We start from the raw sequence: 57,671 nt of genomic DNA on the forward strand, positions 1-57,671 counted from the left end.
GCCAATATCTTGACTCCCAAAGGAACTCCGTCATCTGCAGCGGCATCAGCTATAGCATCGGCTCCGCTGCCGCTTTTTACAAGCGTCAATCCATTAAACGCAGCATCTTTTCCGCCTTTGTCAAGTCCGGCAAATGACAATTTATCATCCTTATAAACGATTTTGCATTGACCGGAAATACCGGTATCGACCTCCGGACGTCCGCCCACAAAAGAAAGAGTCACTTCATTTCCGTTCATATCCTCAACATAGAACTCGTAGGTTGCCAACAAAGACTCTCTGCCGCTGGGTTCCACCATATTCACCTCCATAAAGCCATTACATCTGGCATTCTCATTATAAGGATTCAACTGCCAGTTACCATCACAATTCAATGTTAACGCAACCTTTAAATCACCTTCCTTATTTGCCCCTTGCCAATCTCCGCTAAAGGCATCCTCTTGAGCAAATGCGGTCATAGAAGCAACCATCATTACAATGCCCAACAAATACTTTTTAATATTCTTCATAATGTGATAAAATTAATAATGCGAACCAGCAGTTATAATAACGAACCGATTCTGTTAGTTAAAATGTTATTATTCTATTGTTTTTATAATCAAGAGACATTAATACCTCAACACTTTGGCAGCCACATTCTTAAATTGCGACATGGCAAGGCCGATAGAGGCCCCGATATAAGTAGGATCACAAATAATGTATTTTTTTCCGCCCACAGTAACATAGTCTCCGTCAATGTTTTCATCAAAACAGACTGCCGTTGCCATGTGGTTCGGATACTCCAGCAATACAACATCAAGTCCCATAAGCGTGCGAACCAGATAAGAATACAATACCGCACGATCTTCACAATCGGAATAAGGATAATAAAACAGCTCGTCTACAAAGAAAGGCTTTTCATAACCGAACTGGTCGCCATCTGTCTTATAGTCAAAGGCCGTCTGTACAAAATTAATCAACATATTGGCAGCTTCCGATTGTTTTTTCCCTTCTATGACAGCTTTCAATGGCGGAAGCACCGTCTGTTGTACTTCCTGACTTACGGGAGCCCCCACATAGACGGAAAAATCACATTGCGGATAGTCTTTATAAAAAGCAACAAGTCCTGAATTGACTTTCGAACTGACTTTAACGGAAGGATAAGCTTTCGCTTGTAACGCCTTCGTCACATAAGTGCCTGAAAACATTTGAGGAGCATCGATATTCATATTTACCGTGTTCTTCGCGTTGGCAAAATCACGGTTATAGGTATAAATGGAATTGGTTTTATTGGGAGAAGTATCAAACCTGTAATAGGTTACCCCATTCAAGGTGATGAAACAAGTAGCGTAAATCATATTGTCCGAAGCATAGAACAAAGTAAGACGGTTATCCATACGCGCCACTTTTACCCTATATCCCGATTGAGAAAGAATAAACATCTGCATAAGAGCTATTTCATCCGAGTGGACACTTCCACATAACTCCGCGGCAACTTTCCTGGTCAGCAACAGGTAGCCGTAGTCATTCAGGGAATTTTCTTTTTTGATGGTCAGACAGTCATCTATCAAAGGCTGATAATTACTGCGTGATAAAGTCTCCCATCCGGCAGAAATATCTTTTTCTGCAATACCTTTCAAGGTGAGCCGGTTTCTCAATGACGCACTAACAACGCAGTTCTCACTGTAAAATGAGAACTCCATACCGGAAGACGAACGTTTTGCCGGAGTAGTCACATCCGGTTGTACGTCTGATTTGATTGCAGGCTTCGCAGCAGAATCCTTTACCGGTTTTACGGCAGAATTCTTTCCTGATCCCACCGTAGAATCTTTGCCTCCCGGTATAGCCGGAACCGGTGTTTTCCCCAAAGAAGGCGAAAAGGTAGCACTTGGTGCCACTACCGGAATGGGAAGTCGAGTAACTTCCCCGATTTTAATCTCCTGCGGTTTTGCTGCCGTTTTTTTACGATCAAAGCTGACCGGCTTCACGGGCTCCGGCCTTTGAGGACGCTTCACCGGTTTCTGCAAATCATACTCCTTCCAAGTCTCTTTCAGAAATTTGGCAAACTCCTTATTCTGCTCACTCACAAAATCGTCGAATTCTTTCTGTTGCTGCTTCACGAAGTCATCAAACTCCTTCATATCTTTATCAATCTGCGCGAAAAGATTGAACGGTAGACATAACGATAAGACAATTATAAATAATGTCCGTTTCATCATTTTCCTCATTTCCTTGTTATATTTTGTTGTTCTGTTATTTGCCAATCCACACACAATTTATTATTCCGTATCTCTTTGATAAAAGGAAAAATGGACAAAACTGCGACAACTTTCTCCCGGTATAACCCACGACTGGCACTATTGCTACCATTGAAACAATCATCCACTTGCTTGACATTTACATCAGAAAACGGATATAATAACAAGGCTTTTACAAAAGAAGTCATATAGGCATTCCAGAAAGCATTTTTCAGTTCTATCATATCCGTTCTGTTCTGACTTCCGAAAGCGACGTCTTCATACCAATATCCCTTTTGCGAAGGAGAAATTTTAACCCCGTTAATACATGAAAACAGTTGGGGGGATGCCAGCGTGCCTTTAAGTTGAAACCATGATTGAAACGATTGCTCCACACGGCTATCGGATTCCAGCAATAAATTAAATCTCACTTCTTCTTCCTCTACTCTTTCTTTCGTAAACAGAAACATCAGTTCGCTCGTGGAATAATAAGCCAAGTCGCAACTATCATCCGACTGCGTAAAAGATACCTCCAGAAATTTCTCTCCGAATATAGACGTGTATTCATTCTCAATCCGGTAGGATGCATGCTGAAGCGGTTGTTCAATCACTCCTAAAGCAAGTATTTTATTTCTTTGGTCTTCATACGTGTTACTGGCTATCTCCATAGTTGAAAAAATGTCCGAGAGAAGTTTCAATTGTACCCCCTGCTGTAATGAATACAGATAGGCCGCTCTTTGCAAAGCCAGCATCCTTGCCGCCTCAGGTTTCATACAAGGATCAGACACTCCGATTACCCGGCCTTGCCGCCGGGAAGCAAACACCCACCCCGGCAAGGTTTCCCGCTGCCCTGACACCCAATCATAAGACTGGTTATAGACCGTATCAACCGGCATTATTTGTGAGAATACCTCATTGTTCAGAAGTAAAGGCAGCAGGAATGCAAAAAGAACTACCCGGCTATGCTTTATGTCCGATAAATCACATTTCATTATTCAGTATTTTGATGACCGGGCAGTCAAGTTATTTACTGGGCATTCTTGCTCATTTCTTCTTCAAACACTTTCTTGAACTTTTCATATTCAAAGTCAATGCGCAATTTCTCATCGTTCTTGATACGGTTTGCCATAGCATCCATGATTTCCTGTCCCGCCAGTTCCAAAGATACATATACCTTATACTTACCATCAGGGGTTTTCATTGTTTTCTCGCAAATGACACGTGTACCGCTCAATTCCTGTTCCACTACCGTACGGGTCAGCGATTGATAACGACTTTTACTTTCATCGTTCTCACCCTGCTGATATGAAGAAGCGTAACTGTCAGTTACCGACTTCACTTTCGCGCTGATAGCAGTAGCGATTTCAGCCCGAGCCTCTGTCATCGCTTTTTTCTTGGCAATAGACATATCTGTAGAAAGCCCCATCGAACTAGCTCTGAAATACTCCTTATTTGTTTGAAACTCCGGTCCCGAACAAGGAACATTAATCTCGACATCCTGCTGGACTGCTGGTTGTTGCACAGGTTGCATTGCAGGTTTCGAACTGCCACAACTTGTCATAACAGCAATAGTGAACAATGAAGCTCCCAATAAATTAATTCTTTTCATTTCCATTCATTTTTAATGTTAATATAAAATTCATTTCAGATCTCTCAACTTAACTATATTATTCTTGAAATCTTTCAGTTGAAAGAGTGCCACAGATTGCAGTCTACCTACTTCAACGACCATTTCAGTAGGCAGATCAGGCACAATAAGAGCAGTGACTCTGTAGTTATTGGATTTAGCCCCCAGTTTGAGATTAGTAACCGGTTTTTCCTCCCCTTTCTCGTTTACAACTGTCAGATTCATATGATAAAGATCCACTTCACAATCATCCGTATTCGTATTGATAACCTTAAGGTGTATCCTCGATTTATCTCCCATCGTCGTAAGTTTGCCAAATTCGACAAAGACACCATCAAACCACTCTACCCGCATTGTTTTCTGCGGCTTTGGCTCCGGGGTCTGCACCGGAACAACAGGAGAAGGAGTAACTTCGGGGACCACGACAGGAACAGATACGGAAGGTTCGGGGTTCTTTTCCGGCAGCGGACGGTCAACTACCGGAACAGGAAGATCCGGTTCCACGTGCTGTCTTTCCGGAATCTCTCCGGTTCTGTCGAATGTCACTTTCTTCAGTTCGCGGACAAACTCCCGGTTCAGCCGTTTTATCAATTCACGCGCCGCCATATTCTTACCTTGGGAAGCTGATTTATTTTCAGGTACCAATGTCCGTTCATTATTGATAGAATAACTCAACATGGTTTGTCCCGTCCGGTTATTCTCTATTTTAATCGCCAACGTAGAAAAGAATTCAATAAAACTGTATAGTTCACCCGGAACGGTATTGCCTTTACGACACTTATTATCCAATGTAACGATGATGTCCGCTTCAGAAGGGGATGTTACTACATTGAAAAAATTATTGTTCAGCAGGCTCTTTACAGTTCGCTCCACCATATCCATATCGCTCTGTACACTTCTGACATAGGCAGAAGGCTGTGTCTGCGCCATGTTGACAGTCAATGTCGCCCCGGGAAGAGAAGAAAGCATCTGTTTGAATAGAGCTGCATAACTTCCCTTCCGGAACAACCTGAACACATCATCAATTAATGAAATCCCGATTTCCTGCTGCATTTGTTTAGAAGTAATATTACGCACATAAAGAGCGGCAACTCCCGATTCATCGGTAGGAGACATTGAAGACAAATCTCCCGACCCGGAAACAAACTCGGCTTTCAACCGGATATTCCTCAACGGATTTCCATTACGGTAAACACCTATGGCAATAGGCTCCCTTATACCTTGAAACGGCGTAGCTGAAACTGTTGCCGGATTCAGCACAATCGTTATTCCATCGAATACTCCTGCCAAAGCCGCATATAATTCAGTCGCCAGATTGATCGTTTTTCCTTCGTAAGAACAGAATAGTTCCTGATTAAGAACCGGACGGATAGCATCCATTCCATTCGAAAATAACTCTATGGCAGTTATCAAATTCCCTTGTTGCAAAGTCACGTGTCCCTTATACCAGAAATCAAAACCATTACGAATTGCTTTCTGGCGACGCGCTTCCATAAAAGCCTCATAGTCATCCTTGTTCAGTTCATAGTAGACCCAATACTCATTGTCCCCCTGCCAGGAGTCCACCAAACGGAAGTTCTCTATTTCCGCCCTGGCTTCCATACGAATAGTCTCGACAAATGTTTGTTTTAAATGCCCGTCATCTTCCAAAGTATTCAGCAAAGAATGGGTGGCTACCTCTACCTGAATCGCGGAAACAAGATCGGACAAAGCATTTTGCTTTGCCTTTTGCAGATAATCTTCTTCCGAAGTTTTTGCCATCCCTATCCCACTGTAACTCAGGCCATCTGCCGGATGCTGTCTGACCCAATCGGGACGGTCTGTTGGTTGTCCGGATAATGGAAAACAAAGCAATGAGACCGCAAGGATAAATAAAAGCCAATGTTTCATACGCTACTTATCTATTGAATAGTCAAATAAATTGTACTGCCATCCACTCTAAGTTCACTATCTATTCCGGAGTCAGTCAGATAATTAACCAGATTGTCCGCAAACGTGATGCAGTCCATCGGCAAACCGTCGCTATCCTTTGCCGGAATCTGAACCGAATCAAAAATCAAACTATCATCCACAGCACCTTGAATATGATAACGTCCTCCCTGGGCATTCTTCCTCACCCAGTTACGTATATACGCTGAAAGAGTAGTGCTCCCGTTTATCCGGCTGTTCATCGTGTTGACAGCGTTATCAGCAAGACTGACCCGAAGAACTATCGTATTTCCCTGTTGGACTCTCCGGGCAAACTCTTTTGAAATATCTTTCAGAAAACCATCCAAAACATCCTGTGCCGCATACGCACATAGTTTGTCCACATCTGTTGTCCTAAAGCGGTTCGTCCAGCTTTTCCGGCTGGCTAAATCAATTCCGGTGGCAGTCTCACGAGCAGTCATAATCAACGAGACTCTACTGCCTGCAGCTGCCGATATGTCTTTCCGCAAATCAACAATCACATATACATCTGCTCCCGAATTCATCAACAACTGTTTATCATTGGAATCAGCATTCTTACTCTCCCATTCAGAAGCACGCAGAGTACCTGCCTGTTTTCCTTCGGCAGCTACCGTCTTCACACCAAGTTTGACGAATCCTTCTTTTACCGTACTTACCGCTACGCGAAGATCAAAATCATTTTTCAGGATACCGGCATACGAACTCCGGTCATTACTTTTATAAGGAACCACCATAATAGTTGGCAGAGCAACCTGTTGCCGGGTTTCTTCCATCGACATCTCCTCCACGGGCTTTGTCATCAATTTATTCCGTATCAAATCCTTTTTAAGCGCACCCAATAAAATTTGGGCCGTAACCGTACCCTTATAAAGTCTGGAAGGTTGCCGCACCGGTTCTCCGACCGTCTCATAGTTTTTCACAAAGAGCATATAGCGTGAACTGAAAAACTGGTTCATATAGTAAGAGTCCTCTTTCCCAACCAGCGGCCGACCGTTTTCTACTCCGTCAATGCCATTCAAGAAGATAGCATTGAAAATCGACTTCAATGCCATAGAATATACATCTTTCTTCTTTTCTGCTATTCCGGAGGCTGTGATAACGGCTAAGTTATCATCTGCTTTCACGCAAAACAGGTCATTGGAGTATAGCTCCTGCGCTGTGAGATGAATAGTATATGTCGCCAGCAGGCCCAAAAGTAGTATTCGTAGTTTCATATTTCTTTTGCTAGGAGAGAAGTTGATAATTGAAATTCATTATAGTGATAAAAAGGTATCTTTCCTCGAAATGATAATCAACTTCTTTTCTTCCTTGGTGGCTCTCATTATCTCTTCCCCACCTTTACTGACACTACACAAAGAACGTGCCCCGCTCAACACTTCTTTCACGTTTAAGCGGCCGACTTCTTTCAATGACAATTCACCGGCAATGTCCATCTCTATGTAAACGGTAAACTTCTGTCCTTTCTGTATACCTCTTTTTGTTCCAAGATCAACGTATACAGTCTGTGCCTTATCTTTCTTTGTGCTTTCCACTTGTACAATCGTACCTTGTATCTTAAAATTCTCGTTAACAAAGTCGTCCATGCTTATTTTGGCATAATCCAATGTTTTAAGGATTGCTTCTTCAGGAGTATCTCCTATGCTTCCGGTCAACCCTTCATGAGAGAAGGCCTGGGTACCTTTGAGCGTACCGTTAGAAGGATCCACAATCTTTAATGTGTAAGAAACACTTCCTTTATAATAAGGCTTTCCTTTACTGTCCGTTTTTTTAATGCCCTGCATACTTGTAATATTCCCCTGAATCAAATATTTAGCTCCCAACGTCGTCATAGCCTCACTTCTGGCGACAACATCTCCCATAGCAGAAGTTTCCTGACGCCGCCTGGCTTCGGCTTTCAATGCCTCATTAGAATCAACGTCAATCAACACGACACGATTCATTTCTTGAATACCTTCAATAATTTTATTACGCAAAGCTTCTGCTAAAATGTTGCTGATACTGCCAGGACGGGAAAAATAATCAATGTAAACGCTTTCTTTTCCATCTTCATTAGTTTGTGCATAACCTAACATCGAAATTAAGCAGATTGAGAACAATAGTAAAATCTTTTTCATGTTTGTTTTTTCTTTTATTATTAATGCAATGTTTGTTTTTTAAGTGTTAAGAATCATTATGTGTTTCTCCGGTTGCAAAGTTAAGCACACATCAAGGTCAATTGTATACACAATATTTACCACAACTATCCGTTAAACGCATAGTACTATCCAAATATCAACGAGAAAGGAAAATAGAAGAGGGAATATTGCAGTATGTACAATAAAATGAAGTATTATTCTCTCATTCAAAACCTTTGTATCATTCTATTTTCTTCAGTTCCCTCGAATAAGTATAAAATAGCATTTGTTATATCCGCTAAAATTGTTACATTTGTCGAATAAAAAATTGCTTCCCAACAACAATATACATGGAAACGGATTTAAAAAAGATAGTAGGACATCGGCTGCAAATGCTTCGCATGGAAAAGAATCTTACTCAAGAACAAATGGGAGAAAAGTTGAACCTGTCAACAAGTGCCTATTGTAAGATTGAGTATGGTGAAACCGACCTCACATTAACAAGGCTGAACAAAATAGCAGAAGTGCTAAATATGTCTGCATTGGAGCTATTTAATAAAATAGATGGAAATGTGTATGTCAATAATACGGGTACAATCGGGACAAATATCGGAGTCGCTAAAGATTGTAGCACTGTCCGTATCGAAGCTGCAGAGGATCTCCGTGAACTAATCAAGGCAAACAGCCGGTTTATCGAGATATTGTGCAAACGCATAGAACTTTTAGAGAATAAAGTGCTGATATAGTAACATACACATAGAATAATTCCATTAAGATAACCATAATAAAGATGCACAGATCACCGATTATCCATCGATTTTCTGTGCATCTATTAATTAAAAGATTACAGCCTGACTTCTTTATCAGATAGCCTAGATCCTGACTCCTATAAGAGGCTTACGCAAAAATATCACTCCGTAGAATATAACCGATTACGTCCCCTTTACGCACATTAGCACCTTGTTGTGCACATATCTCCACCACACGTCCGGTAAATCCGGTCAGAATCTTTTCATATTCCCCCCACGGAGTAGAAAGATAACAGAAGACTTCGTCATGCTGATATTTGCGTCCGATGAAGGGCGCAATAGATGGCCCCTCTACAGAAACCTCCCAAAGTACCTGCCCATTATCGGGAGCAATGACAGGATCTGCCTTGGCACGCTTCAACTTCTTGATATCTTCTTCCGAATAGCCGCTCTTGGCCATAGCCGCATCCTTGGCGCGTTGTAAATCATCCTCAAAACGTTTCTTGGCAACACCCGACTTATAATCACGATACTGGCGATCGTGCATGGCCAGTTCGAAAAGCTCTTCGTCATCTTCCCCATATTCCCAGCCATTCTCATCCATTTCCTTACGGTATTCATCCAAAGCATCCGGATAATTCAGCTGCGGATCAGTATCGACAAACTCATATCCTTTAGAATTCGCCAGTTCTACAATCTCCGGAGCAAGTTTACCCGGAAGACGCCCACTCTTACCCAAAATCATATCCCAGGTATGATTATCTATCATTGTCCAGCGTTCCTCCCCTTTTACCAACTGCATAAGATTCATCAATGCAACATTCTTCACGTACTGACTGAAAGGAGTCACCAAAGGAGGATAACCCAACTTAGGCCACACATATTCCACTTCGTCGAAAAGCATTACCAGCAAATCGTCAAGACTAAGTTCAGGTTCGTTCTTACTCTTTAATATCATATTGATACCGGAATGCACCCCCTTCAAGTCTGCCATCATAGACCCCATCATACCACCCGGCAAACCACATTTCAATAGAAGTGAAGACATATATTTGTTGGTAGGATCCATGAAGTAACCCAGAAAATCATCTATGAATTCCTGCGTCATCGCACGAGCCTTCATATATGCTTTCATATTAATATCCGGAACCTGAAAACCTAAATCTTTCAACATTGCCTGTACCGAGATCACGTCCGGATGCACTTTACCCCAAGACATGGGTTCCATAGCCACATCAATAATATCCGCACCATTCTCGCAAACCTCGAGGATGGATGCCATAGACAATCCCGGCCCACTATGACCATGATATTGTATCAATACATCCGGATGTTTCTCCTTGATAGTCCTAACCAATTCTCCCAACATACCCGGGCGACCAATACCTGCCATATCTTTCAAACAAATTTCAGGTGCACCAGCCTCAACCAGCTGATCGGCAATTCGAGCATAATATTCAACGGTATGCACCGGAGAATAGGTGATACAAAGAGTTGCCTGCGGAATCATACCTGCTTCCAAAGCATATTTAATGGAAGGAATGATATTTCTCGTTTCATTCAGCCCACAGAAAATACGTGTGATGTCCACTCCTTGCGCATGCTTGACTTTATACATCAGTTTACGCACATCTGCCGGAACCGGGTACATGCGCAACGCATTCAATCCGCGATCAAGCATATGCGTTTGAATACCCGCTTCTTTAAAAGGTGCGGTAAAAGCACGGACGGCCTTATTAGGATTTTCGCCGTATAACAGATTCACTTGCTCAAAAGCACCGCCGTTTGTTTCAACTCTGGCAAAACAACCCATCTCAATAATCAAAGGAGCAATACGGACAAGCTGATCAACCCGAGGTTGATATTTACCGGAAGATTGCCACATATCCCGATAAACAAGACTGAATTTAATTTCCTTTTTCATCATAGCCAATAATAAGTGATTTTTTCTTCGGTTAACTTCACATATACAAATATAAAGGTTTAAACTGACATATAGTCAAACAATCACCTTAAAAAACAGATTCAAAGAGATGTTTAATATCATAATGCAAGATAACCTCCTCTACATATATCCATTTACTATAAATAACAAATCAAATTGTTTTATGTTCGTACATATATTATTCCTTTAAGATCGTAAATATTTCATCAACTTTATTCATTGACATTTAATGGCTTTTGAAGCTATACCAGAAAGTTTAGTTTGTACAAATGCAAATCGCTTCTCAAAATCATCATTAGGTATAAACAAACCAAGATAACCATCAAGCATAATCCACTTGTCAAGGGCTTTATTATACTCAAAGTTACTATTACAATAATTAATATAAGATGCAATATTGACTGAATCATTAAAATAAAGATTTCATCATTTTTTTATTGTTATTACTCTGGTAAGTGAGAAACTAAAATCGTAAATTGTAAAGCGCAAATACACAGCAACATACAAGTACACATTTTCCTTTAAAAGGAACACCTCGTTGGTTTTAAAGGAACGATGCCTTGGTTTTAAACCAACGGGGCGTTCCTTTTAAACCAACAAAACACTTATTTTAAGTCTTATTTCACGAGCCCTTCGAAATACAATGAAACATATTCAAGAAAGCTTGCATTTCTTTCCATTACTTACCATGAAAGTGCCAAGCTTTATCCATTAGAAGCGCGTCGTGTCCGATAACAGTGAAAATCAGTGAAAGAAATTAAAAGAGAAACAAATACAACAGAATTATTTGGAAAAAATAAGTTGATAGCTTACATTTGTCATGTGATTTTTTTCATAGTATTAGATTTAAGGTTAACAAAGGTTGGAGCAAGGCGTTGCTCCTTTTTTTATGTCCATATGTGAGATTAGTTCATGTGAGTTAATTCAATAATTGGTACATTCCTCCTGCCAATACACGAATCACCCCTTTCATTTCCAGTTCGAACAGTAGGGCAGTCATCTTATTTACGGGAATATCTGCTTCTACCACAAGAGAATTGATTTGCAGATTTCCCAGTTTCTCCAAAATAGCGACTATTTTTTGCTCCTCTTCAGACAATTCGATAAAAAGACTACGTTGCACACTTACCTTTTCTGAAAGAGTCGTCTGCATATTCCAGCCCATAGCCTGCACAAAATCTTCAGCAGATAATAACAGGGATGCTTTATTATCCCTAATCAACCGATTGCATCCTTTTGAATATTCATCACTCGTGCGACCGGGGAAAGCGAAACAATCCCGATGATAACCTTCAGCAAGTTCGGCTGTAATCAATGAACCTCCCTTTTCTGCTGACTCAATGACAATGGTAGCATCACACATACCGGCAACAATTCGGTTTCGGCTGATAAAGTTATGACGATCGGGATTCGTTCCGGACAGAAATTCGGTCAGTAATCCCCCTTTTTCAAGCATGTCAACAGCTGTTTTCCGATGGACATGAGGATAAATACGATCCAGCCCATGAGCTAAAACACCTACTGTAGGTAATCCATTGGCCAAAGCTTCACGATGCGCATGAATATCGATTCCATAAGCAAGGCCGCTAACTACAAGCACATCAGGACAAAGAGCTTTCAGATCCCGCAGAAAAGAGGCGCAGATTTGTGTCCCATAATCAGTAGCATTACGGGTTCCTACCATATTCAGAATATGAAGGGAATTTAGATCGGTATTTCCTTTAAAGAAAAGAACAACAGGGGCATCTTCACATTCCCGCAAACGGGAAGGATAATCTTCATCATGAAAAGTCAGACAGGAAATTCGATTCTTCCGGATAAATTCATATTCCTGTTCGGCACGAAGCACAGCTTGCGGACAATCCAATGCCTCTACCACCCGTTGAGTTACTTCTGGAATACGTTCCGGTATTTCTTTGCGCAGACGGAAGACATCGACAGCATTGCCTATTCCATCTATCAAATGTTTTGCCCCTATGTGCCCGATACCGGGCACCATTGTCAGAGCAATACTATAAATTTGTTCTTCTTCAGATTTATTCATTTCAGATAAGGGGCAAACACGCTATCGAACAATTCGCTGTCACTTAAACGTCCGTTTACCACACATACCGTCTCAACAGTGGATTTCACTACTACTTTATTATCATTCTTACGGAAAATATCCTGGTAAAATACATATTTGATACCTTCCTTCTTCATATAGAGTTTAGAGACAAACTCATCTCCGCTTTTCAATGGAGTCTTGAATGCCATACTAATGCGTGCCACTACCGGATCGACTCCCTGCTCATGAAGTGCAGCAAAACTGACACCCACCGAAGTCAGGAACTCATGACGAGTATGCTCCAAATAGTGCTGATAATTGGCATTATTGACAATACCTTGAAGGTCGCATTCGTAATCACGAACCTTCATTTCCAATTCATAGATATAGTTCATTCAAATTGAGAATTAAAAGTTGAGAAATAACAGTTAGCCCCTTTTCTGCTCAATATCGAGCCCTTTGAACTTCTTCAATTCTTCGGTCGATACCAGTTTATACAGCTTGTCACTGGGACGTATCTTATCCGATTTCATGGAGAAATGCTGTCCCTTCTTCACTGTTTGCACAGATTCCAAGTCAACGCGGGCTTCTTCCAAAGTCATAAATAAAGCACCGGTAGTCGGCCCTGTAATGAGAAGTTTATCGCCTACACTTACTTCAGCAGCTTCTACCAGAAATTCGGAAACTCCGATATTAGAGAAATATTTGATACCTTTACCTACATAAATCTTACGTTCTGTAGCTGCAGAACCATAATTCCTGGTCCATTCGCCCAAACGCTGTCCCAAGTAATATCCATCCCAGAAGCCACGGTTGAATACGGTTTTCAGGCGTTCATCCCAAGCCGCAATCTTTTCATCGGTGAATGTTCCATCCAAATAAGCCTTGATCGCTTCTTTGTAACATTCAACCACCGTACGTACATATTCGGGGCCACGGGCACGGCCTTCAATCTTGAATACACGTACACCGGCATCCAACATTTTATTCATAAAATGGATGGTCTTCAAGTCTTTCGGCGACATGATATATTCGTTATCAATATCCAATTCCACATCCGTTTCCTTATCACGAACCGTGTAAGAACGACGACATACCTGCATACAAGCACCACGATTGGCCGAGTGATTCATTTCATGCAAGGAGAGATAGCATTTACCCGATACTGCCATACAAAGCGCACCATGGCAGAACATCTCGATACGAAGTTGTTCGCCGCTCGGACCACAGATACGTTCTTCCTGTATCTGACGATAAATCTCGGCCACCTGTTCCAGGTTCAACTCACGAGCCAATACTACCACATCTGCAAATTGCGCATAGAATTTCAAAGCCTCCGCATTGGAGATATTCAACTGGGTGGAAAGATGCACCTCCTGCCCTATCTGACGGGCATAATTCATCACTGCCACATCAGCTGCAATCACTGCAGAAATTCCCGCTTCCTTGGCTGCATCGACAATGGTATGCATCAAAGGAATATCTTTATCATAGATAATCGTGTTGACCGTCAGGTAACTCTTCATCCCGTGTTCATCACACGTACGGGCTATTTCCCGCAAATCATCAATCGTGAATGTATTAGCCGAACGGGCACGCATATTTAGGTTTTCTATACCGAAATAGATAGAATCGGCACCTGCCTGAATGGCCGCAGCAAGAGATTCGCGCGAACCCACAGGAGCCATTATTTCAAAATCTTTCAAACTAAGACTCATAGAATATATACTTATTTGTATCAGTTAAGCAAATGAATGCGTACAAAGGTAGGCTTTTTTCCGTATTTTTGCAGCGAAAACAAGAAGTTACTTCAATCATAAACAGTAAATAGCAGATTCATATATGAAGATAGGCCAAATAGATCTGGGTAAATATCCCATCTTACTTGCTCCGATGGAGGACGTAACCGATCCGGCTTTCCGCCTGATGTGCAAGAAATTCGGAGCAGACATGGTATACACCGAGTTTGTGTCGAGTGACGCACTGATACGTGCTGTCAGCAAGACTGCACAAAAACTAAGTATCAGTGACGCAGAACGTCCTGTCGCCATCCAGATATACGGGAAAGATACAGAGACAATGGTGGAAGCCGCCAAGATTGTAGAGCAGGCACAACCTGACATTCTGGATATTAACTTCGGATGCCCGGTGAAAAGAGTAGCCGGAAAAGGTGCTGGAGCAGGTATGCTACAAAATATCCCCAAAATGCTGGAGATCACCCGTGCTGTAGTAGATGCGGTGAAAATACCTGTAACAGTGAAGACTCGTTTGGGATGGGATGCAAACAATAAAGTGATTGTGGAATTAGCGGAACAGTTGCAAGATTGTGGCATTGCTGCATTGACAATACATGGCCGCACCCGCGCACAAATGTATACCGGAGAGGCGGATTGGACACTGATAGGCGAAGTGAAGAATAATCCGAGAATGCATATTCCCATTATCGGCAATGGAGACGTGACCAGTCCTCAACGCTGTAAGGAGTGTTTCGACCGTTATGGAGTAGATGCTGTAATGATCGGTCGCGCCAGTTTCGGTCGTCCATGGATATTCAAGGAAATAAAACACTATTTAGAGACAGGTGAAGAATTGCCGCCACTTAGTTTTGAATGGTGTATGGAAGTGCTCCGACAGGAAGTGGTAGACAGCGTTAATCTGCTCGATGAGCGTAGAGGAATTTTGCATGTACGCCGTCATCTGGCCGCAAGCCCACTATTTAAGGGAATCCCTAACTTCCGCAACACACGTATTGCTATGTTACGGGCGGAAACAAAAGAAGAGCTTTTCCGAATATTTGAAGAAATCATCTTCCAACGCAAAGAAAATTCGGAAATTTAAATCAACACCTATATATCTATTCTTCAGGAGCTTGTATTTGTTCCTGAAGAATAACATGATCTAATTAAAATATGTCGAGATCTTTCAGTTTCTATTTAAACATCGGCTGTGCAAACCACTTTTTAAACATCCAGGTTACGACCACATACAACAGGAATGCGGAGAAGAAACCGACAATGGCATCAATCACATAATGCGCCTGGATATATACAGTAGCCCCACAAAGCAACATATAGAAAGGTATAAGACAAGCAAACAACTTCTTGCTGCCACGCCAAGCCATAATCATCAGAATAGTAGAAATACCGACATGCGAACTGGGGAATGCCGCCGTAGGACGTTCACCCACTTGCTGCGAGCCTTCCACCAAATTATAAAAGAATCCGTGCTGATAGCCCGGTCCGGGAAGTAACTCCTGATTATGATTGAAATAATCACCGATGGCAGGAAAAACACCTTTAGATACGTTATCAATACCAATGGCAGGAAAATAGAATTGAGGGCCTGCAACAGGAACAAATATATAAATCAGATAGTAAATAAAGAAAGAAGTGACAAGTACAAAAGACATCTTTTCGAACCACTCAAACTTATAAATAAAATAGAATAGAGCCACAATCAGCATCATCGGATAATAAAAGAAATATCCCATATTGAATGCCTCGCTGACTATAAGATGTGGAAATGTATGACAGAACCAGATTGCAGGCTGACCATTGAAAATAAACTGTTCGGCAGTTGCAAATACATGATCTAAGTTCGGAAAGAAACGATTGAACTCGAAAGTATCCGGATACCAGTAAGACAACAAACTCATCTGAATGACGATACGCACAAACGCCGAAAATTTACAGGGAGCAAGACGATAAAGATACATCAATAAAAAAGTCATAGCCGCGATCATCGCCCTATCCAGCAACATGTGCCATGGATGATCCATCCGCTGAAACAGGAACAGAATCAATATGGAAGTCAACAGATTATAAATCAATGTAATCTTTTCCACAGCAAACAACCCTTTGCGGGCTTCTATGCGCTTAAATAAGTCTAAAGCCATCCTTCATTTTTATACCAGGCAATGGTTTCCCGAACTCCCTTTTCCAAATCATATTCGGGCACATACCCCAACTCATTCATTACCGGGGTTATATCGCATTGCCAGTTGCGTTGTTTCATTATCTTATATTTATCCGAATTCAAGGTACTGCTCCTCCCGGAACGTGTAGCAATGAATTCAGCGAACAAAGATATAACTTTTAGCACAATTAATGGACATTTCAAGTGAAGAACAAACGGATTACCCAATTCTTTTTGTATCAGATCCGAGAAGGCACGACTTTTATAAACTTTCCCGTCTGTCAGGAAATACGCCTTACGGACTACTTTTTTCTCTATTCCCAGGAAAATAGCCTGCACAATGTCTTTCACATACACAAAAGTCAAGTCCTGACGACGGAAACCTACCGAGAAATCAACGTGTTTCTGAATGGACTTTGCCATCAGATAGTAATCAGCTTCACGAGGTCCATAGACTCCCGTAGGACGATAAATGACATAAGGGAAACCAGGCATACTCTGAATATACAACTCCGCTTTCAGTTTGCTCAATCCATAAGCAGTATTGGGCACCGGAGAGTCGTCCGCTTTTATCGGAGTATAGTCCTTCTCACGTGCAGGTCCGAACACACTCAATGTACTTATATAGATAAACTGTTTCGGAACCATATTCAGTTCCTTCAATGTATCGATAAAATATTTGGTCTGAAGATAATTCACATAGTCAAAAGAGTGCTTGTCGGGACACTTTGTAACACCAGCACAATGAATGATATAATCAAATTTGTTGTAAGTGCCCTTATGCCCGGAGAGTTGGGCACGAAGTTCATTAGGATGCGCAAAATCCAGTTCCAGAAAGTGAATTTTCCGGTTTTTCAAATACCGCTTGCTACTCGTGGAACGAATCCCGGCCCACACACCAAACTTTCGTTTCAACGCTTCCTCCACGATGAAACTGCCGATAAAACCACTTGCGCCTGTAATTAAAATACTCTCCATTATTACTTTTCAAGTCCTACATGAATATTAATTGAAAAAATATGATGCCACAAAGATACGATAAATATAAAATAAAAGCCATTTTGCTTTTCTCAATTATTATTTGTTTATTTGCAAAGCGATTTATTTACTATTCAACACTTTTAAAGCACGTGGAAGATAAGGCCGATTTTGATTTTCTTTTTAAAGAGTACTATCCTCAACTTTATTATTATGCATTTCACCTGATTAATAATATGGAGGCTAGCAAGGATATCGTAAGCGACGCCTTCGAATTTATTTGGGCTAATTATGCAAAAATAGATAAAGCCACGGCTAAATCTTATCTATATGTTTACGTTCGCAACAAAAGCATTGACTTCCTGCGACATCAGAATACACATGAACAGTATGTACAAATCTATTCCGAACTGACCAAAAGTTATGTTGAAACGGAATATCAGGAGCAGGACGAAAGAATGATACATATCAGTAAGGCGATGGAAAAACTGACTCCGCATACCAGACATATTTTAGAAGAATGCTATATTCAACGCAAGAAATATCAGGAAGTGGCAGAAGAATTAAATATCAGTGTCAGTGCAGTCAGGAAGCATATTGTGAAAGCATTACAGGTGATACGTGAAGAATGTGCAAAAAAATCATAAATCAGGTATCTTTCTTTTATGATTAAACGTAATATAAATAAGTATGATACAGTCAAACAGTGATGAATAAAGATATTGACAATATAAATAATACAGATGAATCTGTAGAGAAGGCACTCGATATCATGGAGAGTTCCTCAGATATAAACGACGAACAGCTGCAGGGGATGCTTAAAGATAAAGAAGTCCTGCAAGCTTGTCGCGACATTATGGATAGTAGTCTTTTTCTGCAACAAAAAGGAGGAATAGAACTTCCCAGTGTAGAAATGGAATTGGAACGATTTAAGAAAAAACAACATTCAGCACGAATGCGTTCCAACCTCTGGAAAATAACTATCGGAATAGCCGCCATGATTGCCATTCTATTCGGGACTTACTATTTAATCAATAGCCTGACAACCCCTGCACTCGAACCAATCACTATATTCACTGCTGATACTACTCCCCAACATATTGTTTTGCAAAAAGATGACGGAGAAAAAATTGTGTTAGACGAACCGCAGTCAAACAATCAAGTCCTACCTAAAACCGCCATCGCAAAGTCTGAAAAGAAAGAGCTGGATTATAGGCAAGTCATCTCAACAACTACACAGACACACGTACTTACCGTACCGCGGGGTGAAAGCTTCAAAGTGGTATTATGTGACGGCACAGAAGTCTGGCTGAATGCCAATAGTAATTTTGTTTACCCTACAACCTTTATTGGCAACGAGCGTATCGTTACTTTAGAAGGCGAGGCTTATTTCAAAGTGGCCAAAGACACCGAGCGTCCCTTTATTGTAAAAACCAAGACAGTCCAAACCCGCGTCCTCGGCACGGAATTCAATATACGTAGCTATACTCCCGAAGATACTCATGTAGTACTTATTAATGGAAAAGTAGAAGTAAGTAACACAAAAGGAGGATCATATACCCGACTATATCCGGGAGAAGACGCACACCTGCAATCTGATGGAAATTTCGTTCTAACAGAAGTAGACTTAGACTCTTACGTCTATTGGAAAGACGGTTTTTTCTATTTTGACAATATTACATTGAAAGATATTATGCAGAACCTAGGACGCTGGTACAATGTAAACATAGAATTCAGGAACAAAGAAGCAATGACATATAAAATGCACTTCATATCCGATCGTACTAAAGATTTAGAGCATACAATCTCATTGCTTAACAGAATGAAAAAAGTCACTGTCACCTTGCAAGGCAATACGCTTACCATAGACTAGGTTTTTATTGCATAAGTATAACAAATCTATGCAATAAACAACAAAATATCACTTTTATCAAAAAATAAATCGCAAAAGGGGTATCCATTTTCTTTTCTCATACGCACTAGTTATATAAACATATCCAAATAGTGTTATTAAAAACAAACGTATGAGAAATTATTGGAACCTATTTATTGTGTGTTTTCTATGCGTATTGTGCTTCCAGCCTTACCAAGTTAATGCTCAAACGCAATCACAAAAGAAAATCACGATTGAGATTAGCAACGAACGACTGCCGTCCGTACTTAAACGCCTGGAAAAAATCTCCGGCTACAAAATCCTATTTACATATGACGATGTCAAAAAATTCACCGTTTCCGGCTCTGTCAAAGATAAGAGTATAGAGCAGACTCTTGACATTATCTTAGCCAATAAACCACTGGAATACCATATTGAAGATCAATTTATCACAATTACTACCAAAGGTCCTTCCAAACAAGCGAAAGTATTCAATGTAAAAGGAGTGGTAATTTCCGGTGATGACGGACAGCCGCTCATCGGTGCAACCGTTGTCATCAAGGGGAGCAAGTCCGGTGTATTAACAGACATAGACGGAAAGTTTTCGATAGAAAATGTATCCAATAAATCCCTGTTGCAATTTTCTTATATAGGAATGAAGCCACAAGATCTGACTCCTACCCCAACTATGAATGTTACATTAATGCCTGATGTACAAACTTTATCAGAAGTGGTAGTAACAGGTATGCAGAAAATGGACAAACGCCTGTTTACAGGAGCAACTAAACAATTGTCCGCAGATGAAGTGAAACTAGATGGTTTGCCTGATATCAGCCGGGGACTTGAAGGACGTGCCGCAGGTGTATCTGTACAAAATGTTTCTGGCACGTTTGGTACTGCCCCGAAAATCCGGGTCCGCGGTGCCACGTCTATTTTCGGTAGTTCAAAACCATTATGGGTGGTAGATGGAGTCATCATGGAGGATGCTATTGACGTAGGCCCGGATGACTTATCTTCAGGAGATGCAGAGACGCTAATCAGTTCAGCCATTGCCGGGTTGAATTCAGATGATATCGAGAGCTTTCAAATATTGAAAGACGGATCAGCAACCTCTATCTATGGCGCGCGAGCTATGGCAGGGGTTATTGTAGTAACAACCAAGAAAGGAAAAGCCGGCGTTAGCAAAATGAGCTATACCGGTGAATTTACAACCCGTATGATTCCCAGTTATAAAGAATTCAACATTATGAACTCGCAGGAACAAATGGGAATCTACAAAGAGATGGAGCAGAAAGGATGGCTTAATAACAGCGATACTTATCGTGCCAAAGATAGTGGTGTATATGGACGTATGTATCAATTAATCAATCAATATAACCCGGTTACAGGACAGTTCGGACTTGCCAACACGCCGGAAGCACGTAATGCTTACCTGCGCGAAGCGGAAATGAGAAATACCGACTGGTTCAATACTTTATTTTCCAACAACATTACACAAAACCATTCGGTCAGTATCACTTCCGGAACAGAAAAGTCTTCATTCTATGCTTCATTAAGTGCGATGTCAGATCCGGGATGGTATAAACAAAGCGAAGTAAAACGTTATACAGCTAATTTAAATACAACATATAATATATATAAGAATTTATCTATAAACCTGATTTCCAGTGCTTCCTACCGTAAACAGAAAGCCCCCGGAACACTGAGTTCAGAGGTCAATGCAGCAAGTGGAGAAGTTACCCGTCAGTTTGACATCAATCCATATTCGTATGCACTAAATACATCACGCGCACTGGATCCAACAGTTGACTATACAGCCAACTATGCACCGTTCAATATCCTCCATGAATTGGATAACAATTATATGGACTTGAATGTAGCTGATGTTAAATTTCAAGGAGAAATAAAATGGAAAGCCCTTCCGGAATTAGAGCTAAGCGCATTAGGAGCAGTCAGATATCAGGCTTCTTCACAAGAACACAATATCAAAGATCACTCGAATCAAGCAACCGCTTATCGCACAGGAATGGACGACGCTACCATTCGTGACGAAAACAACTTATTGTATACCAATCCGGATAATCCGTATGCTTTGCCTATCAGTATACTACCGGAAGGAGGTATTTACCAGCGTAAGGACTATCGTATGTTGGGGGTAGACTTCCGTGCCACAGCGTCCTGGAATCATTTATTTGCAGAAAAGCATATAACCAATCTTTTCGCCGGTATGGAAGTAAATGATTTGAAACGTATGCAAAATTATTTTCAAGGATGGGGAATGCAATATACAATGGGTGAAATACCATCGTATGTATATGAATTCTTCAAGAAGGGCATTGAATCTGGTGAAAGCTATTATGGATTAAACCATACAACAACAAGAAGTGTAGCAGGCTTTGCCAACGCAACTTATTCTTATGATGGACGTTATACAGTAAACGGAACATTCCGCTATGAAGGTACCAACCGCATGGGAAAAAGCCGTTCTTCCCGCTGGCTTCCTACATGGAATATGTCAGGAGCATGGAATGTACATGAAGAAAGCTTCTTCAAGACATTCAGCTCTGTACTGTCACATTTAACATTCAAAGCATCCTACTCTTTAACAGCCGACAGAGGACCGGAATATGTGACCAACTCCCATGCCATAATCACTAGTTATTCACCATTTCGTCCTTTCACCAGCGGACAGGAAACAGGACTTTATGTATCTGATCCTGAAAACAGTGAATTAACCTACGAGAAAAAGCATGAGTTGAACATCGGTGCCGACATGGGATTCTTAGACAACCGGATCAATTTCTCGATCGACTGGTATAAACGCAACAACTATGACCTGATTGGTATTACCCCGACACAAGGAGTAGGCGGTTCTATCTACAAATATGCCAATATAGCTTCCATGAAATCACATGGTATCGAATTCACCATCTCAAGTAAGAATATCCAGTCGAAAGACTTTTCATGGCATACAGACTTCACCTTTTCCAAAGCAAAAAATGAAGTTACGGAACTGAATGCCCGTTCTAGCGTAATGGATTTAGTTTCAGGTTATGGTTTTGCCCGTCAGGGTTACCCGGTACGTGGTTTGTTTTCCATTCCATTTGTCGGCCTAAATTCAAATGGTATCCCGATGTATAATATCAATGGAAAAATAACCAGTACCGATATTGATTTTCAAACACGTGACAACATAGACTACCTAAAATATGAAGGTCCTACTGATCCTACCATAACAGGTAGTTTTGGTAATATTTTCACTTATAAAGCATTCAAACTGAATGTATTCATCACCTATTCATTTGGTAATGTAGTACGTTTGAATCCATGTTTCAGCTATCAATATAGTGACTTATCTTCTATGCCACGCGAATTCAAGAATCGCTGGACAGTGCCGGGTGATGAGAAACGCACGAATATCCCCGCTATTATCTCGAAACGCCAATATGAAGATAATAAAGATTTAATGTATGCATATAATGCCTACAATTATTCTACAGAACGAATTGCCAAGGGAGATTTTATCCGTATGAAGGAGATTTCCTTGTCTTATGATTTCCCCCAATCATGGATTGCACCAGCAAAGATATCTAATTTATCTTTGAAACTTCAGGCTACCAATTTATTCCTGATTTATGCAGATAAAAAACTCAATGGACAGGACCCGGAATTCTTCAATACCGGTGGAGTAGCCTCCCCTGTACCCCGTCAGTTTACATTGACTCTTAGATTAGGATTTTAACCATTCAGATAATTATAAAAATGATGAAATACAGAAACGTCTTATATACAATATTCATTTCAGCTCTATGTCTGGAAACAACTTCCTGTAGTGATTTTTTAGATGAAATGCCGGATAACCGAACTGAATTGACTACTGAAGAAAGTATTACTAAAGTTCTGGTATCTGCATATCCTATGACTACCAACTGCCACATAGGAGAATTTTACAGTGACAATATCGATGAAAATAGCAGAGCATACAGCTATCTTTTCCGATTAAACGAACATTTGTACCGTTGGCAACAAACGACTGAAGAAAATCAGGACTCTCCCCATGCTCTATGGAATGACTGTTATAACTCGATTGCATCAGCCAACCAAGCCTTGGCGGCCATTGAGCAGATGGGAAATCCTCAATCATTATCAGCCCAAAAAGGCGAAGCTTTGGTATGCCGTGCATACAATCATTTTGTATTAGCTACCACATTCTGCAAAGCGTATGGCACAAATGGGGACAAAGACTTGGGTATACCTTACATAAAAGAACCGGAAACATCTGTAAATCCACAATACTCACGCGGAACAGTTGCTGAAGTATACCAAAATATAGCAGCTGATTTAGAAGAAGGACTGCCTTTAATTGATGACAATATTTACTCACGGGTAAAATATCATTTTAATAAAAAGGCCGCTTATGCATTTGCAGCCCGATTTTATCTATATTATACACAGCCGGATTTCTCCAACTGTCAGAAAGTTATCGATTATGCCAATATAGTACTCGGCAATAATGCGTCCCAATATTTACGTGACTGGGCTGCATTAGGAGCTTTATCTCCCAACAAGAATATACAGCCGAACGCTTATGTAGATGCAGATAACCGTGCCAATCTAATGGTAATATCAGCAGCTTCATATTGGCCATTGGTTTCCGATCCGGGTTATGCCAACTGCGAAAGGTATTGCATGAACAATATCACTGCTTCGGAAAGTTGTAAATCCGAAGGTCCATGGGGAGATCAGTCAAGTTATCATCAGATCCCATTTTCACCCGGTGGCTCTATAAAGAACGGATTCCGCCGCTTAGTAATCTATCAGCAATTCACGTCGGGCAACAGTTGGGTCGGCTATATGCTGTATCCTGCTTTTACCACCGATGAAGCATTGCTTTGCCGGGCTGAAGCCTACACGTTACTAAAACGTTATGACGAAGCTGCCGCCGATATAGATGCCTGGCAGAAAGCCTTTACAAAAAACACCCAAACTTTGACCAAGGAGACAATCAATGATTTTTATGCCCGACTAAAATATTACACACCGGAGGCTCCGACAGTAAAAAAGGAATTGCATCCGGATTTTGTAGTAGAAAAAGGAATGCAGGAGAATCTGATACATTGTATTCTACATGCAAGACGCCTGCTAACCTTAGAAGAGGGTCTTAGATGGCAAGATATAAAACGTTATGGCATTGTAATCTACCGCCGCTATTATGAAGGTTATACTTTGGTGAATATCACCGACAAGATGGACACGAATGACCCTAGACGTGCAATTCAGCTACCGGCCAGTGTCATTACGGCAGGTATGCAACCAAATCCAAGAAATGACTAAATAACTTTAGGAGGAAAAAAATATGAAGAAATACATCATATATAGTTTAATCATAACATTGACTTGTGGACTGGGTGCTTGCAACAATGACGAAGACGTAGACAAAGCAAACAGCATTTTCTCCACAGAAGAAGTAGATCGCAACCCATTCGACAAGTGGATATTAGGCAATTATACCCATCCATACAACATTGCATTAAAATATCGCATGGAAGATAACGAGAGCGATATGACACACGTATTAGCGCCTGCCGAATACAAAAAGTCTGTGGTACTGGCTAAAATTATCAAACATGTGTGGCTGGAAGCATACGATGAAGCAACAGGCAATCCGAACTTCTTACGCCAATATATTCCTAAGACAATCCACTTTATCGGTTCTCCTGCCTATGAGGACAATGGAACTATGGTATTAGGAACAGCTGAAGGCGGCATGAAAATTACATTATACAATGTAAATGACATCAATCCCGACAAAATAGATATTAACCTGTTAAACGACTACTATTTCCAGACAATGCACCATGAGTTCGCACATATTCTGCATCAAACCAAAAACTACGATCCGGCATTTGACCGTATTACAGAAAATGCCTATATCGGTAGCGACTGGTATATGGTGGGGGCCGACCGCAACGCATGGCAACAAGGATTTGTCACTCCTTACGCAATGAGTGAATCACGTGAAGATTTTGTGGAAAACATCGCAGTGTATGTCACGAATACCAAAGACTACTGGAATAACATGCTGCAGAATGCCGGTGAAAACGGCCGTGCACTCATAAAGCAGAAATTCGAAATAGTTTATAGTTATATGGAACAAACCTGGGGAATCAATCTGGACGAATTACGCGAGATTGTTCTACGACGCCAGGATGACATAGCAAACGGCTATGTAGACTTAAGTATTATTGAATAAAATATGAAAATTATGAAGAAATATCTATCCATATACACACTTCTGGCATTGGCCTGCATTGTTTTGCAATCTTGTCTTTTCTCCGAAGAAGAAATATTCGACGAATCATCTGCCAATAGAGCCACAGCCGATGTAATCAAATGCCAGGAGATTCTTAAAGATGTGCCGAACGGCTGGAAACTGGAATATTACATAGGAAGCAACTACTCTGCAGGTGCAATCACTTTACTAATGAAATTTGACGGGAAGCAAGTAGAAATGGCTTCGGAAACAGGTGCAGAAAGCTACAAACCGGGAACTATAATAACCTCCCTGTATCAAGTAAAATCGGAACAAAGCACAATGCTCACTTTCGATTCATACAATCCACTGATCCATATGTTTTCAGGTCCTTTAGGCCTGAACATGAACCTGGGAGGAGATTACGAGTTTATTATAATGAGCGCAACTCCTGACAAGGTGATTCTGCAAGGAAAAAAATACAAAAACATAATGGAGATGACGCCTATGCCCAAAGATATACCATGGCGTATTCAAATTGAAGATATCATTAACATTGAGAAAGATGCTTTTCTGAATACATACCATATGGAGAAAGGCGGACAAGTACTGAATTACTTTATACGTGACAATGGCACAATGGCTACATTCTCCGCTTACAGCACCGATTATAGTATCACAAGGAGTTTACCCTATATCTATACCGAAAAAGGATTAAAGTTACAATCCCCGTACAATGTCAACGGACTTGAAATCCAGAACTTCAAATGGGATAGAAAGTCCAGACTATTTGTTTGTACCGACGCAGGAGCCACCGACATCGTACTTAAAGAATATTATCCCGAAAACTATCTGCAATATGAAGACTATATCGGTACCTACACCGCAACGATTGACGATTATGACGAAGGTCCAACTTCGCAATCTGTAACCATCTCTCCTAAAGTCAGAGGAGAAAGTTATACACTGAAAAGTATTGGCGGATTCAACTTCACCCTCCAGTATGACAAAGCCAGCGGAAAACTAGTCTTAGATTCACAAAGTATAAGTTCGACTTCTTCATCATCTTATTACTTTGCGTGTGCAGCAGGTGTGGAAGGTTATGCTCACACAGAATTAAGTCTGCCATCACGCCTACGCAACGGATTGGTAAATGTGACGGCAAACAGCACCCCTTTCACTTTTTACTTTGCGGATAAAGCAAGTCAGGAAAATACCTCATTGATAATCTGGGCTTATTCATCTGATGAATATTCAACCTCCGGACTAATGGGTTACTGGAGCTGGTATAACTCAATCTTAATGGTAAAAGAAAACGAAGGTAATTAATACGATTATGAGAAAGCTTTTTAATATATTCTTATTTGTACTTTGCACCATAGCAATAGCGGGATGCAACGATACGGAAAGCAGCGAATCCAAGTTAGAAATCAAAGCTGTAAATACTAATTTCCAAGCTACCGGCGGAAAAGGATACATACAACTTCAGTCAACAGGAAATATAACAGCAGATGTTGACGTCGATTGGTGTGTGCTGAAAGAAGTAAATCCTAATGAAGTAGTATTCGAAGTAAAAGAAAATACCGGGTACTCTGGTAGAAATGCTTTATTGACAATCAGTAACGGAGTAGAGACAGAAGCGTTCAACATCAATCAATCCGGAGCAGTTTTCATCTTCGGCAAAGACGAATGGATGCTCCGTACCGACAATAAAGCGGCTACTCTGCCAATAAAACTGCAAAGTTCTTTCGATTATACAATAGACATACCCGCAGAAGCTCAAGAATGGTTGTCATTTGAACAGAATGCGAAGGGAATAGATTTCAAGGTAAAAGAAAATATCTCCGGAAAAATGAGAGGAGCTATTGTCAATGTGACAGCAAAAGACAGATCGGCTTCTTATCAGGTAATACAATATGATGTTGACGAGCTTACCGGAACATGGCAAGGCATGTTTTCAGACGGGCAAATGAATTACGGTTTGAAAGATATCACCATTGAAAAACAGGAAGACGGAACATACCTGCTTTCAAACATGCTAACCGGATTGCCTTACAAACTGAAAGCAAAAGCCGTAGACAACTGCCTGGCATTTAAAGCCGGACAAAACCTAGGAGTCTTCGAGGACAATTTATATCTCTCATTCGAAATTCTTAGCTCTGACCTATATTATGTAAAAGATCCTTCCGTAACAATCTCATTAGGCCCCGTAATGTTAACAGACGGAACATTCGTTTTCGCTTTTTCCGGAATAAAAGAGAGTGATCCTTTCGGTTTTGTTTTCCGGGTATATGAAGATGCAGAACTACAGAAGGTTATAGACAATCTGTCCATTTTTATTAACTGTATTCTATTTAAAGAAGACATAATCCAATAACATATGAAAAAGATACTATTAACTAGCTTTATTGCGGCATTAGGATTACTTACTGCGAGCTGTAAAGATGACAATAGCACAGCAGGCGGAGGAGGAGAAATACTCCCGGACCAACAGGTAAGCTGTGAGATATTTATGCCGACCAACGGAGAAACCGTTATAATGTCAGACAAACTGATTATCAGAGGAGAAGGAACGACTAATTATGGTAAAATCATCTCTGCTGAACTTAAAGTGGGCGAAGAAGTTATTACCGACATAAGTTCGGTTCCATTCTATTATGAATACACTTTCCCCAAGGAAGCCGAACCAGGAGAATTGAAAATTGAATTAGCAGTCAAAGGAGATCATGAAGGCAGTGCTTTGGCAACTATTACTGTCACAACAGAACTCGGTAACAGACCTGCACCGCCTCAAATCGGAGAAGATCTCACAGATACACGCGATGGAAATGTATACAAAACAGTGCAACTTGCAGAACAAACCTGGATGGCAGAAAATCTGCGTTATTTGCCTGAACAGAATTTTGATATATCGTCAACAGATCCCAAATATTATGTTATGTTCGACAGTGATATCAAAACAGAATTGGGAAAAGCTTATTTGAAAGCTTATGGAGCCTACTATAACTTACCTGCAGCACTTCAAGGCGAAACAGCGTTAGGAGAAGATGAAACACGGAATATAAAAGGTGTTTGTCCTGACGGATGGCATATTCCTTCACAAAAAGAATGGCAGACATTATCTAAATATGTTTTAGACTCCGGCATGGCCGCTATCATGAATGATGGTCAGGTAGACGAAACAGCAATAGCAAAAGCTTTAGCTTCAACAACAATGTGGATGCTGCCGGAATATACAGAAATAGAACCTCAACCAACTTGGGTTGGCGTAGAAATGGAAAAGAATAATGCAACCTTATTCAACGGTTTACCCATCGGATTCCGTGCATGTGCAGGTGACGAAGACTGGATGCATACCTGCTACAGTGCCGGTTGGTGGAGCTCGACAGCCGGAGTACAAATGGGACCTGAATTCGGTATCACCGTACGTTTATGGTCAGACCTCCACACATTTGTAACCAATGCAGAATTCAATCCCGGAGTAGGTCTTCCTGTCCGTTGCATCAAAGACTAACTATTATATTATTACTCACTAAATATAAATACATTTATGAAAAAATTTGGATTCTTTTTATTTGCAGTCTTAGGACTAATTGCTTGTGGCGATGACAACAATGACCCTACTCCCGAGCAACATGTAACATGCTCCATATCTGCACCTGCTGAAGGAGCTACGGTAAACATTGCAGAAAAAATGACAATCAAAGGAGAAGCTACGATTGACTTTGGTGAAATCTCAAACGTCACATTAAAAGTAGGAGGCAAAGCTATATCAGAAGTTACCGCAGTGCCTTTTAGCTATGACTATACGTTTGAAGCTAACCAAGCCGAAGGAGCATTGAAAATTGAATTAACCGTCAAAGGTGATCAGGGAACAATGGCTACAAGCGAAGTTAACATCACTCTGACAAAGCCGGAACCAACTCCTGAACCAGGCGAAGGAGAAATGGTTGATTCACGTGACAACCATGTATACAAAACCGTAGAAATCGGTGAGCAGACATGGATGGCTGAAAATCTGGCTTATTTACCTAAAGTGAATAAACCTACCGCTGCCGCTACTTGCGAAGGGGAACCTCTCTATTTCGTTTATGACTACGATGGTGAAGATGTAAATGCCGCAAAAAATACTGAAATATACAAGACATATGGAGTTCTATATAACTGGTATGCTGCAATGAATAAAGAAAATGAAGAAGGAAAGGATGCAGATGCTGTACCAAGTGGAGTGCAAGGAATCTGTCCAACCGGATGGCACCTACCTAGTAAAGCAGAGTGGAAAATATTAGAAAATTTTGTAGCTGAACAATTAGATCCTGTTGAAGGAGATGTATGGGAAGATGACTTTGGAGACAAACACTCTGATCCAAATTGCAAGAATGTTTGGTCGGCATTAGCCGGTCTTGAAGGATGGAGTCCTTCCGGAAACTCCGACATGAACCCAGACTTGGCAAATGGACCTCGTAATACTTACGGACTTACAATTATTCCTTCCGGACAATGCTATCAAACAGGAAGCTTTGGCTGGTCAGAAAGTGGTGTCGATTTCTGGACCACAGATATGCAAACCCAAGGGGCAGGAAATATTACTTTTAGTAATAATAGTTACGGAATAACTTATTCTAAATATGGAATAACCCCCAAACGTGGTTTTCCTATACGTTGTATAAAAGACTAATTTATAATATAAATCTCTCTTAAGTAAAAGGAGGTGTGTTGGGATAACACGCCTCCTTTTCTGTTTATAAATAATTAAGCAACATTTCTCTATCAATCTAATCTTCGCAAAAAAGCAAATTAAAAAATAAACAGACCTTGACAACAAACTAACCAAAAATTTGTTTACTTTGTATCCCATCAATGATTGAACTACTAATAAATTCCATATAATATGGCAAAAAAGAAAGAAAAGAAAGAGAAAAAGGCCGGCAAAAGAATGAGTAAGAAAGAGCTGGCAGCATTATTAATAGACTTTTTCCATGCCAAATCCAGCGAGACCTTGAGTATGAAATATATATTTTCAGAACTGCGTCTCACCACCCATCCGCAGAAAATGCTATGCGTCGATATATTACATGACCTTTTAGCTGACGATTATATTTCCGAAATAGAAAAAGGAAAATTCCGTCTCAACAATCATGGAACGGAGATGACAGGCACTTTCCAACGGAAAAGCAATGGTAAGAATTCATTTATTCCTGAAGGAGGAGGCGAACCGATATTTGTGGCCGAACGCAATTCGGCACATGCCATGAACAATGACAAAGTAAAAATTGCTTTTTATGCCAAACGGAAGAACAGAGAAGCAGAAGGAGAAGTAATAGAAATACTGGAACGTGCAAACGATACTTTCGTCGGCACACTGGAAGTAGCCAAGTCATACGCATTCCTGGTGACAGAGAACCGTACACTTGCCAATGATATTTTCATTCCGAAAGATAAGCTGAAAGGCGGTAAAACCGGAGATAAAGCCATTGTGAAAGTAACCGAATGGCCGGACAAGGCTAAGAATCCTATCGGACAAGTAATAGATATATTAGGTCAGGCTGGTGACAATACCACAGAGATGCACGCTATTCTTGCGGAATTCGGTCTGCCGTATGTATATCCGAAAGCAGTAGAAACAGCAGCAGACAAGATTCCTGCCGAGATTTCAGCAGAAGAGATTGCCAAACGCGAAGATTTCCGTAAGGTAACAACTTTCACCATCGACCCGAAAGATGCCAAAGACTTTGACGACGCACTTTCCATCCGCAAACTGAAAGACGGATTATGGGAAGTGGGTGTACACATTGCCGACGTGACACATTACGTAAAAGAAGGAGGAATCATCGACAAGGAAGCAGAAAAACGGGCAACCTCCGTTTACCTGGTAGACCGTACCATTCCGATGCTTCCCGAACGGCTGTGTAACTTCATTTGTTCACTCCGCCCGAACGAAGAAAAACTAGCTTTCTCCGTTATCTTCGATATTACGGAAAAAGGAGAAATCAAAGACTCACGCATCGTACATACGGTTATCAACTCCGACCGTCGCTTCACCTATGAAGAGGCACAACAAATCATAGAAACAAAAGAAGGAGACTTCAAAGAAGAAGTGCTCACATTAGATACCATTGCCAAAGCACTGCGCGAAAAACGTTTCTCTGCAGGAGCCATCAACTTCGACCGCTACGAAGTGAAGTTCGAGATTGACGAAAAAGGAAAACCAATCAGCGTTTACTTCAAGGAGTCAAAAGATGCTAATAAACTGGTGGAAGAATTCATGTTGCTCGCTAACAGAACAGTGGCAGAGTTTGTAGGTAAAGTGCCCAAAAATAAAAAGCCCAAAGTGCTTCCCTACCGTATTCACGACCTGCCCGATCCGGAGAAGTTGGAAAACTTGTCACAGTTCATTGCCCGCTTCGGCTACAAAGTGCGCACAAGCGGAACGAAGACGGATATCTCCAAATCCATCAACCACTTATTGGATGACATTCATGGAAAGAAAGAAGAGAACCTGATTGAAACGGTATCTATCCGCGCCATGCAAAAAGCACGTTATTCAACTCATAACATCGGCCACTACGGACTGGCCTTCGAATATTACACTCACTTTACTTCTCCCATCCGCCGTTTCCCGGACATGATGGTACATCGTTTGGTGACGAAATATATGGACGGAGGGCGCAGCGTATCCGAAGCCAAGTACGAGGACCTCTGCGACCACAGCTCCAACATGGAACAAATCGCAGCCAATGCCGAGCGTGCTTCCATCAAATATAAACAGGTGGAATTTATGAGCGAACGTCTGGGACAGATTTACGACGGTGTAATCTCCGGCGTAACCGAGTGGGGACTTTATGTAGAACTGAACGAAAACAAATGTGAAGGTCTGGTTCCTGTGCGTGACTTGGATGATGACTATTACGAATTCGACGAGAAGAACTATTGTCTTCGCGGACGCCGCAAAAACAAAATATACAGTTTGGGAGACGCTATTACTGTTCGGGTAGCCCGTGCCAATTTGGAGAAGAAACAATTGGACTTCGAATTAATAGAAAAGTAAAAGTTTGAATATTCAAGCAAACTGAAAAGCTCATTCAACCCCTGATAACATTAGTACGGGAATACGATTGATTAGATAAATCTGTGAAAACAACAAGAAAAAAGTTTGCATAGATTTGTGTAATCAGTCGTAAGTCTGTACTTTAGCGTATCATTTTGATTATTCTTACTATTATAACATTCATATATCCATGAAGACTGTCATTATCGAAGACAAACAACGAATCGAGTCCATTATCCTGCATTGCGATGCCTGTTTTGTGGGCATTACAGATTTAGAAGGTAATCCCTATGTAGTTCCCATGAACTTCGGTTATGAAAATGGCACCATATATCTGCATTCAGGTCCCGAAGGCAGCAAGTTAGAGATGTTGGAACATAATAATAATGTATGTATCACTTTCAGCCTCGGACATAAACTTGTCTACCAACACGAAAAGGTAGCCTGCAGTTACAGTATGCGTTCCGAAAGCGCGATGTGTCGGGGGCAAGTGGAATTCATCGAAGAGATAGACGATAAACGCCGTGCACTGGATATCATCATGCGACATTATACAGACAACGCATTCAGCTATTCCGATCCTGCCGTACGTAACGTAAAAGTGTGGAAAGTAGCCGTCCGGCAGATGACAGGAAAAGTCTTCGGTCTGCGAGCCAACGAAAAGCCATAAAACAGTTTCCGGCTTTCGGCTAATGAATTTAACTTCATACTCCACACCCGTTTAAGAAACGAATTCAGCATTCAAGAAGCATGACGGAGCATCTCCAAGCAAATTTCTCCAAACAAAAGTTCAGGGCACTTTTACCCTCACACCCTCACCCTCTGCCTGTATCTCTTTATCCATCGGCATCACAGGTGTGAGGGTAAAGGTGAGGGTAAGTGAGGGTAGACTGTTACCCTCACCCTGTCTCATTGTAAGCGTCGTCCTGCTTCCCCGCATTACATAAGAAATGCAACCGGTATACATCTGTTATCCCTTCATTATCCATCCGTTAAACCACCGATATAGTTAATTCCCCACGGCCGTGGGGAGATCTTCCCACAGCCGTGGTAACTTCTCGTCACAGCCGTGGAGAGAATTCGTCACGGCCGTGGTAAACTAACCATATCGGTAGTCTGATGCAAGAAGAGCGGTAACTTAATACAATAATAAAGGGGAGATAAGGTATTCTTCCCTGCTTCATAATATCCATTCTCCCTATACACCAGTACCAAGACAGCCGTTTATAACATGATTATAAAGACTATTCTATCCTCTCATTTCAAATTCTTTTTGTATACTTGCAGCATAAATAGATAAGTACTCTTACAAATAAATAAATTATGAAGAAATTACTATGTCTCGCCCTGTTAATATCTGCCGGAAGTATCTACACCGGCAATATCTCGGCAAGCAACAAACCTACCGGTAACAAATCCGGCAACAACTCAAAGGACATATACAAAAAGACCTGGATCGACTTCAATAAGAACGGTGTAAAGGACGTATACGAAGATCCCTCCGCTCCTATCGAGACCCGTATCGCAGATTTGCTTTCGCAAATGACGCTGGAAGAGAAAACCTGTCAGATGGCTACTCTCTACGGTTCGGGACGGGTATTGAAAGATACATGGCCTACTGCCGCATGGTCAGAAGAAATCTGGAAGGACGGTATCGGAAACATTGATGAGCAGGCGAACGGACTGGGTAAGTTCGGTTCTGAGATCTCCTATCCGTATGCCAACAGCGTCAAGAACCGGCACAGCATTCAACGCTGGTTTGTGGAACAGACACGACTGGGGATTCCGGTGGACTTCACCAATGAAGGAATACGCGGATTGTGCCACGACCGGGCTACCATGTTTCCCGCCCAATGCGGTCAAGGTGCCACATGGAACAAGAAACTGATCCGGGAAATTGCGAAAGTCACTGCAGATGAGGCAAAAGCACTGGGATATACCAATATTTATTCTCCTATTCTGGATATTGCACAAGATCCTCGCTGGGGACGTGTGGTAGAAAGTTATGGAGAAGATCCTTATCTGGTGGGCGAATTAGGGAAACAGATGATACTCGGTCTGCAAAGTGAGGGTATCGTTGCTACTCCCAAGCATTTTGCCGTGTATAGCATCCCGGTCGGTGGACGTGACGGAGGTACGCGTACTGATCCGCACGTGGCTCCGCGTGAGATGAAGACTCTTTATCTGGAACCTTTCCGCAAAGGTATTCAGGAGGCGGGTGCTTTAGGAGTGATGAGTTCGTATAATGATTATGACGGAGAGCCTGTTTCGGGAAGTTATCATTTCCTCACGGAGATTCTGCGTCAGCAATGGGGATTCAAAGGATATGTAGTATCGGATAGTGAGGCGGTAGAGTTTCTGCACACCAAACATCGTATCACCCCGACTGAAGAAGAGATGGCGGCACAAGTGGTCAATGCAGGATTGAATATCCGTACCAACTTTACTCCGCCACAAGATTTCATTCTCCCGTTGCGTCGTGCTATCAACGAAGGTAAAGTCTCTTTGCATACGCTCGATCAACGTGTCGGTGAGATTCTGCGTGTTAAGTTTATGATGGGACTTTTTGATAATCCGTATCCCGGTGATGACCGTCGTCCGGAGACAGTGGTACACAATGACGCTCATAAAGCAGTATCTATGAAAGCCGCTTTAGAGTCTATCGTCCTTTTGAAAAATGAGAATCAAATGCTTCCGTTATCCAGAAACTTCAGCAAAATAGCAGTGATTGGTCCGAATGCGGAAGAAGTGAAGGAACTGACTTGCAGATATGGTCCTGCCAATGCGCCTATAAAGACTGTATATCAGGGAATCAAAGAATATCTGCCTAACTCGGAAGTTCGCTATGCGAAAGGCTGTGACATTATTGATAAATATTTCCCGGAAAGCGAACTGTACAATGTTCCATTAGATACACAAGAGCAGGCAATGATTCGTGAAGCGGTAGAACTAGCAAAGGCTTCGGATGTCGCTATCCTCGTATTAGGTGGAAATGAGAAGACGGTTCGGGAAGAGTTTTCACGCACCAATCTTGACCTCTGCGGACGTCAGCAACAATTATTGGAAGCGGTTTATGCAACAGGTAAACCTGTCGTTCTGGTGATGGTGGACGGAAGGGCAGCAACCATCAACTGGGCAAACAAATATGTTCCTGCCATCATTCATGCCTGGTTCCCCGGCGAATTTATGGGGGATGCCATTGCCAAGGTTCTTTTTGGAGACTATAACCCGGGAGGACGCTTGGCTGTCACTTTCCCGAAATCAGTTGGACAGATACCTTTCGCTTTCCCATTCAAACCGGGTTCGGATTCTAAAGGAAAAGTTCGTGTTGCCGGTATGCTTTATCCCTTCGGATATGGTTTAAGCTATACGACCTTCGGATATTCAGACTTGAAAATATCTAAACCGGTAATCGGTCCACAAGAAAATATCACACTTTCATGCACTGTGAAGAATACAGGAAAGAAAGCAGGAGACGAAGTAGTCCAGCTTTATATCCGCGATGATTTTAGCAGTGTTACCACCTACGATAAAGTATTGCGTGGTTTTGAACGTATTCATTTGCAACCGGGAGAAGAACAAACTGTCAGCTTTACACTTACTCCTCAAGACTTGGGGTTATGGGACAAGAATAATCAGTTTACGGTAGAGCCGGGAAGTTTCTCGGTGATGGTGGGAGCTTCTTCACAGGATATACGGTTGAAGGGAAGTTTCGAGGTTCAATAAACTAAAAATGTAGGCAGACAAAGATTACCTACCTTCAAAATACTTATTAAAATATGGTCAAACAATAAATTGAGACTCCATTCTCTTTCTATCGTTTGACCATATTTGATGAATATACCTAAACTAACCTTATTGAAAACGTCGCTTTAGCTATGTTATTGCAAACTGAATTTCTTTGTTTGTACGTCGCGACTATTTCCACCAACCATCACTTCAAATTCTCCCGGTTCACATACCCAATCCAGCGCACTGTTATAGAATTTCAGTTGTTCTGCTGTGATATCGAAAGAGACAGTACGGCTTTCCCCTTTCTTCAAATGGATACGCTCGAAGCCTTTAAGTTCTTTCACCGGACGTGCTACACTCCCTACCATATCACGAATATACATTTGTATGATTTCGTCAGCATCATAGCTGCCCGTATTGGTGACGGTGACAGAAGCGGTTATCTTACCCTTTTCATTCATTGAGTTATTGCTAAGTCGGAGATCACCGTAACGGAATGTGGTGTATGACAATCCATATCCAAATGGATAAAGAGGATCATTGTCTATATCAAGATAGTTACTACGGAATTTACTGAACCACTTTCCTGCTTCTAAAGGACGACCTGTATTCAAATGATTGTAATACAAAGGAATTTGTCCTACGTTCTTCGGGAAGGTCGTAGTCAGTTTTCCACTCGGAGAGACATCTCCGAATACTACATCACAAATCGCGTCGGCTGCTTCACTGCCTCCGAACCATACATTCAGTATAGCCGGAAAATTTTCCTGTTCCCAAGTCATCACAGTGCTGCGACCTGCAAAATAGACCAGTACAATCGGTTTGCCTGTCTTTTTCAATGCTGTCAGAAGATCACGCTGCGCATCCGGCATTTCAAGATTAGTACGGCTGCTGGATTCACCACTCATTTCAGACGATTCACCAACTGCTGCCACAATCACATCCGCTTGGGAAGCTACATTCAAAGCCTCATCAAGCAATTCCTGCGCACTACGCGGATCACGCATCTCACGACCGAACATGGTAGCTTCCGCCTCTCTTTGAGCATCATACATCAGATTTGAACCTTTTGCATAAAGAACTTCCGCCTTGCCTGCCAATGATTGCTTCATGCTTTCATACAGGGAATTGTATTTGTCAGAAGCTGCCGCCACACTCCATGTACCCGGCATATTAGCCTTTGTATTGGCAAGCGGGCCGACAAGAGCTATTTTACCTTTACGCTGTAATGGAAGCAGGTTATTTTCATTCTTCAAAAGTACAAATGTCTCAGTAGCTATTTTACGGGCTATGGCACGGTTTTCTGCCGTAAAGATATCTTTCTTTACACGACTTGCATCACAATATTTATAAGGATCATCAAATAATCCGAGCTTGTATTTCGCTTCGAGAATACGACGGCAGGCTTTGTCTATTTCAGCCATTGTCACTTTCCCTTCTTTTAGAGATTTCTCCAAAGTAGTAAGGAAACCGTCTGCAACCATATCCATATCGGTTCCGGCACTAAGTGACATGGCAGATACCTGTTGAAGATCTCCCATTCCATGAGCAATCATCTCGGAAATAGCTGTATAGTCTGTCACAACGAAACCATCAAATCCCCAACGGTCACGCAAGACATCAGTCATCAGCCATTTGTTGCCGGTAGCCGGAATACCGTCAACCACATTGAAAGAAGTCATCACACTACCCACACCAGCGTCAATAGCCGCTTTATAAGGAGGGAAATAATTGTTGAACATACTTAGGTGACTCATGTCTACTGTGTTATAGTCACGACCGGCTTCGGGTGCGCCATATAGGGCAAAGTGTTTCACACAAGCCATGATGGTGTTCTTATCCGTCAAATCATCACCTTGATAGCCTTTTACCATAGCAACTGAAATCTCCGAACCTAAATAAGGATCTTCGCCTCCACCTTCAGCCATACGTCCCCAACGGGGATCACGACAGATATCAACCATAGGGCTGAAAGTCCAGCAAATGCCATCAGCACTGGATTCTTTTGCCGCTATACGGGCGGATTCTTTGATAGCCTCCATATCCCAACTACAAGAGAGTGCCAAAGGAATAGGAAAAACAGTCTCATATCCGTGAATGACATCCATACCAAACAACAAAGGAATTTTCAAACGGCTCTGCTCTACGGCAATCTTTTGGACTTCCCGAATATTCTCCACTCCTTTTACATTGAAAAGACCACCGACCTGACCTTTCCTTATCTTACCGGCCACATCACTGCTTTTAGCTTGTCCGGTAACAATCTCACCCGACACAGGAAGGTTGAGTTGACCGATCTTCTCCTGCAGAGTCATCCTCCCCATCAGGTTGTCAATAAACTGATCCATTTTACCCTTATCGGCTTGCGGGGCAGCCATAGCAGTGACAGCAGACGCCGTAATCACTGCAGTTAGCAAAAATCTACCTATTCTCATATTCTGTTTTTATATTTATATTATTCTTTCTTCTGTTTTTATTCGGCTGTTGTAAAAGTGAAGCCTAGCTTTTTCAGTCCGTCCTGAATTTCCGGACAACTCATGAATAACCGCCAAAGTAGTCCTGTACGGTAGTTCTCTATCATTGGCGCAATCGTACACTGGTCGATGGCAAGATAATGCGGAACAGTCCACTTCTCGTTCAGTGAGAACGCATCGTGAAATCCATATTTCCCCCAAATCCATGATCCTTGTTTATAGAAACCTTTCAAGGCGGCCATCGACTCTTCCGGTGTATAAGGAAAAGAGGATAAAGCGGCAGTAGGAGTAATCACACCGAGATCATTGTCGGGCATGTGGGCTGAATAGCCATTTATGGAGTAACTTGCTGTAAGTCCCCAGCAATCAGATCCATATCCTTTGTAACCTTTCGGATTAGTGACACAATATTGATAATCACTCATCGCATGATTGCGTACCACATTCCAGTAGTTGGCATATTGATCGGTCAAGTTACGCGGATCAAGGCCGATGTAAGAGTAGTGTGCCCAGAATAAGGGACCGCCTTTCTCCTCGGCTCCATTATGCTTCAGTTCGAGCGGATAACCGTAAGGTTTGGAAGCACTTTTGATGCCACCGCTACGCGCCCACCCTTTATGGTAACAGGCTGCCGGAACGGAATGTGTAGGAGATGAGGCTGCAAGGATATAGGTAATCAGACATTCATTATAGCCTTCGAGCGGGAAGTTCATTTCCCAGCCATAGTTAGGAGACCAATGCCAGTATAATACATTCTGGTCACCGTTCCGGTACCAGTCAAATTCCATCCCGTGCCACAGTTCGTCTATTTTAGCTGCCAGTGCTTTTTCTTTCTCGTTACCATCTTTCACGTATTGTCGCGCACACAACAGGCTTTGCATAAGGAAACTACTTTCTACCAGGTCGCCGCCATCATCTTTTGTTCCGAACGGTTTCACTTTGCCCGTAGGGCCATGAAGCCAATGCGGCCATACTCCATGAAAACGATCGGCTTTTGCCAGATAGTCTACAATCTTTGTCAACCGGGCTACACCTTCTTCCCGGCTGATAAAATTTCGTTCGATAGCCACCAACAAGCCGGCAACTCCAAATCCGCTACCTCCAATCGTAATTACATCCTGGTCCTGCTGTGGATAGACATTATCAAGATGTATACGTTCACAGGCCAGTCCGGAAGTCTTTTCCGCACCTTCCCACATATAGTTGAAGTGGGTCTTTTGAATATAATCGAGCAGTTCATCGTCGTTCGCAAATGCCTCGGGGCGATCAGGCTCCGCATCGGTCATTGTCTTGTTCTTTTGTGTACATGCGCATACCACTACGAGTAGAGTAATAAATATGCCGGTTCTTGTCCATTCCATCATCTTATAAAGTATTTCTTCTGATTAATAATTATTGTTTCACGACTTTCGACAACGCCGACCGTCCCGATTCATTCAAAGCTTCAATGGCAAAGTAGTAAGTCGTACCAAGGTCAAGTCCCCGGAAGTCATAATGATCCGCACCGTTCACTGTGATACAGTTATATAACTTTTCGGGAGCAATGCCATAATAAATATTATAGCCGTAGGCATCGGATGAAGGATTCCACGAAATCATTGCATTGCGCTTATCCTGTTTGTCACGCACTATCTTGAAATTTCGTACGGGCAGAGGTTTCTCTCCATCAGCATTACCAAACACCCGGAATTCCGAAAGACAAAAATTGCCGGATGGAACATGAATGTTTTCCAGTTTCAGATAACGGGCATCCAGCGTCTCACTCAATTCGATATAGTCATGAGGTACATCTTTATCGTTATCACTTTTATCTACCGCCAGTGTCCAATCTGTCCCGTTATCACTGGAGTAGATGCGATATTGATAGTATAAATCGTTTGCACGATTATGCTGCACACTTTTATGGTCATAATAGTTGAGTTGGATCGCCTTTATGTGTTTCATGCCACCAAGGTCAATTTCTATCCACTCACCCGGTTCTCCGGTTTTAGCCGCCCAATACGTACGCATATTTTCATCGGTAAGATTGGAAGCGGAATAGATACTGTCGGTGCTGGATACTTTTACCGGTTTCTCATAAGAAAGAAGCATCCAGCCGGTAAACCGGTCAGTCGGATTTTTAATATCGTAGTCGGCATTCCAGCAAGGATAATCACCGAATGCTGTGGTAGAATACATCACCCCATCCGGATCGAATGCCGTAGGATATAATCCGATACGTCTTTCAAACTTATATTTGAGGGATAACATGCAAGTACCCACATGCCAGTAGTTTCCTTTCAAATCTTGAAAAGTACCACTGTGTCCTACTCCCTGCACAAATCCGCCGGGCTTATAGCTCATCGGATTATGCTGCTGGTAAGTGAACGGCCCCAATGGCGAATCGCTGACATATACCCCGTCGGCATATACCTTGAACTCCGTTCCCGGGGCACCGTACTGAAAATAATATTTTCCGTTATGCTTCGTCATATAAGCCCCTTCGGTAAACGGACGCAACGTCACTTCATCATCATTGTTCATCCCAAACCGTTCCCAGCCATGTTCTTCCGGACGAAGCATCATTATATCATAAATCTTGCTGACAGGATGAAAATCATCACGACTGACTTGTACGCCTTTAAGAGGGTATTCATTACTCGAACCATAATAAAGATAGAGTTTACCGTCATCATCCAAAAATAAACAAGGGTCCCATGAAGGTAACGTATTACGTTCGATAGCACGCTTGAAACGCCCGGATTTGGGAGACGTGCTATACCACACGGGCAATCCTTCATAAGTAGAACCGGTATAGAACAGCGTATCTCCACTTACAAATGCTGCCGGAGCACACATATCGTCATCCGTAGGACGACGCTGAAAAGAGGCCGGAGCAAATTCCCAGTCACTTAGATTCTTCGAATAATGGAAGCCTCCCTGGTTCGTGGAAAACAGGAAATACTCATCTTTATAAGTTAATCCCATCGGATCGGCAGAAGATCTGAACGATCCGCCAGACTGAACATTGTTATTATAAGGTTCATAGTTATAACTAATATTCATAGGATTACAATAGGTACGAGTGACAGGATGCGCTGGGTCATACCACCTTGTAGTTTGAGCAGGCTGACGCTGCACAGACCTATGCTTCTCCGGTTGCATAACGATTTTCACTTGCCGGTCGTCAACAGCACGTTTTACACCAGCAAAAGATTTTCCCGGATAATAAACATAAAGATGTACATCGTTATCAGTAGCCTTCAACGTATAACGGCCTTCCACGTCTGTGTTACAATGAACCGGACTCGAGAAAAACATAACGGTAGCCCCTTCAAGCGGGTTACCCTGTTCATCTACAACCGTTCCGGTTATTTCGTATTGATTTACTACCGGGATATAGTAGTCACTAACCTGCCCTTTCACTACTTTTATAGAATCGTCGGTTGGTAGGGCGTTCCCTGCCAAAGCAGAGAACGCTATCCCAGAACTTAGTAATATCTTTTTTACTATTCCTGTCATTTCCAAATTTTATTTAGACATAATTACTCGTCAATCGGTTCGTTCGTCAGACTTGGGATATTGGATACCTGATCGAAAGGAAGCGGATAATAGGTTTTATCTTCAGTCCATCCTTTGGAACCAAGTACAGAAGCAGCCTTACCGGTACGAATCAAGTCATTGTAACGTTCTCCCCACTCACAAACAAATTCCATACGGCGTTCATCAAGGATTTGATCTACTGTCGCATTATCGATATCGGACATCTTGGCACGGTCACGTACCAGATTTAGCGATGTATCACCATCTTTACCTAAACGAACTTTGGCTTCTGCATTCATCAACAATACATCTGCGTAACGGAATATGCGGACATTATTATTTGAACCATATTTAGTACGGCCAGGTGTCAGCTGATCTGTCGGAGTATAAGCTTTCCCATTCCAACAATCTGTTTGAGTCGGGTCTTGTAATTTACGAATCACGTCACCGCTTGGTGTAGTCGTACCAGCCAACAGGAACGAAGTCGTAGCGCGGATAGTTTCACCACGAGCTGCCGCCCAATCACGGAAGTCTTTATATATACCAATGAATCCCCAGCCGGAAATATTCCCGTCATTTGCCGGTCCCTGGAATATAAACCAGTTATCGGCATCTACCATATCACCTGAACCAATACCAAAGTCAGTACACTGACATTCGAACAACGATTCATCACAAACCTTACCCGGAATCTTGAATAAATTATAGTAATCATCATAAAGCTTAAATTTCTTACTACCGATAATATCATCTGTCAGTGTTTCAACTTCCCCATAATTTCCCATATTCAGATGCATCTTTGCTGCAAGCATTTCTGCCGAGAAAGCAGTGACAGCACCATAATGAGCCATCTCGTTCGGACGTAATCTCGGAGTATGTTCCATCGTATATTGTAAATCTTCAAGAGCATATTTATAGACAGCATTGATCGTTGAACGGGTCATGTCGGTTTGAGTATTACTACGTAAAATAGTCACTGGACCAAAAGCCTGTACAAGCCGGTAATAAGCATAAGCACGAAGGAACTTCACCTCACCACAATAAGAGCGGTAATTGGTCATATCATCGTCCGACGTGATATTTTCGGCATAGGAATCCAGCGATTCAAGAGCAGCATTGGCCACTTTTATGATACCATAGTACTGATTCCACATCTCGTTGAGTCCCCAGAAAGAATTGTCATAAATATACGTTCCCATATCAACAAGGGTTACCTGGTCATCTATACGTCCGGACCAAACATCATCATCACGCACGACAGACAAGGGATATATCACCCAATGCATACCGCCTGTTCTAATTTTGGCATATACTCCGGAAACCGCTTGGTACATATTATCGATTTGAGTAAAGTCCACATTTTCCTCCGGAACCTTATTTTCGGGCTCTTTATCAAGATAATCACATGATGTATTGCATAACATTAATGCTGGCAACGCATATATTAAGATATTCTTTAGTATTTTCATTTTCTTGTTCTTTTGTTAGATTAAAATTAATTTTCCCATTCCGGCTTAGAAATCAATTTGAATTCCAAAGCTATAAGTAGATGTCAAAGGATAAACTTCTGTATCCCAGCCTTCTGCATCGCTCAATTCCGGAGTAAACGAGTGTGCTTTAAACGTTGTAAACGGACGATCTGCCGTCAGTGAGAAGCGGATACCCGGCAATGTATAGTTCACTAACTTGACATTACGCAAACTGTATCCGAGAGTTATGTTCTGAATACGGAAGAAATTAGCACTTTCTACAAAATAAGAGTTCACTTTCTGATCAGATACATTCCAGCCATTTATCAATGCTGCAGCAGACGGATGTGAATTAGTAGAACCGGGTCCGGTCCAACGATCCTCATACTGTGCTTTATCGAAATTGTAATCAGCCGCTGCAGAACGTAAAGCACGTTTACGGTTGTATATCTGTCCGCCTGTTTGTCCATACGTAGTCAACTCAAAATCCAGATTCTTCCAGTTCAAACCAAGATTAATACCATACGTAAAGTTGGGTATGTAAGCACCAAGCACCTGACGGTCATCACCATCAATCACGTTGTCCCCATTTACATCCTCATATTTGAAGTCACCCGGTACAAGATTGTTAGCTACCGCAACCGGGTCTTCTGCACATTCTTCCGGAGTCTGATAAACTCCTACTACCTTAAATCCGTAGTATGAATTCATTTCTTTACCCACCATATTGATAGTCTTTCCTCCTTTGATAGAGTTAGGCCCACCAAGATCCTTCACCTTATTCCTCAAATATGAAAGGTTTACTCCCAAATTATATTTGAAGTCTCTTCCGATATTATCATTCCAGTTTAGTGACAAATCAAAACCCTGATTCAGGATTTTACCATAATTTCCTGCAAGTACATCATTACTGAATGGCAAACGAGGAGATATAACAGCTCTTTTTGTCAAACGATAGAAATAATCCAAATCCACATTCAAGCGATTCTTAAACGTAGAGAAATTTAAACCTACATTAGCTTCATCTACCAATTCCCACTTCAGCCAACTATAAAAAGTTGTATTCTGATAGCCCGGGAAAGTTGAATTACCAAATACACCGGATGCAGAATTACCAGTGGTTATTGAAGCAAAACCATCACTTGGAGCTACGTGGTCATTACCCAAACGCCCCCAGCTGGCACGTAATTTCAGATAATCGAAGAACTTTTGATCTTTCATGAAATCTTCTTCACTGATAACCCACGCAGCACCAATAGAGGGGAAATATCCCCAATGCTCCTGATATTTGGAAGAACCATCCGCACGCATAGTGAATGTCAACAAATATTTTCCTGCATAGTCATAACTTAAACGGGTGAAATAAGACTGACCACGATAACAGTAGCCATCATCTCCAAGAGTCACACCTTCGGCATTTCCCTGGCTCAAATAAAGCCATTCATCCTTTCCTTCAGGCACATTATTAGCTTTTCCCCACATATACCGATATTGCTGTTGTCGCATAGAATAGCCCAACATGGCCCCAAAACTATGTTTTCCCCATTGATCATTATAGGTCAATATGTTATCCCAAATATAATTGTAATAGTTTGTATCTTTCTTTGTCAACTCCGAAGTAGGCTGTTGCTGCCAACTACTTACATAATAAGGGGCAATATATTCACGACCACGGATGGCTGAATAATCATAGCCATAGCTCGTTTTGAAATTTAATTTCTCTGGTAGTATCTGGAACTGAGCATAAAAGTTAGTCAAGACCTGATAGTTCTCATTTTGCGAGTTATAGTAGTTGGCTGTTGCTATAGGATTGTAGAAGTTAGCAGTGAAACCGACCGCATCAGGTGAAGCATATTTATCAGGGAACGTCTTGTCATTTGTTGTATCATAAACCGGATAAATGCCAGGAGAATTAAATGCCTGTTGCCAAGCCGTATTTTTGGGCAATACCTGAGTAGAATTACTAAATACACCATTAAAACCTACTTTCAACCAATTGGTTGCTTCATAATCAAGTGCCGCCCGGAAATTAAGACGCTTATAATTATTCTCCACATCCATTATACCGTCCTGATATAAATAACTCATACCTACAGAATAAGTACTTTTCTCTGTTCCGCCACTAATCCCCAAACTGTGGTTAGTGATAAGTGCACTCTGAAGTAACTCCTTGTACCAGTCTGTATCTGAATCAAATTTCCAGTTATGAAAATCAGGATCGGAATAATCACCACCAAATTTATCAATAGAAGCCTTCATTTTAGATACATATGCAGCATAATTACCTTCGAGAAGCATAGTAGCATATTCCTTAGAGTTCGCCATTTCCAACACATTCGTTGCTTTCTGAACACCTACATACCCATTATAGGTAATTTTCGCTTTTTGATTACGCTGTCCTTTTTTGGTAGTGATAATAACAACACCATTGGCAGCACGCACACCGTAGATAGCAGCAGCCGAAGCATCCTTCAACACGGACATATCCTGAATGTCATTACTGTTAAGGAAATTGATATCATCATAGAACATACCGTCTACAACATAAAGAGGCGAGCTGTTGGAAAATGATCCTTTACCACGAATGGCTACCTTCGGCCCTTCTCCCGGAGTACCGCTATTGATAACATTCACTCCGGCCACTTTTCCTTGCATGGCAGCCATCGGTGAAGTTGCAGGAGTAGAAAGTAACGCCTCTCCCTTGACCACAGTAATAGGAGAAGTCAAGTCTTTGGCTTTAGCTGAACCATAACCGATCACGACCACTTCTTCCAATTTCTGAACATCATCTTTTAATTGGACATTGATTACATTTTTCCCTTTTACAGCAATTTCTTGAGGTATCATTCCTATATAAGAGAAGGTAATAATCGCATCTTCGGGAACGTTTTCCAAAGTATAGTTACCATTAAGGTCGGAGATAGTACCAATGTAGGTACCTTTTACATGAGCAGACGCACCTATGATCGGTTCACTAAAGGAATCCACAATAGTACCTCTGATTGTTTTGTTTTGAGCAAATAGTGTCTGTAAACACAACACTACAACTACAAGAAAAGTAATCTTTCTCTTCATTTTTTTACGTATTAGTTGATAATAAGGTTACTAAAAAATCGATGCGACAAAGGAATGGACTTTTTAAAATTCTTGCAAAATAATACATACTACGCTACTACTTTTATGCTGTACAACACTACGTTTTTAGTACGTTTATCGCTTCCAGACACATATTTCAGCATGTTTTTTCGCTGAATTGGGATTTATTAATAATTTGGTATTATATTTGAAAATATTTTTATTATAAACACAGAGAGAAACAATCCAATGAAGTACACCGGTTTCATATATCTATTTATAATTCTCACAGAAGGATACTTATTTCCGGCAATAAGTCACGCATCTACCTTTATGCCCATTGTCACCAACTATACTGCCAAAGACTACCAAGCAGGATTGCAAAACTGGGCTTTAGCCCAAGGAGAAAATGGAGAAATGTATATTGGAAATAATACAGGGTTATTATGTTTTGACGGTTATACATGGAGTACATATCAAATGCCCGGCAATCAACTAGTCCGATCCATACTCATTGACGGTGATCGTATTTATGTGGGAACATACGAGGACTTCGGTTATTTCAGCCGTAACTCCCTTGGTATACTTGAATACACTTCTTTATGGAACCAGCTCGAAAATATCAAGACACACAACGATGAAATATGGAATATACTCAAAGTAGGGGAATGTATTTATTTCCAATCATTCAGTTCATGGTTTAAATATGACGGCAATAAAGTTACTGCACACTATGATTCCAAACACCTGCCACTGTATTTTCACAAAGCACATGAACGAATCTACGTACAGATGGTTAACGGTGATTTTTATCTCCTCGAAAATGATGAATATAAACTACTGATTGAACGTAAAGCATTGAAAGATGATTCCGTAGTTGCACTCATTCCTACGTCAGGAGGCAAAATGATTCTATGCACCGAGTGGAACGGACTCTTCGACTACGACGGGACAACCCTCTCCCCCCGTCCTACAGCCATCGACCAAGAATTAAAAAGCCAGCAGATGAATCGTGCCACAATGATCCCGTCAGATTCGACAATTGTACTTGGAACAATCCGTAACGGTATCTATGCCATTGATAAAGAAGGTAAAGAGAAGTGGCATTATGATATGGAAAATCGTTTATATAACAATTCCGTATTACGACTTTTCTGCGATCGGGATAATAATGTATGGGCTGCACTTGATATCGGTGTAGCATTAATTCATACCGGCTCGCCTTATTCCATTTTAATACCCGACCGCGACTCACAGTCATTCGGAATGGTATACGGAGTCAATGTCTTTAACAATAACTTATATATTGCTACTAACCAGTCTGCCTGGCTATATTCTTTCATAAACAAAACTGTTGTTCCTATTCAAGGCACAGAAGGACAAAACTGGCATATCAGCACATTTGATTCACAAATCTTGTTGGGAAACAACTTCGGTACCAAAATCATAACAGGAACTGCAGCGAGTAACATTCCGGAAACAGAAACCAGTAGCACGTGTCTGCGTAAATGCATCATTAACGGACAAGAAGTGCTCCTTGAATCTTCCTATTATAACCTCCGAGTCTATCGCAAGCATAATGGCAAATGGAGTTTCTCTAATTCGATTGACGGTTTCTGGAATCCGGTACGTCAGTTCGAAGTGGATTATAGCGGTAATATCTGGGCGGCACATATGAGCCTCGGCATCTACAAAATAGAACTCTCAAGAGATTTAAAAAAGGTGGAGAAGTATACTTATATCAAATCATTGTCAGACGAAGAGAATAATGCAAGCCTGATGCATGTTATGAAGATACGTGGAAGAGTGGTATTATCGGACAGCAAAAGAACGTATACTTATGATGATATTAACCAGCGTATCATACCTTTCGTGCAACTTAACTCTATTCTCAAAAACGGGATTAATATGGCTATACCCGTAGATGATAACCTCTATTGGCTCACCGACTATCGAGGATACACCCTGATAAGATATGATAATGACAACTTCAGGATGGAACGCTTCATACCTTCCTCCTTTTTCGGACTTGAATGCAATGAAAACAATAATAATGTATATGTAAACAATAACATTACTTATTTCTGCCTCAACAATGGTATAGGGCGTTTGGATATGAATCTGAAAAAAGATACTTTGCTACAAAAGCATTCTTTACTCATTAGAGAAGCGACTTCCTTGTCGCAGAATTATCAATTGCATTTAATGCCTGTATCTGCCCAAAAGAAGGACAACGAAAAAATATGGGGTGATATAACTTTCCATTTGTCTTATCCTAATTTCAACTGCGAACCGCTCCGTTTTTGTTACCGCCTCACGGGAAATAGCCTGAATCTGACGTCAGAATCAGCCGATCCGGTTGTCACATTTGGCAGCTTAGGGTATGGAGATTACCATTTTACGGCTTCAGTGAAAAATGTCGACGGCAAAGTACTTAGTTCCGTAGAATATTATTTCAATAAACCACGCCCATTTTATCTGTCCATATATGCTTGGATAATATATGTGCTTCTTGCAAGTGTAATAGTATACTTCTACTCTCGCTGGCATGCCGCCAAAATGCTAAGAAAACGTAATAGGGAGTTTGAGAAAGAAAAAATGAAACAGGACTTCAAGATGTTGGAGCAGGAACATATCATTGCGCAACAACGCGAACAATTACTTGAAGCTGAATTGCAGGTCAAAAGTAAGGAATTAGCCAGCCTGGCTCTTGATGCCGTAGTCCAACGTAAAGCGGTTGAAAGCTTGAAAGAGGTTATGTCCGAACAAGAACATAAGGGAATTATCAATCAACATGATATAGACACCATACTGAAGCAGATTAATGGAAACCTGAATGAGAAAGAATTCTGGGATATTTACCACAAGAACTTTGATATGATCCATAAGAATTTCTTCCGTAACCTGCGTAAACAATACCCCAGCCTCACTGCCAGTGACTTGAGATTTTGTGCACTGTTACGGCTAAATCTATCGACTAAAGACATTGCACAATTCACCAATCTTACTATTCGCGGGGTAGAAACAGCACGTTACCGAATAAGAAAGAAACTTGCCATTCCCGGGAATATTAATCTTGTTGATTTTCTGATTGACTTTACATAGGACATTTACTGAATATTCCTTTTAATTTCACGCCCCTATTTTGTTGGGATTTTCTAAAGAAACTTTATCTTTGTGATATCAACAATTAAAAGAATATGGTTCGTTTTAATCTTGTTATCACCATACTACTAACGATAAGTATGGCTGTCAAAGCCGAACTGACCAGCCGGATGTTCGATGTCAGACAGGTAGGCTATGCGGAAGGTCTTAGTAGCCAACGTGTTTTTTCGATTGTCGAGGACGGAGACGGTGCCATGTGGATTGCTACAAAAACCGGGATAGACAGATACAACGGTCATACAGTAAAGAACTATGATCTACCGGGAAATTTCTATTATGGCGATCTTGCCGGACGCAGGCTTTACTTATTGTACGACGCACGGCAAGGACTGTTTGCCTACGACCACACCGGACGAATCTACCGATACTCCACCATTCACGATCATTTTGAGCAAGTCCTACATCTGGGGCTATTGATTCAGGAAGAAGTCATCTTGAACAAACTTTGTTTGGATGATGACGGAACCTGGTGGATGGGATCGGATAAAGGACTATACAAGCAGGAAGCGGACAACCGTATAGTTGCCGTGCTCAAAGGACAATATGTCAACGACATCGCATTTGCCGGCGAATCGCTCTATGTGGGTACTTCTAACGGAGTCTGGCAACTTTCACACGCCCAGCCGGATAGAAAACACCAATTGCTGGAAGGGTGGAATGTACAGACATTGTTCTGCGACAAAACGAAAAAAGAACTCTGGATAGGCACATTTGGCAGCGGTTTGTCTGTGATGAACCTCAACACTTCCAAAATGCTTGCGCTGGAGGGACAAGGGAGTACGTTCCTTCATCCGATACGGGCAATTACAGACTACGATGTACACACCATACTCATAGGCGTAGACGGTGGCGGTGTGTATGCGATAGACAAAGACACCAAGAAAGCCCATTTATTGATGAATACCAAAGATGACACAGATACTTACCTGCGAGGAAACGGCGTATATGCCGTAACCAGAGATGATCAGGGCAACATCTGGATAGGCAGTTATACGGGAGGCGTATCCGTAGCTATCCTACTGAAACATCCCATTTCGATATTAGCGCACGAAAAAGGAAACACCCATTCTCTTGTCAGCAACAACGTCAATGATATCGAAGAAAACTCGGATGGCAACCAATGGTTCGCCACCGATGACGGAATCAGCATCCGAAACACCCTGTCAGGCACTTGGAAACACGTACTGAAAGAAATCGTAACCATTTCTCTTTGCACATCCGGAAATGGGAACGTATGGGTAGGAACGTACGGAGACGGGGTGTATCTGTTGAATAACGACGGACGCGTGTTGCGCCATCTCACCAAGCAACAAGGGCAACTTACTACCAATTATATCTTCTCCGTCAGGAAAGACATGGAGGGAGACTTATGGATAGGCGGTCTGGACGGATGCCTGATCATGTTTGAAAAAGAAAAAGGCAGCAGACGGTCGTTTGACGTGAATTGGGTACAGTCCATTGAACCCATCGACCGGAACCGGGTAGCAGTGGCTACCGTCAACGGTTTCTTCCTGGTGAACAAACACACAGGAAATATACAGCACTATGCCAATTCCCAGGAATTTCACAATCAGAATGTCAGTGCTTATATCATCTCTATGTTGTTCAACGACGACGGAACTGTGTGGCTGGGAACCGAAGGGGGAGGATTGAATCTGTATGACATGAAAAACCGGACGGTAAAGACTTTCACTGTTCAAGAGGGATTGCCGTCCAACGATATATATAGTTTGCAGCGAGATGACAAAAAACGCCTGTGGGTCAGCACCGGAAAAGGAATTGCCTTGATAGACAGCCTGCGCGTTTCGAACCTCAACTATGCAGGCAATATAGACAAGGAATATAACAAGTCTTCATTTGCCCGGTTGATGAACGGCGAATTTGTGTATGGCAGCACGGACGGTGCCGTCTTTATCATGCCACTCGATATTTCAACTGTAGACTACCGGACTCTCCTGCGTTTCACAGGACTAACAGTGGATTATCAAAACGCCAAGGAAGAAGAATTATTGAGACCCGCCATTCACGATATGCTTGTCGACCATGCAGTACGGCTCGGCTATAAGTACAACTCGTTTACAGTTTCTTTTGAATCTATCAATTATCGTTTCCAGCGCGACATTGTCTATCAGCATATTTTAGAGGGGTATGACAATGACTGGAGCATACCGTCCGCCGAGGGGAAGGCATCCTACACTAAGGTATCACCGGGCACTTATCTTTTCAAAGTGCGCAGCCTACGGCGCAGCGACGGAAAGACCATCTCCGAGAGTGCCTTAAAAGTGGAAGTGAGCCAGCCATGGTGGAACTCGTGGTGGGCTTGGACTATTTACCTATTTATAATAGGCTTCGTTTTCTATTTCATTCTGCGATATAAGAGCAACCAACTCCAAAAGAAATACGACGAAGACAAAATACGTTTCTTCATCGACACGGCGCACGACATCCGCACGCCGGTGACGCTTATCATGGCGCCGCTGGAAGATTTGAGCCGGGAACAAGATCTCTCGGATAAAGCCCGTTATTACCTGAACCTGGCCCATGAAAGTACCCGGAAGCTCCATTCACTCATCACACAGTTGCTCGAATTTGAAAAGGTAGACGCCCACAAGCAATCCTCTTCATCGGTTCCGCTCTGTCTGAATGAAGTTTTACTGAAAGAAGTTTCCGTCTTCCGGTCTTTTTGCGAGAAGAAACAGTTGACACTGAATCTCACCCAACCCGATGAATCCGTTTTCGTTTCGGCAGACAAACATCTGATAGAGATGTTACTCGACAATCTTCTTTCCAATGCCTGCAAATACACAATGCCCCAGGGAGAAATCAGCCTGGATTTGAAGGCTACGAAACGCAAAGCCATCCTGTCGTTGAAAGATAACGGAATAGGTATACCGGAGAAAGCGAAAAAGCATATCTTCTCCGACATTTACAGAGCCGAGAATGCCCGGCAGTCACAGGAAGAAGGGACCGGATTCGGACTGTTGCAGGTGCAACGCATTGTAAAGATGCTGCATGGAAAAATCACTTTCTGTTCGGAAGAGGGAAAAGGAACTACTTTCACCGTAACATTGCCACGAACTACCGCCGTAGCCGAATCGGTGTCGCACGAACCATCCCTCGAACATCTTGCCGGCACATCGGATAAGAATAGCCCCGAAACGGACAAGATGAAAGATCCGGATGACCGGAATACGTTGCTCATTGTAGAAGATCATGAAACTCTCCGCCACTACCTCCGCCAGACCTTTGAACACCTCTATCGGGTGATTGATGTCGCCAACGGACACGAAGCTCTCGCCTGCCTCGCCAATGAATATCCGGACATCATCCTCTCCGATGTCATGATGCCCGGCATACGGGGTGACGAGCTTTGCAAACTGATCAAGGAGAATCCTGCCACATCGGGTATTCCCGTTGTTCTACTGACGGCAAAGGCTAACCATGAAGCAATAGTGGAAGGATTGAAGAAAGGCGCCGATGATTACATTCCCAAGCCATTCAGTACCGAGATACTGAAATTGAAAGTGCAAGGATTGATTGATAACCGAAACAGACAACGGCAGTTTTTCATGCGGCAAGCTATCGCTCAAGTAGAGGCGGGTGGCAAACGTGACAACAACGAAAGCAATGAAAGCCACGAAAGCATCGACAACAAAAGCATTACGACAGCAAACGAAACAATGGCCGAGGGCGACCGTCGGTTCATCATGCAAGCCACACAGTTTGTTCTTGATCATTTGGATGAACCCGATTTCAACATCAACCTCTTATGTCATGAAATGGCAATGAGCCGGACACTGTTCTACAGTCGTCTTAAATCACTGACGGGAAAAGGACCGCAAGAGTTTATCCGTATCATCCGGCTTCAGAAAGCTGCCGAGCTGCTGAAGGAAGGTAAAAGCGTGACGGATGTCGCCGCCGAAACCGGATTTGTCAACACGAAGTATTTCAGTTCATTGTTCAAGAAACAATTCGGGATGCAGCCGAGTAAATATAGTGGTAAATAGACAAGTATTAAAGGTATAGAAATGAGCTAAACGATCATTTGTTCTTATGTCTGAATTAAATTCCTAACTAAAAACCGCATGGTTTGGAATCAATTGCCACTAATAATTTCATTAGTTATTTTTAAGCAATCGTTTACCTATTGATAGTTATTTCATTGCCTAAGGAGTTTTCGTTTGACTATAGTCAAGCGATAGTTCAACATATGTCAAGCGTTCGTTCAACAACTGTCAAACGAAAACTCCTTAGGCAATTGAAAAAATAATATAAGCAAGAGAAAGAAATAAAAACTGCATATTGACGAGTTATTGTCAGCAATAGTATCTTGGGATCATTCCGTACAGCAACAATCTTCGAAAAAGAATGGGTAAGATAACGTCCGTTCGATAAAAATCAGCTGATTTGTCAGCAATCAAACCTAATATGTCAGCAATCTGACCATCGTTTCAGCCGGATATTAGCATCTTTGCACCAAGCTTTACAAGTATAAAGCACATATTACGTTTAACCTTTAAAATGCTAAAACGATGAAAAAAGTAGCACTATTCCTATTTTTATCCGTTTGCTTCGCGCAACAATCCTGTTCGTCGGATTCTGTTGGAACGGAACCAGAGGAAAATCCACAAGACATTCTTTTTAAAGACGATTTCAACTTTTTCGACGAAAAAGTATGGACGAAAGAAACTCATGAACCCGGTTGGACCAATCAAGAGCTACAGGCATACGATGCCGCTCATGTATCGGTTGGAAAGGACGGGGATAAATCGGTTCTGATTCTTACCGCCGAACGCAAAGGGAATAAAATCTACTCCGGCAGGATCAATTCAAAAGGGAAAAAGAGTTTCAAGTATCGCAAGATAGAAGCAAGTATCAAGCTTCCCAAGACTAACGGCGGACTGTGGCCTGCGTTCTGGATGATGGGAGATAACGACAAAGAATGGCCGGCATGCGGGGAAATCGACATTATGGAAATGGGAGAACAGAGCGGAATGGCTGCGGGCGATTCGGAAAAACAAGTGAACACCGCCATTCACTATGGTCCCAGCGCAGCGGCTCACGAACAGCAATACTACAAAGCCAATGTTGCCAACAGCCTGCAAGACGGCAATTATCACACCTACTCTCTGGATTGGGATGAAAACAGCCTGACAATATCCGTCGACAACGTCAAGTTTCATACGTTCGACATTAGCTCGAACAATTACTTCCACGACAACTTCTACATTCTGTTCAACCTCGCCGTGGGAGGTGCGTTTACAGGGATTACCGACATTAATAAACTGACGGGACTGAGAGACGGCCAGAAAGTGAATATGTACATCGACTGGGTGAAAATATTATAGGAATCTTAAATATATATGCTATGAATATGAAAAAATGTAAGTATCTACTGTTTTGCGGAACACTCACCCTTTGGATGGCGGGAAGTTTCCAGCAAGTGTATGCAGCAACGGAACCAAGTTCCCAGGCTGTTCAACAACAAAGCAACAAGGTAACCGGAAAAGTGAGCGATGCCACCGGTCCCATCATTGGAGCTTCCGTAGTGGAGAAAGGAACTGCCAACGGAACGATTACCGATCTGGATGGAAATTTCAGTTTGAATGTAAAAGCCGGAGCTACGCTCGTTGTCAGCTACGTGGGTTATAAATCCGAAGAGGTGAAAGCGGGAAGAGGCCCTTTGAACATCACCTTGAAAGAGGATGCCAAAGCATTGGATGAAGTGGTGGTTACCGCCCTTGGCATTAAAAGAGAGCGCAAAGCGTTGGGTTACGGCATTGATGAAGTGAAAGGCGAAGCTTTGACCAAAGCCAAAGAAACGAATCTCATCAACTCCATGGCAGGACGTGTGCCGGGCTTGGTAGTCAGCCAGACTGCCGGTGGTCCTTCCGGTTCTACACGTGTCATTCTGCGAGGCAGTACCGAAATGACCGGCAATAACCAGCCTCTTTATGTAGTGGACGGTGTACCTTTGGACAACACCAATTTCGGCAGTGCCGGTACAAACGGAGGCTTCGACTTGGGCGATGGTATTTCGAGCATCAATGCCGATGACGTAGAAAACATGTCGGTATTAAAAGGCCCTGCAGCGTCCGCGCTTTATGGCAGCCGTGCCAGCCATGGTGTTATCTTGATTACAACCAAGCGAGCCAACAAAGATAAAATCAGCGTGGAATATAACGGAACGCTGACTTTCGACACCCAACTCGCCAAATGGGACGAAGTGCAACAGATATACGGTATGGGAAGCAACGGTACTTATAGCTATGATGCCATATCCAACACGAACAAGAGTTGGGGCCCCAAAGCGGACGGTTCAAACATGCTGAAGTATTTCGACGGCGTGGAACGTCCTTTCCTGATTGTCCCCGACAATACGTCCAACTTCTTCCGTACAGGTATCACCGCTACCAACTCCGCCATCATAGGTGTGAACAGCGGAAAAACCGGCATTCGCTTCACCTATACGGACATGCGCAATAAAGATATTGTTCCCCAGACACACATGAGCCGTGACATTTTCAACCTGCGTGCCAATACGTCTGCGGGAAAGGTAGACTTGGATTTCAGCGTCAACTATACACGGGAGGATGTAAAGAACCGTCCGGCTCTGGGCGACAGCAAGTCCAATATCGGTAAAAACCTGATGACTCTCGCCACCACCTACGATCAGGAATGGCTGCAAACCTATCAGACTGCCGACGGCGAATATTCCAACTGGAACGGTATGGATCCCTACAATGTGAATCCGTATTGGGATATCTATAAGAATTTCAATAAATCCAAGAAAGATTTGTTCCGCATGAATGGCAAGGCCGTATGGAACGTCGACCAACATCTGAAACTTCAAGCAACACTGGGTGCCGAACTCAACTGGTTCACATTCGATGATTACAAAGCGCCTACCACTCCCGGATTCGAAGCCGGAAGACTTCAAAACAGCGCTTTCCGCAACCGCATGTACAACTTTGAAGTGTTGGCTCTCTACAACAACCATTGGGGTGATTTCGATTTCAACGCTACGTTAGGCGGCAATATATATAAGGTAAACAACCAGACCACTGTTACCACCGCTCAAGACATGAAGATACGCGATGTCCCTTCATTGACGAGCTTCAACGAGATCAGTGTAGTGCCCGGCAGTTACCGCAAGCAGATTAATTCGGTCTACGGAGCAGTGAATGTGGGATGGAAACACATGCTTTACCTCGATGCTACGTTGCGTGGCGACCAATCATCTACTCTTCCTATTGGCAACAACATGTATATGTATCCTTCTTTCTCCGGTAGCTTTGTGTTCTCCGAACTGACAAAACTGGGTGACCTCCTGCCTTACGGAAAATTACGTATGTCATGGGCACAAGTGGGTAGCGATACCGACCCTTATCAATTGGGACTTGTCTATACAAAATCCAAATATGCTTATCCCGGATATACCATCGGATATATCGATAACGGAACCATCCCCAACAAAGACTTGAAACCAACCAAGACAAACTCCGTGGAAATGGGATTG

Annotated in this window: 37 protein-coding genes (2 of these 37 cut by a window edge); 18 read left to right on the forward strand and 19 right to left on the reverse strand. The window is 42.1% G+C overall.

Annotation, left to right across the window (positions count from 1 at the left end; all coding sequences use genetic code 11):
• The 7 genes from GD631_RS03945 to GD631_RS03975 form a co-directional block, all read right to left on the reverse strand.
• On the reverse strand, positions 1-509 hold the 5' portion of the coding sequence (locus tag GD631_RS03945; protein ID WP_143258898.1) for a hypothetical protein. Its footprint begins 778 nt before the window's first position; only the first 509 of its 1,287 coding nucleotides appear in the window; the start codon lies at positions 507-509; the stop codon falls past the left edge of the window.
• A 99-nt stretch (positions 510-608) separates the two neighbouring features.
• Positions 609-2,120, reverse strand: a complete 1,512-nt coding sequence (locus tag GD631_RS03950) for a hypothetical protein (RefSeq protein ID WP_223225870.1) — start codon at positions 2,118-2,120, stop codon at positions 609-611.
• Between the two features lie 83 nt (positions 2,121-2,203).
• Positions 2,204-3,208: a hypothetical protein gene (locus GD631_RS03955; RefSeq protein WP_223225869.1), complete on the reverse strand. Its 1,005-nt coding sequence runs from the start codon at positions 3,206-3,208 to the stop codon at positions 2,204-2,206.
• 35 nt (positions 3,209-3,243) lie between these two features.
• The gene (locus tag GD631_RS03960) at positions 3,244-3,825 is read right to left on the reverse strand and encodes an LPP20 family lipoprotein (protein ID WP_008646705.1); all 582 of its coding nucleotides are present in this window, start codon (positions 3,823-3,825) and stop codon (positions 3,244-3,246) included.
• A 30-nt stretch (positions 3,826-3,855) separates the two neighbouring features.
• Entirely contained in the window at positions 3,856-5,733 is a 1,878-nt protein-coding gene (locus GD631_RS03965) for an LPP20 family lipoprotein (protein ID WP_143258895.1), read from the reverse strand.
• Between the two features lie 11 nt (positions 5,734-5,744).
• Complete coding sequence (locus GD631_RS03970; RefSeq protein WP_143258894.1) at positions 5,745-7,007, reverse strand: DUF6175 family protein; 1,263 nt, start codon at positions 7,005-7,007, stop codon at positions 5,745-5,747.
• Positions 7,008-7,046: 39 nt separating this feature from the next.
• The gene (locus tag GD631_RS03975) at positions 7,047-7,907 is read right to left on the reverse strand and encodes a hypothetical protein (RefSeq protein ID WP_008646708.1); all 861 of its coding nucleotides are present in this window, start codon (positions 7,905-7,907) and stop codon (positions 7,047-7,049) included.
• Positions 7,908-8,257: 350 nt separating this feature from the next.
• Between GD631_RS03975 and GD631_RS03980 the strand changes: the two genes are divergently transcribed.
• Positions 8,258-8,653: a helix-turn-helix domain-containing protein gene (locus tag GD631_RS03980; RefSeq protein WP_008646709.1), complete on the forward strand. Its 396-nt coding sequence runs from the start codon at positions 8,258-8,260 to the stop codon at positions 8,651-8,653.
• Positions 8,654-8,804: 151 nt separating this feature from the next.
• Here the strand turns inward: GD631_RS03980 and GD631_RS03985 are convergent, their stop codons facing one another.
• From GD631_RS03985 to GD631_RS04000, 4 genes are all read right to left on the reverse strand, one after another.
• Complete coding sequence (locus tag GD631_RS03985; protein WP_143258969.1) at positions 8,805-10,580, reverse strand: hydroxymethylglutaryl-CoA lyase-like TIM-barrel protein; 1,776 nt, start codon at positions 10,578-10,580, stop codon at positions 8,805-8,807.
• Between the two features lie 940 nt (positions 10,581-11,520).
• The gene (dprA, locus tag GD631_RS03990) at positions 11,521-12,645 is read right to left on the reverse strand and encodes a DNA-processing protein DprA (protein ID WP_185911574.1); all 1,125 of its coding nucleotides are present in this window, start codon (positions 12,643-12,645) and stop codon (positions 11,521-11,523) included.
• Entirely contained in the window at positions 12,642-13,043 is a 402-nt protein-coding gene (locus GD631_RS03995) for an acyl-CoA thioesterase (protein WP_143258893.1), read from the reverse strand. The genes dprA and GD631_RS03995 overlap by 4 nt, the downstream gene beginning before the upstream one ends.
• 33 nt (positions 13,044-13,076) lie before the next feature.
• Entirely contained in the window at positions 13,077-14,366 is a 1,290-nt protein-coding gene (locus GD631_RS04000; RefSeq protein ID WP_143258892.1) for a peptidase U32 family protein, read from the reverse strand.
• A gap of 124 nt (positions 14,367-14,490) precedes the next feature.
• Here GD631_RS04000 and dusB point away from each other — a divergent pair, with 124 nt between their 5' ends.
• Positions 14,491-15,486, forward strand: coding sequence for a tRNA dihydrouridine synthase DusB (gene dusB / locus GD631_RS04005; RefSeq protein WP_143258891.1), 996 nt, complete (start codon positions 14,491-14,493; stop codon positions 15,484-15,486).
• Between the two features lie 91 nt (positions 15,487-15,577).
• Here the strand turns inward: dusB and GD631_RS04010 are convergent, their stop codons facing one another.
• Both GD631_RS04010 and GD631_RS04015 read right to left on the reverse strand, forming a co-directional pair.
• Positions 15,578-16,543, reverse strand: a complete 966-nt coding sequence (locus GD631_RS04010) for a phosphatase PAP2 family protein (RefSeq protein WP_143258890.1) — start codon at positions 16,541-16,543, stop codon at positions 15,578-15,580.
• Complete coding sequence (locus tag GD631_RS04015; protein ID WP_143258889.1) at positions 16,534-17,541, reverse strand: NAD-dependent epimerase/dehydratase family protein; 1,008 nt, start codon at positions 17,539-17,541, stop codon at positions 16,534-16,536. The genes GD631_RS04010 and GD631_RS04015 overlap by 10 nt, the downstream gene beginning before the upstream one ends.
• A gap of 44 nt (positions 17,542-17,585) precedes the next feature.
• On the opposite strand from GD631_RS04015, the gene GD631_RS04020 reads away from it, so the two are divergent.
• From GD631_RS04020 to GD631_RS04070, 11 genes are all read left to right on the forward strand, one after another.
• Positions 17,586-18,188: an RNA polymerase sigma-70 factor gene (locus GD631_RS04020; RefSeq protein ID WP_143258967.1), complete on the forward strand. Its 603-nt coding sequence runs from the start codon at positions 17,586-17,588 to the stop codon at positions 18,186-18,188.
• Positions 18,189-18,250: 62 nt separating this feature from the next.
• Positions 18,251-19,414, forward strand: a complete 1,164-nt coding sequence (locus tag GD631_RS04025; protein ID WP_143258888.1) for a FecR family protein — start codon at positions 18,251-18,253, stop codon at positions 19,412-19,414.
• A gap of 151 nt (positions 19,415-19,565) precedes the next feature.
• Positions 19,566-23,156, forward strand: coding sequence for a SusC/RagA family TonB-linked outer membrane protein (locus GD631_RS04030; protein ID WP_185911575.1), 3,591 nt, complete (start codon positions 19,566-19,568; stop codon positions 23,154-23,156).
• A gap of 23 nt (positions 23,157-23,179) precedes the next feature.
• Positions 23,180-24,748: a RagB/SusD family nutrient uptake outer membrane protein gene (locus GD631_RS04035; RefSeq protein ID WP_143258965.1), complete on the forward strand. Its 1,569-nt coding sequence runs from the start codon at positions 23,180-23,182 to the stop codon at positions 24,746-24,748.
• Positions 24,749-24,770: 22 nt separating this feature from the next.
• Positions 24,771-25,667, forward strand: a complete 897-nt coding sequence (locus tag GD631_RS04040; RefSeq protein ID WP_143258887.1) for a zinc-binding metallopeptidase — start codon at positions 24,771-24,773, stop codon at positions 25,665-25,667.
• 12 nt (positions 25,668-25,679) lie between these two features.
• On the forward strand, positions 25,680-26,996 hold the full coding sequence (locus GD631_RS04045; protein ID WP_143258886.1) for a DUF4302 domain-containing protein: 1,317 nt from the start codon (positions 25,680-25,682) through the stop codon (positions 26,994-26,996).
• Positions 26,997-27,003: 7 nt separating this feature from the next.
• The gene (locus GD631_RS04050; protein WP_143258885.1) at positions 27,004-28,044 is read left to right on the forward strand and encodes a BACON domain-containing protein; all 1,041 of its coding nucleotides are present in this window, start codon (positions 27,004-27,006) and stop codon (positions 28,042-28,044) included.
• A 3-nt stretch (positions 28,045-28,047) separates the two neighbouring features.
• Positions 28,048-29,181 (forward strand): FISUMP domain-containing protein, encoded by a 1,134-nt coding sequence (locus GD631_RS04055; protein WP_143258884.1) that lies wholly within the window; start codon positions 28,048-28,050, stop codon positions 29,179-29,181.
• Positions 29,182-29,217: 36 nt separating this feature from the next.
• Entirely contained in the window at positions 29,218-30,345 is a 1,128-nt protein-coding gene (locus GD631_RS04060; protein WP_143258883.1) for an FISUMP domain-containing protein, read from the forward strand.
• Positions 30,346-30,558: 213 nt separating this feature from the next.
• Positions 30,559-32,715 carry a ribonuclease R gene (gene rnr / locus GD631_RS04065; RefSeq protein ID WP_143258882.1) on the forward strand — a complete coding sequence of 719 codons (2,157 nt, stop codon included), beginning with the start codon at positions 30,559-30,561 and terminating at the stop codon, positions 32,713-32,715.
• Between the two features lie 190 nt (positions 32,716-32,905).
• Complete coding sequence (locus tag GD631_RS04070) at positions 32,906-33,385, forward strand: pyridoxamine 5'-phosphate oxidase family protein (protein WP_008023449.1); 480 nt, start codon at positions 32,906-32,908, stop codon at positions 33,383-33,385.
• A gap of 120 nt (positions 33,386-33,505) precedes the next feature.
• Here GD631_RS04070 and GD631_RS22260 read toward each other — a convergent pair whose 3' ends face one another.
• Positions 33,506-33,628, reverse strand: coding sequence for a hypothetical protein (locus GD631_RS22260; protein WP_255436084.1), 123 nt, complete (start codon positions 33,626-33,628; stop codon positions 33,506-33,508).
• A 410-nt stretch (positions 33,629-34,038) separates the two neighbouring features.
• Between GD631_RS22260 and GD631_RS04075 the strand changes: the two genes are divergently transcribed.
• Positions 34,039-36,441, forward strand: a complete 2,403-nt coding sequence (locus GD631_RS04075) for a glycoside hydrolase family 3 N-terminal domain-containing protein (RefSeq protein WP_143258881.1) — start codon at positions 34,039-34,041, stop codon at positions 36,439-36,441.
• A 155-nt stretch (positions 36,442-36,596) separates the two neighbouring features.
• Here the strand turns inward: GD631_RS04075 and bglX are convergent, their stop codons facing one another.
• The 5 genes from bglX to GD631_RS04100 are packed head-to-tail and all read right to left on the reverse strand — an operon-like array spanning position 36,597 to position 46,987.
• Complete coding sequence (gene bglX / locus GD631_RS04080) at positions 36,597-38,882, reverse strand: beta-glucosidase BglX (RefSeq protein ID WP_143258880.1); 2,286 nt, start codon at positions 38,880-38,882, stop codon at positions 36,597-36,599.
• A gap of 38 nt (positions 38,883-38,920) precedes the next feature.
• Positions 38,921-40,285, reverse strand: coding sequence for a glucoamylase family protein (locus GD631_RS04085; RefSeq protein WP_143258879.1), 1,365 nt, complete (start codon positions 40,283-40,285; stop codon positions 38,921-38,923).
• 28 nt (positions 40,286-40,313) lie between these two features.
• Positions 40,314-42,422 (reverse strand): family 43 glycosylhydrolase, encoded by a 2,109-nt coding sequence (locus GD631_RS04090; RefSeq protein WP_143258878.1) that lies wholly within the window; start codon positions 42,420-42,422, stop codon positions 40,314-40,316.
• Between the two features lie 23 nt (positions 42,423-42,445).
• Positions 42,446-43,912 (reverse strand): RagB/SusD family nutrient uptake outer membrane protein, encoded by a 1,467-nt coding sequence (locus GD631_RS04095; RefSeq protein WP_143258877.1) that lies wholly within the window; start codon positions 43,910-43,912, stop codon positions 42,446-42,448.
• Between the two features lie 45 nt (positions 43,913-43,957).
• On the reverse strand, positions 43,958-46,987 hold the full coding sequence (locus GD631_RS04100; protein ID WP_143258876.1) for a SusC/RagA family TonB-linked outer membrane protein: 3,030 nt from the start codon (positions 46,985-46,987) through the stop codon (positions 43,958-43,960).
• 333 nt (positions 46,988-47,320) lie between these two features.
• Here GD631_RS04100 and GD631_RS04105 point away from each other — a divergent pair, with 333 nt between their 5' ends.
• The 4 genes from GD631_RS04105 to GD631_RS04120 all read left to right on the forward strand — a co-directional run.
• Positions 47,321-50,092: a helix-turn-helix and ligand-binding sensor domain-containing protein gene (locus GD631_RS04105; RefSeq protein ID WP_244983358.1), complete on the forward strand. Its 2,772-nt coding sequence runs from the start codon at positions 47,321-47,323 to the stop codon at positions 50,090-50,092.
• A gap of 95 nt (positions 50,093-50,187) precedes the next feature.
• A complete protein-coding gene (locus tag GD631_RS04110) occupies positions 50,188-54,159 on the forward strand; it encodes a hybrid sensor histidine kinase/response regulator transcription factor (protein ID WP_143258874.1) in 3,972 nt (1,323 codons plus the stop codon).
• 525 nt (positions 54,160-54,684) lie between these two features.
• Positions 54,685-55,500, forward strand: coding sequence for a glycoside hydrolase family 16 protein (locus GD631_RS04115; RefSeq protein ID WP_143258873.1), 816 nt, complete (start codon positions 54,685-54,687; stop codon positions 55,498-55,500).
• Positions 55,501-55,520: 20 nt separating this feature from the next.
• Positions 55,521-57,671 carry the 5' portion of a SusC/RagA family TonB-linked outer membrane protein gene (locus tag GD631_RS04120; RefSeq protein ID WP_143258872.1) on the forward strand. 1,038 nt of this gene lie beyond the right edge of the window, so only the first 2,151 of its 3,189 coding nucleotides appear in the window; it begins with the start codon at positions 55,521-55,523; its stop codon lies off the right edge, out of view.

This window comes from Bacteroides luhongzhouii (genome assembly GCF_009193295.2).
Taxonomy (GTDB): Bacteria; Bacteroidota; Bacteroidia; order Bacteroidales; family Bacteroidaceae; genus Bacteroides; species Bacteroides luhongzhouii.

Coding starts and splice junctions, on each gene's coding strand:
- GD631_RS03950 (WP_223225870.1), bottom strand. CDS start 2,120: ATGAAGGAGTTTGATGACTTCGTGAAGCAGCAACAGAAAGAATTCGAC.
- GD631_RS03955 (WP_223225869.1), bottom strand. CDS start 3,208: ATGAAATGTGATTTATCGGACATAAAGCATAGCCGGGTAGTTCTTTTT.
- GD631_RS03960 (WP_008646705.1), bottom strand. CDS start 3,825: ATGAAAAGAATTAATTTATTGGGAGCTTCATTGTTCACTATTGCTGTT.
- GD631_RS03965 (WP_143258895.1), bottom strand. CDS start 5,733: ATGAAACATTGGCTTTTATTTATCCTTGCGGTCTCATTGCTTTGTTTT.
- GD631_RS03970 (WP_143258894.1), bottom strand. CDS start 7,007: ATGAAACTACGAATACTACTTTTGGGCCTGCTGGCGACATATACTATT.
- GD631_RS03975 (WP_008646708.1), bottom strand. CDS start 7,907: ATGAAAAAGATTTTACTATTGTTCTCAATCTGCTTAATTTCGATGTTA.
- GD631_RS03980 (WP_008646709.1), top strand. CDS start 8,258: ATGGAAACGGATTTAAAAAAGATAGTAGGACATCGGCTGCAAATGCTT.
- GD631_RS03985 (WP_143258969.1), bottom strand. CDS start 10,580: ATGAAAAAGGAAATTAAATTCAGTCTTGTTTATCGGGATATGTGGCAA.
- dprA (WP_185911574.1), bottom strand. CDS start 12,645: ATGAATAAATCTGAAGAAGAACAAATTTATAGTATTGCTCTGACAATG.
- GD631_RS03995 (WP_143258893.1), bottom strand. CDS start 13,043: ATGAACTATATCTATGAATTGGAAATGAAGGTTCGTGATTACGAATGC.
- GD631_RS04000 (WP_143258892.1), bottom strand. CDS start 14,366: ATGAGTCTTAGTTTGAAAGATTTTGAAATAATGGCTCCTGTGGGTTCG.
- dusB (WP_143258891.1), top strand. CDS start 14,491: ATGAAGATAGGCCAAATAGATCTGGGTAAATATCCCATCTTACTTGCT.
- GD631_RS04010 (WP_143258890.1), bottom strand. CDS start 16,543: ATGGCTTTAGACTTATTTAAGCGCATAGAAGCCCGCAAAGGGTTGTTT.
- GD631_RS04015 (WP_143258889.1), bottom strand. CDS start 17,541: ATGGAGAGTATTTTAATTACAGGCGCAAGTGGTTTTATCGGCAGTTTC.
- GD631_RS04020 (WP_143258967.1), top strand. CDS start 17,586: ATGCCACAAAGATACGATAAATATAAAATAAAAGCCATTTTGCTTTTC.
- GD631_RS04025 (WP_143258888.1), top strand. CDS start 18,251: ATGAATAAAGATATTGACAATATAAATAATACAGATGAATCTGTAGAG.
- GD631_RS04030 (WP_185911575.1), top strand. CDS start 19,566: ATGAGAAATTATTGGAACCTATTTATTGTGTGTTTTCTATGCGTATTG.
- GD631_RS04035 (WP_143258965.1), top strand. CDS start 23,180: ATGAAATACAGAAACGTCTTATATACAATATTCATTTCAGCTCTATGT.
- GD631_RS04040 (WP_143258887.1), top strand. CDS start 24,771: ATGAAGAAATACATCATATATAGTTTAATCATAACATTGACTTGTGGA.
- GD631_RS04045 (WP_143258886.1), top strand. CDS start 25,680: ATGAAGAAATATCTATCCATATACACACTTCTGGCATTGGCCTGCATT.
- GD631_RS04050 (WP_143258885.1), top strand. CDS start 27,004: ATGAGAAAGCTTTTTAATATATTCTTATTTGTACTTTGCACCATAGCA.
- GD631_RS04055 (WP_143258884.1), top strand. CDS start 28,048: ATGAAAAAGATACTATTAACTAGCTTTATTGCGGCATTAGGATTACTT.
- GD631_RS04060 (WP_143258883.1), top strand. CDS start 29,218: ATGAAAAAATTTGGATTCTTTTTATTTGCAGTCTTAGGACTAATTGCT.
- rnr (WP_143258882.1), top strand. CDS start 30,559: ATGGCAAAAAAGAAAGAAAAGAAAGAGAAAAAGGCCGGCAAAAGAATG.
- GD631_RS04070 (WP_008023449.1), top strand. CDS start 32,906: ATGAAGACTGTCATTATCGAAGACAAACAACGAATCGAGTCCATTATC.
- GD631_RS22260 (WP_255436084.1), bottom strand. CDS start 33,628: ATGAGACAGGGTGAGGGTAACAGTCTACCCTCACTTACCCTCACCTTT.
- GD631_RS04075 (WP_143258881.1), top strand. CDS start 34,039: ATGAAGAAATTACTATGTCTCGCCCTGTTAATATCTGCCGGAAGTATC.
- bglX (WP_143258880.1), bottom strand. CDS start 38,882: ATGAGAATAGGTAGATTTTTGCTAACTGCAGTGATTACGGCGTCTGCT.
- GD631_RS04085 (WP_143258879.1), bottom strand. CDS start 40,285: ATGATGGAATGGACAAGAACCGGCATATTTATTACTCTACTCGTAGTG.
- GD631_RS04090 (WP_143258878.1), bottom strand. CDS start 42,422: ATGACAGGAATAGTAAAAAAGATATTACTAAGTTCTGGGATAGCGTTC.
- GD631_RS04095 (WP_143258877.1), bottom strand. CDS start 43,912: ATGAAAATACTAAAGAATATCTTAATATATGCGTTGCCAGCATTAATG.
- GD631_RS04100 (WP_143258876.1), bottom strand. CDS start 46,987: ATGAAGAGAAAGATTACTTTTCTTGTAGTTGTAGTGTTGTGTTTACAG.
- GD631_RS04105 (WP_244983358.1), top strand. CDS start 47,321: ATGCCCATTGTCACCAACTATACTGCCAAAGACTACCAAGCAGGATTG.
- GD631_RS04110 (WP_143258874.1), top strand. CDS start 50,188: ATGGTTCGTTTTAATCTTGTTATCACCATACTACTAACGATAAGTATG.
- GD631_RS04115 (WP_143258873.1), top strand. CDS start 54,685: ATGAAAAAAGTAGCACTATTCCTATTTTTATCCGTTTGCTTCGCGCAA.